This is a genomic window from Microbacterium sp. NPDC055312 (assembly GCF_053645675.1).
The window spans coordinates 56,788-110,548 of the sequence record NZ_JBSHMU010000006.1; the positions used below are offsets into that span (position 1 = coordinate 56,788).

The window sequence follows — 53,761 nt, forward strand, 5'->3', positions numbered from 1 at the left end:
CGTTGCGAAGGGTTACTCCGCCTTCTTCTTCTCGATCTGCGAGAAGAGCGGAACGGAGTTCCAGCCGAACTTCACGTTGTCGACGTTCTCGCCGAAGCCGCCGACGACGTTCGAGTACCACAGCGGCATGGCGGGCAGGTCCTGGAGGAGGATCTCCTGGGCCTGCTGGTACAGCTTGTTCGCCGCCTTCGGGTCGGTCTCCGAGACGCCCTCCGACAGCAGCTTGTCGAACTCGGGGTTCGAGTAGTCACCGTCGTTGGAGCCCGCGTTGGTCGCGTACAGCGGTCCGAGGAAGTTGTACAGACCCGGGTAGTCGGCCTGCCATCCGGTGCGGAAGGCGGTCTCGATCGTGCGGTCGGTGACCTTGGTGCGCAGCTCCTTGAAGGTCGGGTAGGGAGCACCCGACGCGTCGATGCCGAGCGTGTTCTTGATCGAGTTCACGGTCGCGTCGACCCAGGCCTGGTGGCCGCCGTCGGCGTTGTACGCGATCTGGAACGTGCCGCTCCACGGGCTGATCTTGTCAGCCTCGGCCCACAGCTCCTTGGCCTTCTTCTCGTTGAACTCGAGGACCTCAGCGCCCTTGAGCTTGTCGCTCCACCCGTCGATGACCGGCGAGGTGAAGTCGCTGGCCGGGGTGCGGGTGCCCTGGAAGATCACGTCGGTGATCTCCTTGCGGTTGATCGCCATCGACAGAGCCTGACGACGCAGCTTGCCCTCTTCGCCGCCGAAGTGCGCGAGGCGCTCGGGGATGGTGAAGGACTGGAAGATGGCCGCCGGCTGGTTGACCGCACGGTCGCCCAGGTCGGACTCGTAGTTGCCGAAGGCCGAGTCCGGGATGGCGTCGAGGACGTCGAGCTCGTTGGCGAGCAGGTCGTTGTACGCGGCGTCCTGCGTGGCGTAGAAGACGATCTCGAGACCGCCGTTCATCGCCTTGTTCGGGCCGTCGTAGTCGGGGTTCTTGACGAGGTTGATGCCCACGTCGTGCTTCCAGGCGCCCTCGCCCTCGAGCTTGTACGGGCCGTTGCCGATCGGGTTCTCGCCGAAGGCATCCATGTCCTCGAACGCGACGTCGGGGAGCGGGTAGTAGGCCGAGTAGCCGAGACGCTGCGCGAAGTCGGCGGCCGGCTTGTTGAGCTTGATCGTGAAGGTGTGGTCGTCGACCTGCTTCAGACCGGTCAGCTCGGAGTCCTCGTCATAGCTGAAGCCCTCGATGTCCTCGAAGAAGTAGCTGGAGAGCTGCTCGTTCGACGCCAGCGCGCCGTAGTTCCACGCCTTGATGAAGTTGTCGGCGGTGACCTCTTCACCGTCGGTGAACTTCAGGCCCTTGCGCAGCTTGACGGTGAGGTTCTGCGGGTCGTCGACGGTGATGTCTTCGGCGACGTCGTTGAACACCTTGCCGTCGGCTTCGTAGCCGATGAGTCCGGCGAAGATCGCGTCGAGGATCTTGCCACCACCGGTCTCGTTGGTGTTGGTCGGGATCAGCGGGTTTTGAGGTTCAGAGCCGTTGACCTTGATGATCGCGGACGCATCGGCGCTCGAGGAGCCCTTGTCTGCGTCGGGCTTATCGCCGCTGCTTGCGCAGCCGGAGAGTGCCAGGGCACTCGCCGCGAGCAGCGCAATGCCCGCGAGGGTGATCTTGTTGTGCTTCACAGTGTCCTCCTGTGGACCGGGACAAGCACGCGCTCGACACCGAACGCGCTCAGGTTCGATCCTAGGTGCCGTCGGGGATGGCGCCAGCACGCCCGAAGAACTGTTATGCACCCTTAACCGAATCACCCCCGCCGCGATTGCGACGGGGGTGATCTCGAGAGGCTGATATCAGGCGAACGCCTCGATGGGCGGGCAGGCGCACACGAGGTTGCGGTCGCCGTAGGCCTGATCGATGCGCCGCACCGGCGGCCAGTACTTCGCAGCGACGAGCGCGCGCACCGGGTATGCGGCCACCTCGCGCGGGTAGGCGTGCTCCCACTCCCCCGCGATGAGCGATGCCGCGGTGTGCGGCGCGTTCACGAGCGGGTTGTCGTCGGCCGGCCAGGTGCCGGCGGCCACGGCATCCGCCTCCGTCTTGATCTGGATCATCGCCTCGATGAAGCGATCGACCTCGGCGAGATCCTCGGACTCGGTCGGCTCGACCATCAGCGTGCCCGCGACGGGGAACGACATCGTCGGCGCGTGGAATCCGTAGTCGATCAGGCGCTTCGCGACGTCGTCGACCGTGATGCCGGTCGCCTCCCGCAGCGGACGCAGGTCGAGGATGCACTCGTGCGCGACCCGGTCGTTCTTGCCGGTGTACAGCACCGGGTAGTGCTCGCGCAGACGGTGGGCGATGTAGTTCGCCGACAGCACCGCCGCCGCGGTGGCGCTGCGCAGGCCCTCGGCCCCCATCATCCGCACATACGCCCACGAGATCGGCAGGACGCCGGCCGACCCGTACGGCGCACCCGAGACCGGGCCGCCGTCGAACACGTAGCCGCCGGCGTGCTCGCTCTTCTGCGCCTGCGGGTGGCCGGGCAGGTAGGGCGCGAGGTGCGCCTTGGCCGCCACCGGGCCGATGCCTGGCCCGCCGCCGCCGTGCGGGATGGCGAAGGTCTTGTGCAGGTTGAGGTGCGACACGTCGCCGCCGAGGTCGCCGAAGCGCGCGTAGCCGAGCAGCGCGTTGAGGTTCGCGCCGTCGACGTACACCTGGCCGCCGGCCTCGTGCACCGCGGAGGTGATGTCGACCACCTGCTGCTCGTACACGCCGTGCGTCGACGGGTAGGTGATCATCAGCGCCGACAGCGCGTCGGAGTGCTGGGCGATCTTCGCGCGCAGGTCGTCGAGGTCGACGTTGCCGAACTCGTCGGTGCCCACGACCACGACCTTCATGCCGGCGAGCACCGCGGACGCGGCGTTGGTGCCGTGTGCCGAGCTCGGGATGAGGCACACGTCGCGGTGCGTGTCGCCGTTGGCGTGGTGGTATCCGCGGATCGCGAGGAGACCTGCCAGCTCACCCTGCGAGCCGGCGTTCGGCTGCAGGGAGACGGCGTCGTACCCGGTGACCTCGGCGAGCCACGCCTCGAGCTGGTCGATCATCGCGAGCGACCCCTCGACGTCCTCCGCCGGGGCGAAGGGGTGCAGCTGGGCGAACTCCGGCCACGTGATGGCCGCCATCTCGGTCGCCGCGTTGAGCTTCATCGTGCACGAGCCGAGCGGGATCATGCCGCGGTCGAGCGCGTAGTCGCGGTCGGCGAGCTGCTTGAGATAGCGCATCATGGCCGTCTCGGAGCGGTGCGAGTGGAACACCGGATGCGTGAGGTACTCGTCGTCGCGCAGCAGCGCCTCGGGCAGCGCGTTCTCGCCTGCCATGAAGCCGAAGACGCGCTCCTCCTTGCCGCCGAAGAGCACCGCGACGCGGTGCAGGTCGGTGAACGTGGTGGTCTCGTCGACCGAGATGCCGACGGTGTCGGCATCCACCCCGCGCAGCAGGATGCCCTGGGCGTGCGCCTTCGTGACGACGGCCTCGGCAGCGCCGGGGACCCGCACGGTGATCGTGTCGAAGAACGCGTCATGCACGATCTCGGCGCCGGCTTCGACGAGCCAGTCGCGCAGCACGGTCGCCTTGCCGGCGACCTCGGCTGCGATCGCACGCAGACCGTCGGGCCCGTGATAAACCGCGTACATCGAGGCCATCACGGCCAGGAGCACCTGCGCGGTGCAGATGTTCGACGTGGCCTTCTCGCGGCGGATGTGCTGCTCGCGCGTCTGCAGCGAGAGGCGGTAGGCCGGGTAGCCGGACGCGTCGACCGAGACGCCGACGAGGCGGCCGGGCAGCTGGCGTTCGAGGCCGGCACGCACCGCCATGTAGCCGGCGTGCGGTCCGCCGAATCCCATCGGCACACCGAAGCGCTGGGTGGTGCCCACGCCGACGTCGGCGCCGAGCGAGCCGGGCGAGCGCAGCAGCGTGAGGGCGAGCAGGTCGGCAGCCGCCACGACGATGCCCTTCGCCAGGTGCGCGGCGTCGATCACGGCGCTCGGGTCCCACACTCGACCCGAGGCACCCGGGTACTGCACGAGCAGGCCGAACAGCTCATCGGGAAGCTGCTCGCCGCCGGCGAGGTCGCGCTCGACGAGCTCGATGCCGACGGCATCCGCCCGGGTGCCCAGCAGCGCCTTGGTCTGCGGAAGCGCGTCGGCGTCGACGACGAACACGTTCGACTTCGACTTCGAGGCGCGTCGTGCCAGCAGCATGCCCTCCGCGACGGCGGTCGACTCGTCGAGCATCGACGCGTTGGCGGTCGAGAGCCCGGTGAGGTCGGCGACCATCGTCTGGAAGTTGATCAGCGCCTCCAGGCGCCCCTGCGAGATCTCGGGCTGGTACGGCGTGTAGGCCGTGTACCAGGACGGGTTCTCGAGCACGTTGCGCTGGATGACCGACGGCGTGAGCGTGCCGTAGTAGCCCAGGCCGATCATCGGACGGTTCACGGTGTTGCGGCTCGCGAGGGCGCGCAGCTCGGCGAGAGCCTCGGCCTCGCTGGCCGCAGCCGGGATGATGCTCTGCTGGGTCCCTGCGCCCTCCTGGGTCCCAGAGCCCACCTGGGTCCCTGAGCCTGCCGAAGGGCCGGTGAAGATGGATGCAGGCACGGCCTGGCGCATGAGCGTCTCGATCGGCTCGTCGACACCCGGATCGAGCGGAGTGGAGGGGTCGATGCCGAGGGTGCGGAGCATGTGCTGCTGCGCCTCCGCGGTGACCCCGATGTGGCGATCGGCGAATGAGGTCACTCTCACGCCTCCGTGTGCGCCACGTAGGCGTCGCGGTCGAGCAGACCGTCGAGGGCGCCCTCGGCGACCTCGACCTTGATCAGCCACGCGTCACCGAAGGGCGCGGAGTTCAGCAGCGCGGGGTCGTCGACGACGGCGTCGTTGATCTCGACGACCGTGCCGGTGACGGGCGCGTAGAGCTCGGAGACCGACTTGGTCGACTCCGCCTCGCCGAACACGTCGCCGCGGGTCAGCTCGGCGCCGACCTCGGGCAGCTCGACGAACACGATGTCGCCGAGCGCGTCAGCGGCGAAGTCGGTGATCCCGATCGTCGCCGTGGCGCCGTCGAGGGCGACCCACTCGTGCTCTTCGCTGTACTTGAGGGTGGTGAGATCGGTCATTTCTTCCTCCGGTAGAAAGGCAGGGCGGTGCGGCTGGCGGGGATCTTCGTCCCCCGGACATCGAGGAACAGGTCGGTTCCGTCTTCGGCGTACGACGGGTCGACGAAGGCCATCGCGATCGGGTGGCCGAGTGTGGGGCTGAGGGCGCCGCTGGTGATCTCGCCGACGACGGTGCCGTCGTCGAGCACGACGGGGTATCCCGCCCGTCCGGCGCGACGTCCCTCGGCCGTCAGGCCGATCAGGGTGCGACCGGCCTGCGCGCCGGCTCCCGCAGCGCCGGCGGCGAGGGCGTCCTTGCCGACGAAGCGCTCCTTGTCGGCGACGACCACGCGACCGAGGCCGGCCTGAGCCGGCACGGTCTCGCGGGTCAGCTCGTGACCGTAGAGCGGCATCCCCGCCTCGAGGCGCAGCGTGTCGCGGGCCGCGAGACCGGCGGGCACGAGACCGTGGTCGGCGCCGGCGGCGAGCACGGCATCCCACAGGGCGGCGGCGTCGCCGGCATCCACCAGCAGCTCGAAGCCGTCCTCGCCGGTGTAGCCGGTGCGCGCGAGCAGCAGCGGCTTGCCGGCGAAGGTCGCGCTCGCCCACGAGTAGTACTTCTGCTCGTCCCACGGCACGCTGAGCTCGTCGATGCCGTCGATCGCGGCGACGATCTCCGCGGACTTGGGTCCCTGCACGGCGATGAGACCGTAGTCGTCCGAGACGTCCTCGAGGGCGACGTCGCCGTCGACCTGGCCGACGCGGGCGACGAGTGCCTCGCGCACGGCATCCCGATTGCCGGCGTTGGAGATGATCAGGAAGTCGTCGTCCTGCAGGCGATAGACGATGACGTCGTCGATGATGCCGCCGTCCTCGCCGAGCAGCAGCGAGTACTTCGCCTTGCCGACGCTCATGGCCGACAGCCGTCCGGCGAGGGCGTAGTCGAGATAGGCGGCGGCAGCGGCGCCTCGCACCGTGAACTCGGCCATGTGCGAGATGTCGAACACACCGGCGGCCTCGCGCACCGCACGGTGCTCGGCGAGGTCGGACGTGTAGCGGACGGGCATCTGCCAGCCGCCGAAGTCGGTGAAGGAGGCGCCGAGCGCCTCATGGCGTTCGCGCAGCGGGGTGTAGCGGGGTTCGGTCATGGAGTTCTCCCGGTCAGGATCGGGCAGGACGACGTCGTCGGCATCCGTGGAACTCCCCCTCTGTCATCGGGCCTGAGAGCTTCACCTCCGCGACCGGCTGGAAGAGCAGGTCGCGAGGCTTTCACCGTCGGCGGATGCGTGAGCATCGCTTTTCAGAGCGGCCGGACCTGGGCGGTATGGGTACCTGAGAGATTGGCGGGGAGGCTTGCTCCTTCGGTGCCCGATCGCGTTCATCGGGCTCTCCCGCACGGGTCATGCGGCCTGTGTTCGATTAGGCCTCCCAGCATACCGTCTAGGCTCGTCGATGTGAGTGGCACGACCGGCGACAGGGACACGATCGGCGTCGCCGTGTCGACGGTGATCTTCTCGCTGCGCAGCGCCGACGAGGGCGAGCGGCTCATGCTGCCGCTCGTGCGCCGCACGCGCGAGCCGCATCTCGGCTGGTGGGCGCTGCCGGGAGGCTGGCTGGATCCGGCGGAGGATCTGGATGCCGCGGCATCCCGCACCCTCGCCGAGACCACCGCCCTGCAGCCGAGCTACCTCGAGCAGCTGTACACCTTCGGCGACGTGGCGCGCTCCCCCTCGCGGACCATCTCGATCGTGTACTGGGCGCTGCTGCGCTCCGACCTCGTCGACGCGCAGCGTGCGCAGGCGGGGGCACCCGAGAACGTCGAGTGGTTCGATGTCGACGCGCTGCCGACGCTCGCCTTCGACCACAACCGCATCGCCGAGTACGCGCTGTGGCGGCTGCGCAACAAGGTCGCCTACAGCCGCATCGCCGCAGGCCTGCTGCCCGACGAGTTCACGCTCACCGAGCTGCGCGAGGTGTACGAGGCCGTGCTCGGCCAGCGGCTCGATCCGTCGAACTTCCGCCGCCTGCTCGAGGGGTCGGACGAGCTCGTGCCCACCGAGTCGTTCCGCACCGGCAAGCACCGGCCCGCGCGCCTGTACCGCTACGTCGCGCACGCCTGACCACGGCCGCGCGAGCGACGCGCCGACATCCGATTGCACTTCAGGTCGGATCGACCTAATCTGATCGCGGACAGTAAATGTCATAGCGACCAGAAGGCGATCCCGCATGTCTCCCCTCCGCACCATCGACCCGTCCGTCGACCACGCCCTGCAGGCGATCGTCACCGGCGCCTCGCTCGATCCGACGTGCAGCACCGATCTCGCCGCCGGCCCGTGGGACTTCGACTCCCGGCCCGGGTACGGCCCGGGATCCTCGATGGGCGACGTCATCCCGGTCGGAGCCCCGCGCCAGGGCGAGCTGCCCGCCGCCTACCGGGAGGCCGGCGAGGACGAGCTCGAGGCGCGCATCCGCGCGGCCAAACAGGCCCTCGGCGATCGCGTCGTCGTGCTCGGCCACTTCTACCAGCGTGAGGAGGTCGTGCGGCACGCCGACTACGTGGGCGACTCGTTTCAGCTCGCGAACGCCGCTCTCGAGCATCCGGATGCCGAGGCGATCGTCTTCTGCGGCGTGCACTTCATGGCCGAGACCGCCGACCTGCTCTCCGGCCCCGACCAGTCGGTGATCCTGCCGAACCTCGCCGCCGGGTGCTCGATGGCCGACATGGCCGACATCGATCAGGTCGAGGATTGCTGGGAGCAGCTCGCCGACGTGCTCGGGCCGCTCGATCAGCCGGATGCCGATGGGCTGCTGCCCGTGATCCCGGTGACGTACATGAACTCCTCCGCGGCCATCAAGGGCTTCGTCGGCCGGCACGGCGGGATCGTGTGCACGTCGTCGAACGCCGCGACGGTGCTGGAGTGGGCGTTCGCCCGCGGCCGTCGCGTGCTCTTCTTCCCCGATCAGCACCTCGGACGCAACACCGCCAAGGCGATGGGGGTGCCGCTCGCCCGCATGCCGATGTGGAATCCGCGCCGACCGCTCGGCGGGTCCGATGCCGACGAGCTGCGCGACGGCCGGGTGATCCTCTGGCACGGCTTCTGCTCGGTGCATCGCCGGTTCACCGTCGACCAGATCGAGCAGGCGCGCGCCGAGCACCCCGGTGTACGGGTCATCGTGCACCCGGAATGCCCGGTCGAGGTCGTCGACGCCGCGGATGAGGCGGGCTCGACCGACTACATCCGCAGGGCGATCGCCGCAGCCGCGGAGCCCACGACTTTCGCGATCGGCACCGAGATCAACCTCGTCCGACGCCTGGCCGCGCAGCATCCGCAGCACGAGATCTTCTGCCTCGATCCGGTCGTGTGCCCGTGCTCGACCATGTACCGCATCCACCCCGGCTACCTCGCCTGGGTGCTGGAAGAGCTCGTCGCCGGCCGCGTGCAGAACCGCATCCGCGTCGCTGACGACGTCGCGCGGCCCGCCAGGGTCGCGCTCGAGCGCATGCTGGCGGCGCGACCCCGATGAACGTGATCGTCGTCGGCGGCGGCATCGCGGGACTCACGACCGCGTTGCGGGCCGACGCGCTCGGTCACCGGGTGAGCCTGCTCGTCAAGGGCACGCTCGGCGACGGCTGCACCCCGCACGCACAGGGCGGTATCGCCGGCGCGTACGGGGCGGGCGACTCCCCCGCGCTGCACGCTCTCGACACGCTGCAGGCCGGCGACGGTCACGGCGACGCTCTCGCCATCACCGCGCTGGTCGACGGGGCGCAGGCCGCGATCGCGGGGCTGATCGACGTCGGTGTCGCCTTCGACCGTGCCCCCGACGGCGGCATCGCCCGCGGACTCGAAGCCGCGCACAGCCGGCCGCGCATCGCGCACGCCGGTGGCGACGCGACCGGGGCCGCCATCTCGGCGGCGCTGGTCGGACGGTTGCGGGCGTCATCGGTGCAGGTGCGCGAGCGGGTTGCGGTCACAGACCTGCTGACCGGCGGGGGCCGGGTGATCGGCATCCGCTCGATCGACGGCACGGAACTCGAGGCGGATGCCGTCGTGCTCGCCACCGGCGGTGCCGGCCAGCTGTACGCCCACACGACCAACCCCGGCGGCACCACCGGCGACGGCGTCGCCCTGGCGCTGCGCGCGGGTGCAGCGGTGTCAGACCTGGAGTTCGTGCAGTTCCACCCGACGGTGCTGGCGGGAGAGCAGCCCTTCCTCATCTCGGAGGCGGTGCGCGGTGCGGGTGCGGTGCTGCGGGATGCCGCCGGACGCCGGTTCATGCTCGACGAGCATCCGGATGCCGAGCTCGCCCCGCGCGACGTGGTCGCCAGGGCGGTGGCGCGGCGGGCCGCCGAGCAGGGCGCACCCGTGGTGCTGGATGCCACGGCACTCGGTGCGGCCGTGCTCGCCGACCGCTTTCCCACGATCGACACAGAGCTGCGCGGTCGCGGGATCGACTGGTCGCGGCATCCCGTGCCGGTGACGCCGGCAGCGCACTACCTGATGGGCGGCATCGCGACCGACGTCGACGGACGCGCCTCTCTGCCCGGGCTGTGGGCGGTGGGCGAGACGGCACGCACGGGGGTGCACGGTGCGAACCGGCTGGCGTCGAACTCGCTGCTCGAGGGTGCGGTGTTCGGCGCCCGCGCGGCCGACTCGCTCGCCCGCACCGCACGCCCGACATGGGCCCCTGAGCCTGCCGAAGGGCCGGCCGAGACCCAGGACGCCGCCCACCGTCGCGACGAGTCGGTAGGCTCGCCGGCCCGTCCGCCGTTCTCGCGAGCCGCACTGCAGCGGCTGATGTGGGACCAGGTGGGGCTGATCCGCACCCGGCCGGGGATGCGGGATGCCCTCGCCCAGCTGCACGCCTGGTCGGAACCGACACCGACGTCACCGGCTGCGCACGAGGACGCGAACCTGCTCATCGTGGCGCGCGCGGTGGCATCCGCAGCTCTCGCCCGCACCGACTCGCTTGGCGCGCACTCCCTGCTACCGCCCGTCCTGCCCTCGCCCGCCCTGATCGGAGCCGCATGATCACGCCTGCCACCCTGCGACGCACGGTGTCCGCCGCCCTCGAAGAAGACGCACCGTGGGGCGATCTGACCAGCACCGCCCTGCTGCCTGCGTCGGCGCACGCGAGCGCCGATCTCGTCGCCCGCGAGCCGGGGGTGTTCAGCGGCGGCGAGGTGTTCGCCGCGGCCTTCACCCTCACCGACCCGGGCGTGCAGGTCGACATGCACGTCGCCGACGGCGACCGCTTCGAGACCGGCGACGCTCTCGCGTCGGTCAGCGGACCCGCGCGCAGCCTGCTGACCGCCGAGCGCGTCGCGCTGAACTTCACGCAGCGGATGAGCGGCACCGCGACCCTCACCGCCGCCTACGTCGACGCGGTCGCCGGGACGGGCGTGCGCATCGCCGACACGCGCAAGACGACACCCGGGCTGCGTGAGTTCGAACGGCACGCGGTCGTCTCGGGCGGCGGAAGCAATCACCGCCGCTCGCTGTCCGACGCCGTGATGGCGAAGGACAACCACCTCGCCGTGCTCCGCCAGGGCGGCCAGGATCTCGGCGCCGCGCTGCGCGAGGCGCTCGGTCGCCTGCCGCACACCACGCACGTGGTCGTGGAGGTCGACCGGCTCGATCAGATCCCCGCCGTGCTCGACGGCGGCGCCCACACGGTGCTGCTCGACAACTTCACCCTCGCCGATCTGCGCGCCGGCGTCGCCCTGATCGCCGGCCGGGCCGTCGCCGAGGCGTCGGGTGGCGTGGCTCTCGACACAGTGCGCTCCATCGCCGAGACCGGTGTGCAGGTGATCTCGGTGGGCGCGCTCACGCACTCGGCCCGAGCCCTCGACCTCGGGCTCGATCTGCGGATCGACTGACGTGCTCTATCTCGATCACGCCGCCACCTCGCCCGTGCGGCCCGAGGTGCTCGAAGCGATGCATCCGTTTCTCACCGGCGTGTACGGCAACCCGTCGAGTCACCACACGGTCGGCGAGGCGGCCTCCGAGGCACTGGTGTGGGCCCGGGGGCGCGTGGCGACGGCGCTGGGCATGCGGGCGTCGGAGGTGATCTTCACCTCGGGAGGCACCGAGGCGAACAACCTCGCGGTGAAGGGCATCGTGCTCGGTGCACCGCGGGAGGGTGCGTGGCGGCGCGGGCTGATCAGCACCCCGATCGAGCACGAGTCGATCCTGGGCTCCGCCGAGTATCTGCACCGCCTGCACGATGTCGAGGTCACGCTGCTGCCGGTCGACGGCCACGGTGCGCTCTCGGTCGACGACCTGCGCACCGCGCTGAAGCACACCGACGCGGCTCTGGTGAGCGTCGGTCACGCGAACAACGAGATCGGCACCGTGCAGGACATCACCGGGCTGATCGCGGTCGCGCGTGAGCACGGGGTGCCCGTTCATGTCGACGCGGTGCAGTCGGCCGGATGGCTCGACCTGCGCGCGCTCGGGGCCGATGCGGTCTCCATCGCGGGTCACAAGCTCGGCACGCCGAAGGGCATCGGTGCGCTCGGTGTGCGCTCACGCGTGCCCCTGGAGCCGCTGCTGCACGGCGGCGGGCAGGAGCGCGGGCGTCGCAGCGGAACCGAGAACGTGGCCGGAGCCGTCGGCCTCGCCGCCGCCCTCGACCTCGCCGAGGCCGAGCGGGCGCAGAACGCCTCCGCGGTGGCCACGCAGACCGCGGCCTTCATCGCCGCGGTGCGGGATGCCGTGCCACGGGCCACTCTGACCGGCTCCGCCGACCGCCGGCTGCCGAACCTTGCGAGCTTCACCTTCGCCGGCACCAGCGGTGAGGCCGTGCTGCTGGAGCTGGAGCGTCGCGGCGTCGTCTCGTCGAGCGGGTCGGCCTGCGCCGCCGGCAGCGACGAGCCCTCACACGTGCTGCTGGCGATCGGCATCCCGGCCGAGGTCGCGCAGACCTCGGTGCGCTTCACATTCGGGCGCACTCCGCTGCCCGAGGGCTCGGCTCACCAGCTCGCGACGCTCGTCGCCGACGCCGTCGCCGCGGTGTGCCGGTGATCCGACCGCGCGGTGCCGCGACTCACCGCGGAACGCCCGCGCTCATGACGGCGAGCGCCCGGCATCCCACCAGTCGAGAACGCGGGTGCCGATCAGCGTGAGCCATTTCGACGGCTCGCCCGGAGGCGCGTCGATCTCGACCCACACCGCTCCCCCGTGGGCATCGCCCTGCAGCCAGGTGCCGTCGGGTCGACGCGCGGCGCGCACCGCGGCGATCGCATCCGCCATCCGCGGATCCGGCGCCGTGCCCTCCAGCAGGGATGCCTGCCGGAAGTGATCCAGCGCCGCCAGCGCACTGAACCGCCATCGACTGGGCGCGATGAGATCCGTCACCCAGGGGCCGACGATCTCGCCGGTCGACAGACGCCGTATGAGGCGCCGTTCGAGCAGGTACTCCTCGCCTCCGATGCGCGCGTGTCGCAGCGACCGATCGCCGGTGATGCGCTCGTAGGCGAGCATCTCGACGACCGCGTTGAGCGTCGAGTGGAACGACGACCGCGTCGACCGGCCCTCCTCCGCTTCGCAGTTCCAGCCGCCGTCGGCGAGCCGGTGCTGCGGAAACCACGCTGCGATGCCCGACACGTCCGCTCCGAGCCACGCCCCGGTGGCGAGGGTGAACCCGTTGATGCAGACGTCGATCTCCCCGCCCCAGTAGGGCAGGTCGTCGTACTCCCAGCGACTGCTCGCGGCGATCTTCTCCGCGGTGCCTGCCAGGGGCGCGGCATCCATGCCGAGATCGCGCAGATCCTTCAGCGCCCAGGTCGTCGCGATCCACGGCTGCTGACCCGGCTGCCGCTCGATCACTCCTTCGCCCGAGAAGTGCGCTGCCGGAAAGTACGCTCCGCCCGCCCACTGGCCGTCGGCGTCCTGCCTGGCGAGGATCGCCGCACCGAAGCCCTCTGTCGCGATGCGCGCCCGGGTCGCCTGCCACACCTCCTCCGGCTCACCGAGCAGGTCGCGCTGCACCTGCCAGCGCACTGCCGGGTCGGAGTCGAGCAGCCAGTCGACGGTGGCCTTCGGCAGCGAAGTCATGCGCGGCAGGCTACGCCTCCCCGGCGACATCCGGCACTGTCGCGTGAACCGTAGACTCGGCGTCGTGACCCCGCTCGTGACGATGATCGTGCCAGGACGCGACGTCGCCGCCTTCGCCCCCGCCGCGCTCGCCTCGCTGCAGGCGCAGAGCGAGACCCGCTGGCACGCCCTGCTGGTCGACGACGGCTCGCACGACGACACGGGTGCCGTGTTCGCCGCTGCCGCCGCCCGCGACGCTCGTTTCCGGGTGCTCCGGCACGACGAGTCCCGAGGGCTCGGCGCCGCCCGCAACGTCGCTCTCGACCTCGTCGACACGCCGTTCGTCGGCTTCCTCGACGCCGACGACGAGCTGGCGCCGCGCGCGATCGAGACCTGGCTCGCCACGCTCGACGAATCCGGAAGCGACTTCGTGGCCGCCGCGTACGTGCGCTCCCGGCTCGTCGACGGCGGGTACCGTCCCGGCCGCGTGCAGCCGTGGGTCGCGGCCGCGACCTCGCCCCGCAGTCTCGGCACGACGCTCGCCGAGCGTCCCGACGCTTCGGGCAACATCGTCGCGTGGTCGAAGCTCAGCCGTGCTGGCCTCTGGGAGCGGCTGCGCTTTCCCGAGAACGTCGCCTACGAGGATCAGGTCGTCGCGCAGCGGATGTACACCGAGGCCCGCGCGTTCGACGTCATCCCCGACGTGGCGGTGCACTGGCGAGTGCGCGGCGACGGCTCGTCGATCACGCAGGGCAAGGGCCGGCTCCCCGTGCTGCACGACTACCTCGCCGCTCTTCTCGGCGGCATCGACGTGCTCACCGCGGCAGGTCAGAGCGGTGCGGTGCGCTCGCGCATCGCGCTGATCCTCTCGATGGACCTGCCGTCGCTGCGCACGATCGCGGCCGAGCATCCGGATCCCGCCTACCGGGCCGCGGTCGACGCGTTCGAGGCGGCACTGCGCGCACTGCCCGAGTACGACGACGTCGAGCTCGATGCGACGCTGACAGAGGCGCTGGCATGGTGAACGTCGACGCGCTCTTCTCCCTGCGCGGGCTCACCGCGGTCGTCACCGGCGGGTCGTCGCGCTAGATCGCCGGACAGTCCCTCTTCGTCGACGGCAGCCTGTCGGTGCACTGAGAAGCGTCGGTGGCGGTCAGCGGCCGGAACCGTCGACGATGCGCGCCGACGCCATCTGCTGCGCTGCCAGCGTCGAATAGAGCCCGCCGCTGGCGAGCAGCTGCGCGTGCGTACCCGATTCGACGATGCGGCCGGCCTCGACGACGTGGATCACGTCGGCGTCGATCACGGTCGACAGGCGGTGCGCGATCGACAGCGTCGTGCGACCCTGCGCGGCGGCATCCAGCGCCTCCTGCACGACCCGCTCCGAGACGGTGTCGAGAGCCGAGGTCGCCTCGTCGAGCAGCAGCACCGGCGGGTCCTTCAGCAGCACGCGTGCGATGGCGATGCGCTGCTTCTCGCCACCCGACAGCCGGTAGCCGCGCTCCCCCACGACGGTGTCGTATCCCTGGTCGAACGACGTGATCACGTGGTGGATGTTCGCCGCGCGGCACGCGCGCTCGAGTTCGTCGTCGGTGGCATCCGGCTTCGCATAACGCAGGTTCTCGCGAATCGTCGCGTGGAACAGGTACGTCTCCTGCGAGACGATACCGATCCGGTCGATGATCGACTCCTGGGTCAGCGTCTTCACGTCCGCCCCCGAGAACGCGACCGTGCCGCCCGACGCCTCGTACAGGCGAGGGGCGAGATACAGGATGGTGGTCTTGCCGGCACCCGACGGCCCGACGAAGGCGACGTGCGTGCCCGGCTCGGCGACGAACGAGACGCCGTCCAGAGTCGGGCGCGCCTCGGCCGGGGCGTCCGGATAACGGAACACGACGTCCGTGAACTCGACGCGCCCGCTCGGCCCCGGCGCATCGGCGACGTCGATCGCGCCGGGCGCATCCTGGATCTGCGGCACCATGTCGAGGTACTCGAAGATGCGCGCGAACAGCGCCGCCGAGGTCTGCAGGTCGAGCGCCACACGCATCAGACCCATCAGCGGCATCAGCAGCCGCGCCTGCACGGTCGTGAATGCGACGATCGCCCCGGCGGTGATCTCGGTGGCGCCTCCCACGAGGAAGAAGCCGGCGACGAGGTAGACGATCGCCGGCACGCTGGCCATGATCACCTGAACGACCGCGAAGAATCCCTGACCGCTCATCGCCCGGCGCACCTGCAGCCGCACCTGGTTGCGGTTCTCGGCCTGATAGCGCACCGACTCGGTGCGCTGGCGGTTGAACGACTTCGACAGCAGGATGCCCGAGACGCTCAGCGTCTCCTGCGTGATGCTGCTCAGCTCCGACAGCGACTCCTGCGTCTCGCCGGCGATGCGCGCGCGCACCTGCCCGACCCGGCGCTGCACGAGCACGAGGATCGGCATGAGGATCACGGCGATGAGCGTGAGGCGCCAGTCGATCAGCACCATCGCGACGAGCGACGCGATCACCGTCACGGTGTTGCCCAGCACGCTCGTCACGGTGTTGGTGAGCACACCCGACACCCCGCCGACGTCGTTCTGCAGCCGAGACTGGATCACTCCGGTCTTCGTGCGCGTGAAGAATCCGAGCTCCATGGCCTGCAGGTGCTCGAACAGTCGCACCCGCAGGTCGCCGGTGACCTCGTTGCCGACCGTGGATGTGAGCCAGGTCTGCGTCACGCCCAGCACGGCCGACAGCAGGAACAGCCCGATCGTGATGCTCACCAGCGTGGTGAGCAGCGGGATGCGCGGCCCGCCGCCCTCGAGGGGGAACAGCGCGTCGTCGAAGATGCGCTGCACGAGCAGCGGGGGGATGACGGCGACGCCTGCCCCGACGATCACCAGCAGCGCGGTGAGGGCGAGACGCCCGCGATACGGGGTGAACAGCGCGACGACGCGGCGACCGAGACCGGGCACGGTGGGTGCCGCCGCGTTCATGCGCCGCTGCGCGGCCTCGTCCACGCCGCGGAAGACCGCGCCGCGTCCTCCGCCGCCCATGCTCATCTCTTCAGGCTAGTCCGCGCAAGGCGGGGGCATACCGCTGGACTCGCAGGGGTTATGATGGACGGTTGTTCTTCTCGACCGGCGTCGGCCGGCCGTGTTCTGCTCCATAGTCGGAGCACTTTCGCCGTTCCCATCCCCTCGAGGAGAGCCATGCCCACCGTCCACACCGGGTCCACTCCTGTCGTGCGTCCTTCTGCCGGCCTCATCCCCGCGAAGGACATGGCCGTGATCTGGGTGCTGCTCGCCGCCGCCTTCGTCGCGATCCTCAACGAGACGACGATGGGCATCGCGATCCCGCACCTGATCACCGATCTCGGCATCACCCCCATCGCGGCCCAATGGGTCACCAGCGCGTTCATGCTGACCATGGCCGTCGTGATCCCGATCACCGGGTTCCTGCTGCGTCGCTTCACGACGAGGCAGATGTTCCTCGGAGCGATCACGCTGTTCTCGACGGGAACGCTGATCGCCGCGCTCGCGCCGGGGTTCGTCGTGCTGCTCGTCGCGCGCGTCGTGCAGGCATCGGGAACGGCCATCATGATGCCGCTGCTGATGACGACCATCATGAACCTGGTACCCGCGTCGTCGCGTGGCCGGATGATGGGCCGGGTGAGCATCGTGATCTCGCTCGCTCCGGCGATCGGACCCACGATGTCGGGCTTCCTGCTCGACCACTTCGGATGGCGGGCCATCTTCGTGGTCGTGCTGCCGATCGCCCTGATCGCGATGTTCATCGGGTGGCGCTGGCTGACGAACGTCGGCGAGACCGTCTACGCCCCGATCGACCTGCTCTCGGTGGTGCTGTCGGCATTCGGTTTCGGCGGGCTCGTGTTCGGCCTGAGCCAGATCGGCGGACTCGGCAACGGCGCCAGCTGGGCGCCGATGGCGATCGCCCTCGCGATCGGCGTGGTCGGACTGGCGCTGTTCCTCTGGCGTCAGGTGCTGCTGCAGCGCGACGATGACGCACTGCTCGACCTGCGCGTGTTCATCTCGCGTGATTTCTCGCTGTCGATGATCCAGATGTTCCTGCTGTCGCTCGCGTTCTTCGGCAGCATCACCATCATCCCGCTGTTCCTGCAGGATGCCCTGCAGCTGAAGGCACTCGAGGCCGGACTCGTCGTGCTGCCCGGCGCCCTGGCCATGGGCCTGCTGGGCCCGGTGATCGGTCGCATCTACGACAGCCACGGCACCCGCATCCTGCTCATCCCCGGGTCGATCCTCGCGGCGTCGATGCTGTGGCTGTTCACGACCGTGACCGTCGGCACCCCGATCTGGCTCGTGCTCGGTGCCCAGACGCTGCTGTCGGTCGGCCTCGCCCTGTCGTTCACCCCGCTGTTCACGGCATCCCTCGCGTCGCTCAAGCCGAAGTTCTACTCCTACGGCAGCGCGGTCATCGGCACCGTCCAGCAGGTCGCGGGAGCAGCGGGGATCGCCGTGATGATGGCCGTCTTCACCGCCATCGTCAACGCCGGCGGCGGCACCGAGGTGCCCGGAGCCGTGGCGGCGGGCACGCGCGCGGCGCTCACCATCGGCGCCGTCATCGCGACGGTCACGATCGTCGGCGCATTCCTGATCCACAAGCCCGACGACGAGGGCGACGGCGCACCCGCACACGGCGCTCACTGACGCTCTTCCGCCGGGGCGGGCGGCGGAGTACCGTCCGCTTCATGATCATCACCACCCCGGCGCCGGAGGGCGCCAGCGGCGCCGTCGCGCAGATGTACGGCGACGACCTCGCCGACGACGGCTTCGTGCATTCCTACACCGCCGCGATGGCGGTGAACCCCGAGGCGCACGAGGCGTTCGTCGCCCTGGTCAGAACCGTGGTCCCCTCGATCGGCGTCCGGATCTACGAGGCCGCCACGCTCGGCGCCGCCCGCGCCATCGGGTCGGCGCACTGCCTGCTCGCGCATGGACGCAAGGCACTGTCCGCGGGCGTCGTCGATGAGGCGGGCCTGCGGTCTTTCGCCGACGACGACGATTCGGCGTTCACCGACGCCGAGCGTGCTGTGATCCGGTACGCCGCGCGGCTGTCGTCGTCACCCCAGGAGATGACGGATGCCGACGCCGAAGCGCTGCGCGCGCACGGCTTCTCCGACCGGCAGATCGTCGACATCACGCTCGCTGCGGGGCTGCGCAATCACTTCAGCCGTTCGCTGATGGCGCTGGCCGTGCCGCTCGATGACGATCCCCTCCTCGTTCCCGAGCTCGCCGCCGCGCTGCGTCATCGCGCGCGACGTCGCGACGAGTAGACGGTTCAGTCCGCGTCGGCTCCGGATGCCCGGGCATCCCCCGCGTCGATGCTCGTCGACTGCGCGGGCGGCAGGGCGCAATGCCCGTCGGCGCACACGCCGGCAGCATCCGCGCCGATCAGTCGAAGTCCCGGTGGTGCGGTGAGGATGCGCGACGGGATCTCGGACGCCTGGTTCTCGGGCATCCCTCGATGCTACGCCACCGCACATCCACAGGCTCGAGCGAGGCAGATCACGCCGGCGCAACCCTCTCGTTCCGCCTCGGGGCGGGCGTGTAGCGTCGGATCTCATGAACGATCCGCAGGCCGACGCCCAGCACGACGGGCGTGACGAGACCGCCGCCGAGCGTGCCGACCGCAACTGGGAGGAGCTCATGCAGGAGCTGCGCGTCATGCAGACGGGCACGCAGATCCTCACCGGCTTCCTGCTGGCCGTCGCCTTCCAGCCGCTGTTCCGAGATCTGACCGACCCGCAGCGCCTTCTCTACATCGTGCTGGTGCTGCTCGCCGCGACGGCGACCATCCTGGCCCTCACGCCGGTCGGGATGCATCGCGTGCTCTTCGCGAAGGGCCGCAAGGCCGAGCTCGTGCACGCGTCGCATCGGATCGTGAAGGCCAACATGGTCGTGATCGCGGCGCTCACGGTCGGCATCACCGTGCTGATCATCGACTTCACGTTCAACCACGTCTTCGCCTTCATCGCGGGCGGGGTCGGTCTCGTCGTCATCCTGCTGCTGTGGCTCGGGCTGCCCCTGCTGCTGGGCCGCGATCGCTGAACGCCCGCCGTCCGTGCCACTGGCACCTTCGTGTGAAACCCCTCAGAGTCCCTCGCTGAGCTTGAACCGAGCGGACGGGTGCGGAATCGTGGCACGCACATCGCGCCGAACGGTGCGGTGTCCGCAACCGGAAGGAGAGCCGATGCTCACCCTGACCGAGAACGCAAACACGATCGCGGCGACCATCGTCGCCCAGCAGAGCACGACGCCGGATGCCGGACTCCGCATCCACGCGTCGGGCACCGAGGCCGAGCCCCGCTTCGCGGTGACGGTCGCGCCCACGCCCGAACCGGGCGACTCCATCATCGGTGACGAGGACATCCGCGTATTCCTCGAGAAGGCCGCCGCCGCCGCTCTCGACGACAAGGTGCTCGACGCCTCGGTCGACGAGCAGGGCGCGGTGTCGTTCAGCCTGCTGCCGCAGCCGGCCTGAGTGCCGCCCACCAGCGAGGGCCGTCACCCGATCGGGTGACGGCCCTCGCTGCGTCTGTGCGACCCGGGTCACGTGGCAGGCGTGCGGTTCTCCGCGCTGACCATCCACGCGAACTGCTCGAGCTTCTCGATGATCGCGTGCAGGATGTCGGCCGACGTGGGATCCTCTTCGTCGACCTGGTCGTGCACTCGGCGCATGGTCGCCACCGTCGCCTCGAGCCGCACGGTGATCAGGTCGATCGTCTCGGTCGTCGAGACCTCGCCCGTCGGGAAGTCCGGCAGCGTGGTCGTCTTCGCGACCGTCGCGCTGCGTCCGTCCGGAGCCGCGTGCAGCGCGCGCATGCGCTCGGCCACGGTGTCGCCGAAGCCGCGCGCCGCCTCGATGATCTCGTCGAGCTGCAGATGCGTGTCGCGGAAGTTGCGGCCGACCACGTTCCAGTGGGCCTGCTTGCCCTGCACCGACAGCTCGATGAGGTCGACGAGCACTGCCTGAAGGTCGCGGACCAGATCGGGCGACGCCTGGAAGCCCTTCTCGGCGTTCTCCAGCGGCGTGGTCTCGGCGGCATCCTTTGCCTTCGCCGAGTCCTTCGTCTTGGTGCCGGAGTTCTTCGACTTCTGGGTCGCGGTGCTCTTGGCTGCCATGAATACCACCTCTGTCTTCTGCGCGACGTTGCGGGTCGCGCGGTCGGTTGTGTGTTCGGCCCGACGCTAACACCGGCGTCCGTGCCTGCTGAGGGGGTTGATTTCGCGGCGTCGACCCACCACCCGTCGCCGACGGCATGCCGTCGCCCGCATACCGCCTGTCGTAGCGTGGAGGGATGCTTCGACGCCTGATCGCGCGGGCCTTCTGGCTCTGCAGCCGCTGGACTCTCCGCTCCGAACCCGCGCCGACCACCCCGACCGTGCTCATCGGCGCCCCGCACACCTCGAACTGGGACTTCGTGCTGATGCTGGCCATCGCCTGGCGCCTGGGCATCGACGTGCGGTGGCTGGGCAAGAAGAGTCTTTTCCACGGCTGGCGCGGTCCGCTCATGCGCGCGCTGGGCGGCATCCCCGTCGACCGCGACGATCCCGGCCGCGTCGTCGACGACGTGGTCACGATGGCACGACGTGGCGAGGTGTTCGGCCTCGTCGTCACTCCCGACGGCACCCGTCGGGGCCACAGGCACTGGAAGTCGGGCTTCTACCGGATCGCCCGTGAGACCGGGGTGCCCGTGACCCTGGGCTACGTCGACCGCACGACCATGACGACCGGCCTCGGTCCGACCCTCGAGCTCAGCGGCGACATCCCGGCGGACATGGACCGCATCCGCGCGTTCTACGCCGACAAGGCGGGCCTGCGCCCCGAGCACCGCGTCGAGCCGCGCCTGCGCGAAGAGGGATGATGGGGGTATGCCCTCTCTCGACGTGACGTACGACCGGATCTCGCCCGACGACGCCGGAGAGGTTCTTACCCTGCAGCGCGCGGCGTTCGTGTCGGAAGCGCAGATCTACGGAAGCGCCGACATGCCGCCGCTCACGCAGACACTCGAAGCAGTGCAGGCTGAGCTCGTCGGCTGCTACGGCTGGACGGCTCGTGTCGACGGCAGGCTCGTCGGCGCGCTGCGTGGGCGCGTGGAGGAAGATCTGCTGCTCATCGGCAGGATCGCGATCGCCCCTGACCTGCAGGGCGAGGGAATCGGCCGCGGGCTTCTGGACGTGGCTGAGCGCGAGAGCGGTGCCACGCAGGCGGAGCTGTTCACCGGCAGCCTGAGCGAAGCGAACATCCGTCTCTACGAGGCCTGCGGCTACCGCATCAGCGAGCGGGTGCCGCAGGACGACGGCACCGAGCAGATCTTCATGCGCAAGGATCTGCGCGGCTGACCGATCAGTCCCAATCGAGGTACTCCTCGATCACGACGGCGGTCTCGATCGGGTGCGTCGCGACGAAGTAGTGATCGGCCCCGGGGATGCGGGTGATGGTCGCACGCTCAGGTGCGGTCGCCTGCAGCGTCTCGGCGTTCACGGCGGGGGTCACGTCGTCGTTCTCGGCCTGGATGATCAGTACCGGGATGCCCGGGGCGAGGGGGATCTGCTCGTCTTCGACGCCCAGCATGAGCAGACCGTTGACGCGCTCGGGATGCTCAAGCGCGAACGTGCGCGCGATGGTGCTGCCGTGCGCGTGGCCGCCGATCCAGGTGTCGTCGATGCCGAGTTCTTCGATCACGTCCGCCGCGTCGGCGGCGCGGTCTGCCGGGGTGATGCCCGAGACTTCGGCGCGGGAGCCGATGCGCACGACGCGGAAGCCGGCCTCTTCGGCGAGGTAGTGCGAGATGACCCCGAGGCCGTCAGCCTCGAGGCTGCGGTCGGTGACCAGCACGAGCGTGACAGGGCCCTCACCCTCGTCGACGAAGGGGACGGCGCGGCCTTCGGGCTCGAAGGTGCTGGGCTGGGTCACGATGTGTGCTCGCTTCCGGTCGGTCGATGGCGCGTCGTTGGCCTCTCCCAGCGTACCGGGAGGTGATCGCCGGCGAGCAGTCACCAGCGCCGCATGGGGCACCATGGGTGCATGCCTCTTGCCAAGCCGCCTGCGACTCCCTTCCCGCTCTTCGACGAGTGGTTCGCCGAGGCGCGCCGCGCCGAGGCATCCGACCGTCCGTTCTCGGCCACGGCCATGACGCTGTCCACAGTCGCGCAGGTCGGGGATCAGTGGCATCCGCGTTCGCGCATGGTGCTGCTGAAGGACTGGGACGAGCGGGGCTTCGTGTTCTTCACCCACGTCGACTCCGACAAGGGCCGTGAGCTCGCCGCGTGCCCGCACGCAGCGCTGGTGTTGCACTGGCCCGAACTCGAGCGGCAGATCCGGATCGAGGGGGTGGCGGACCCGGTCACCCGCTCCGAGGTCGAGGCGTATCACGCCACCCGTCCGCGCGGGTCGCAGCTGGGCGCGTGGGCGTCGCGTCAGAGCAGGCCGATCGCCGACCGAGCGGAACTGGAGGCCGCGGTCGCCCAGGCCGAAGCGCGCTTCGCGGATGCCGGGGTGCCGGCGCCCCCGCATTGGGGAGGCTTTCGGATAGAGCCCGAGCGGATCGAGTTCTGGCAGGGTCGACGGTCGCGCCTGCACGACCGTCTCGTCTACCGTCGCGGCGAGTCCGGCTGGACGACGGAACTGCTGGCCCCGTGAGCGCTTCCCGCGCTGAGGCCGTCGGACTCCCGGCCGACTGGTCGCCCTGGCGTGCGCCGTCGCCACTCGACGGCAGACGACCCGGCCCCGCCGATCTTGCGCACGCGGCGGCCGCGGGTCTCGGCCGCGACGACGTGCTGCCCTACCCGACCGACGAGGAGTCCGCGGGCCGCGTGCGGCTGCTGATGGTCGGCATCAACCCCAGTCCGTGGACGGTCGCCGTGAACGCGCCCTTCGCGCGTCCGGGGAATCGATTCTGGCCGTCGCTGGCCACGGCCGGCCTCACCGACGAGGTGGTCGACGCCTCGCGCGGCCTGTCGCCGGAAGACGAGCGGATGCTGGCCGAGCGCGGCATCGGCATGACGAACCTCGTCGCCCGCCCGACGGCACGCGCCGACGAACTCGAGGCGCACGAGCTGCGCGCCGGCGGACGCCGTCTTCTGGACCGGGTGCGGGTCCTGCGCCCGCATGCGGTCGCCGTCGTCGGCGTCACCGCGTTCCGCACCGCGTTCACCGTGCCGCGAGCGCGCATGGGCGCGCAGGAGGCAGATGCGCTCAGCGGATGGCCGGAGAAGATGCCGCTGTGGGTGGTGCCCAACCCGAGCGGCCTGAATGCGCACGAGACGGTCGAGAGCCTCGCGGAATGGTGGCGGAGGGTGTGGGCGGCGGGCGCGCCGTCATCCGCGCCGTAGCGAGACGGCCGCGCTGCGCGACAGCACTGCGGCCGCCCGTTCCCGGTGCGATGCGAGCTTCTCGGCATCCATCTTCTCGAGCAGCCGGGCGATCATGCGCGAGCGGGGATTGCGAGCGAACACGTCTCGATGATCGTCGACGAAGGTCCAGTACAGCGCGTCCCAGTCAGCCTCCCACTCGCCGTGCGGCAGGTCCGACATCTTGCGCAGATAGTTGCTGCCCGACACGTACGGCTTCGTGGTGATGGCCTCGCTGGCGGCGAACTGGCTCATCGCGTAGACGTTGGGCACCATGACCCAGTCGTACGCGTCGATGAACATCTCCATGAACCACCGGTAGACGTCGTCGGGGTGCACGCGCAGCAGACTCATCGCGTTGCCGAGCACCATCAATCGCTCGATGTGGTGCGCGTAACCGGTGCGCAGCACGCTCGAGATGACGAGATCGACCGGAGCCAGCCCGGTGCGGGCACCCCACCACCCCTCGCCGAGCCCATTCGAGTGCGCGAGCACGTTCGACGTGCGCAGCTCGATGCCCCGCACCCGATACGTGGCGCGCATGTACTCGCGCCAGCCGATCACCTGCCGCACGAAACCCTCGATCGAGGCGAGGGGCGTGTGAGCCCCCATCCCGTCGAGCACCGCCTGCACCACCTGTCGAGGATCGAGCAGCCCGATGTTCACTGCGGCCGAGATCAGGCTGTGATTGATGAAGGGGTGCATCGACGAGATGGCGTCCTCGTACGGGCCGAAGTCAGCCAGTCGGTCGGTGACGAACTCGGCGAGGTGCACGCGGGCTTCTTCGGCCGTCGTCGGCCAGGCGAACAGCTCAGGGTCCCCGGGAGCATCCGGGAACTCCGCACGCACCCAGGCGATCGCGGCGGCGACGTCCGGATCGCGGTCGATGTGAGGGATGCCGTCGCCCTCGCCCCCGAAATCGAGCATCCCGCCGGAATTGTCGGGATGCGTCACCGCGCGGAAGCGTTCGGGTGTGGGCGGTAGGTATCCGCGCGGCAGCTTCTTGCGGTTCTCGGCGTCGTACGACCACGCTCCCCCGGCGGGTCGGCCCTGATCGTCGACGAGGATGCCGAGTCGCCGCCGCTGCCAGATGTAGAAGTCCTGCATGCGCGCGCCGTGCCGACCGAACCAGTCGTCGACGTCAGCACGAGTCGTGAGGAAGTTGGGCGTCTCGAGCTCGTCATCCGGGTGGGCCTCGTACCCGCCATCGCGGAGCGCCGAATGGATGTCGCGTTCGAGCCACTCATCGACCGGATCGAACCAGGTCACGCTCGACGGGGCGCGCCGGACGACGAGTGCGGCCAGCTGTGCCCGGCTGTTCTGCTCGGCTGAGCTGCGCAGCACCGCGGTCTCGAAGCCCGCGTCGCGCAGCCGGCGCGCGAAGGCATCCATCGACGCGCGATGCAGCACGAGCTTGTGGGAATGGAAGGCGTACTGGCGCAGCAGCAGGTCGTGCTCGACGAGCACCATCACGGTGCCGTCGTCGGCGTCCAGGTGCTCGGCGAAGAGCTGGTGCGGGAAGATGAGCCGCAGCGCGGCGTTCGTCACGGCGAATGCCCCTCGCACGCGCACCGCAGCCTGATCATGCAGCCAGCGTAGACGCCGGTGAGCGATGAGAAGCGCGCGCTGGCGTCACCGCCCGGTAGTGCAGCAGGGTGAATCCGTTCTCGAAGACGCGGCTCTCGACGAGCCGCAGATCCAGATGCCCATCGACGGGAAGCGCTCGCAGTCCGCCACCGAGCACCACCGGCACGATGAAGAAGCGGAAGTCTTGCACGAGGCCCGCCCGGATCGCGGGCGCGGCGGTCGTCGGCCCGAAGATCTCGACCTCTCCGGGTGCACGCTCGACGATGCGCGAGATCTCATCGAGGGTCAGGTCGGGAACCAGCCGGTGATTCTCGCGCGTCATCTCCTCCGCGGTCAGCGTCGACGACGCGGCGACGATGTCGATGCCCTGCCACAGCCGAGCGAACTCCCGCTCGTCGTCACCCCAGTCCTCCCCCTCGGGCTCCGCCTCCCAGTAGTGCATGAGCTCGTAGGTGCGACGCCCGAGGATCTCGGCGGAGATGGCGGCCATCCGCTCGACGTGAAGCCGGAACACCTCTTCGCTCGGCGCGCCGAACTGGAAGTCGCCGTCGGGGCCGGCCGCATACCCGTCGATCGAGACGGTCGCGGTGAAGCTCAGAGTTCCCATGTCTCATGGTCGCGCCGTGCGGTCGGGTGCGCAATCACGTCTGCGCATCCGTCGAACCGCAGGTCGGCGAGCTGTCCTCAACCGCCGGTGCTCTCGCCCTGGCAGTGCGGACAGGACTGTGCGGATGCGCCCGAGAAGACCTGATCGACGATCGTCGTGCCGCACACGGGACACGGTTCCCCAGCGCGTCCGTGCACGAGCATCGACTCGACCTTCGCCTCTTTGAGTCGCTCAGGCGGCAGGCCTCGGCGCGCCTCGACGGCGGTGCGCATGACGTCGACGACGGCGCCGAGCAGCCAATCCCTCGACGCCTCGTCGAGCTCGGCGGCATGCACCGCCAGGGGCAGCCGGGCTCGATGCAAGATCTCGTCGGAGTAGGCGTTGCCGATGCCGGCGAGTGATCTCTGCTCCTGGAGCAGGGCCTTGATCTGCTTGCGGCGGCGGCCCAGTGCCCGCTCGAGGTCATCGCGGATGAAGTCCGGCGACAGCGGATCGGGCCCGAGCGCGGCGACGGCCGCCACGTCGCTCGGTGAGTCGACCACGGAGACGGTGACGCCGAGGAAGTCGCCGGTGTCGACGAGCTGGATCACCGCGTCATCATCGAGCGTGAGGCGGGCGACCTCAGGCGCAGGCTCATCAGGCGCGGAGTCACCGACGACCTGCCAGCGGATCCATCCGTTCCGTCCGAAGCCGATCATCAGCCAGCCGTCCGTCGTCTCCACCCCGACATGCTTCCCGAATCGCGCTATCCCCTCGATCCTCGAGCCGATGAGCGACGCCGGTGGCCGCGCACGCGTCTTGACGACGCGGAACTCGGCGACGTCGACCGAGGCGATGGAGTGACCGATCACCCGCTCATCGAGGAACTCGACGAGCACCTGCACCTCCGGAGACTCGGGCATGCGGCCATCCTTTCACCGGTCGGCGACGCCGGCCATCCCCGTCGACGCGGTCACCATTCATCAAGAGAAGAGCTGACGCAGCGCGTCCAGGTCTCCGGCGTCGACCACCTTCTGCACCGCGTCGATTGTCACCTGGTTCGAGAACATGGGCCTCAACGTGCGGTTCCACACCCTCCGCACGGCGTCGACATCGCCGGCGTCCACGGCCCTGCCGGCTTCCTCGATCGCCTGCTGGTACGGGATCTGCAGGAACCCTTCAGGCGCGTCGCGAGGACTGTAGTAGTCCACCCAGGGAGTGTCGGGATTCGGTGTGAGCCAGAGCACCTGGCCGGGGTGGATATCCCGCCGGTGATTCATCGAGCTGATCGTCGGGTACGCGCAGAGCCGTTCTGCGACGACGGCCTCGACGTCGCCCGGCGCGACGGTGTAGGTGACAGGCGTGCCGTTCTCGTCGACGCCCACCTCCCCCTGCGCGAACTCTCGCGCGCCTCGGTCCCGGAGAGTTCCCTGGCGCTTCCAATACAGACCGTCGCTATCGCCGATGACCTCGGACAGACGCCTGCAGGCTTCCGCCTCCGTCGATTCCGGCGTCGGCGCCGGTTCTGCGACCGGCTTGGTGACCGCTGTCGAGGTCGGAGACGGTTCGGCCGCTCGAGTCGGGGCTGTGGTGGTGCACCCGGCGAGCAGTGTCACGGTCAGCCCGAGTGCGGCCACGGCGACGGGAAGCCTGGCTGTGATCATGACGCCATGTTGGCAGAACGTCCGTGCGCCATCCACCAGGTCTCGCGGCATGGAGCATCTGCCTCGAGCCCGACGACAATGGCTTCATGACAGAGCACACGCGCAGGCGACTGAACTTCCTCGTGCTCGGACACTCGCCCGACGGTGCGACCGGTTGGCCGCATCCAGCGACGATCACCGTGCACCCTCGCCGCGAGACGATCCTGATCAACTTCTCGATGGGTCCGCACATCGCGAATGTCGGCGGACAGGTGCCGATCACGCGCGTGATCCACGACCGTGAGCTGAACGAGACCTTCGCCGAGGAGTTCGACGCCTGCGAGGCACGGTGGCTCGTCCCGCATCTGGCCCGGCTCGCCGCGGGTGAGGACCTCACAGAAGACGACCTCGCCCTGGCGTATCAGGCGCGGTTCGGTCGCCGCCCGAAGACGGAGACATCGACCGACACCACCTTCTGATCCGTCAGCGTTACGTCTCCGTCGCGGCGGCGCGGCGCCGGTTACGTCTCACGTAGTCAGTCACGCGACCTTGAACGGCGTGATCTCCGCGACCTTGTCGCGCAGCGCCCGGCGTTCGAGGCGCAACTCATAGTTCGACTGCAGGTTCATCCAGAACTCCTCGGATGTGCCGAAGTAGCGCGCGAGCCGGATCGCTGTATCCGCCGTGATCCCCCGCTTGCCGTGCACGATCTCGTTGATCCGGCGCGGCGGAACGCCGATCGATACGGCCAGCTTGTTCTGCGTGATCCCGAAGCCGTCGATGAAATCCTCCATGAGGATCTCCCCAGGGTGGATCGGCTCGATCAGTTCCATCTCAGTGGTAGTCGACGAGTTCGACATCTTCCGCACCTCCATCTCTCCAGACGAAGCAGATACGCCACTGCACGTTCACGCGGATGCTGTGCTGACCACGACGGTTGCCAGTCAGCTGCTCCAGACGGTTTCCGGGAGGGATGCGAAGATCTTCGGCATCCTTCGCGGCGTGGATCAGTTCAAGCTTCCGCAACGTCGCCCGCTGCAACGCTCGATCGATGCCTTTGACGTATTGCTCGTGCCAGATGCGCTCGGTGTCCCTGCTCCCGAACGATCTGATCACGCGACAAGTGTATAACGATGTTCGTCAATAACGCGATGCGTTAAACCGACACTCGGCCAGATTGCGCCGAAACCTCTTCGGGCCGCCCGAGTATCGAGCTCGCGGAGCAAGGAAGCAACCCAGGTTGACAACCCGCCACTTAGCAACGTAGGTTGACGGCATGGAGTCCCCGGTGATCGCAGCAGTCGCAGTCGATACCAGCGACCCGAAAGCAGGATTGCGGGCCGTTGTGTCCTTGCGCGTGCTCGCGGACACCCTGGAACTTCGGCAGGTCGAGGCCGCGTTGCGTTCAGGCATGAGTTGGCAGGAGATCGCTGACGCGCTCGGAGTGACGCGACAAGCCGCCCATAAGAAGCACTCCAAGAGAATCGACCCCGCGATCACGACGCCCAGGAGGAGCAGATGAACAAGCTCGTCCGCGCCGCCCAGACCAGTCAATCGCTCTCCCTGGCCGCCATGGAGGAAGCATCCCGGCTCGGGCTCCGCGAAGCCGACATCGACCATCTGTTCCTCGCCTTGGTCATCAACGACCAGCCCGCCGGCCGCGCACTGCGCGAGCTGGGTATCGACATCGACAGCGCCCGTCTCGCCGTCGAGGAACAACGTGATGCACAGCTGGCCTTACTCGGCATCGAGCCGTCGTTCCCCGAGGCCGGGCGCATCGTGTTCCACGAGACGGATGGATACGAGTGGACTCCCCGTGCTCGGGACCTCATCGCGAAGTCCAGCAGCAGAGGCAAGCCAGGCGACGCTGCCGCCGTTCTCCGGGAACTCGTCGCAGAACCCAGCGGTCTGATCACGGATATCCTGGGCCGTCTTGGCACGACATCCGATGTGATCATCGGACACCTCGATCGGACCGCCTCCCCGGCTATGAAGTGCGTGCCCGCCGCAGCGAACGTGAAGGGGCGGATCACGGGATCGACTGAGACCTTCGTATCCGCACCGCTGAACGAAGTCTGGGCGTTCCTGACAGACCCCGCACGTATCCCCGAGTGGGAATCGAGCATCGGCATCGTCGATCAGACCGGTCAGGAAACGACGCCAGGTGCGGTCTGGGATGCCGTTGCACCCGCGACCTATCCAGACGGCAAGCCTGTGAAGATCAAGCCTCAGTTTCGTCGACGCAGTGTTGAACTCATCGCGATTCGCCAACCGGACGGGATCGCGTGGAGCTTCGGATATCCCGATGTAGCGCAAAGCAATTCGGTTCTGACCGAATTCGCCTTGGCGAACGCGACCGGTGGCACACAGGTACGGATCAGCAGATCCTGGTCGCGGCGCACAGGGTGGCGGGGACTTGTCGCATGGCCGCTGCGTCCGATCCAGAAGTTCCTGGTGTGGATCACCCTGTTCCAGATCGGCAGCGCGATCAGCCGAACATTCCGCTAGCGCGCAGGCCGCGGCGACTCGCCTGCGGGCCGCACATCAATCGAGTGCCCGGATCTCCCTATGGAGATCCGGGCACTCGAACCAGACGTTGAAGCGGAACGCGACTAGACGTTGAAGCGGAACTCCACCACGTCGCCGTCCTGCATGACGTAGTCCTTGCCCTCGAGCCGTGCCTTGCCCTTCGCGCGAGCCTCGGCGACCGACCCGGTCGCGACGAGATCCTCGAACGAGATGACCTCGGCCTTGATGAAGCCCTTCTCGAAGTCGGTGTGGATCACGCCGGCCGCCTGCGGCGCCTTCGCGCCCTGCGGGATCGTCCAGGCGCGCGACTCCTTGGGGCCGGCGGTGAGATAGGTCTGCAGGCCGAGCGTCGCGAACCCGATGCGGGCGAGCTGGTCAAGACCGGATTCGGCCTGACCGGTGGCCTCCAGCAGCTCCTGCGCGTCCTCCGGGTCCAGCCCGATCAGCTCCGATTCGATCTTCGCGTCGAGGAACACGGCCTGCGCGGGCGCGACGAGAGCCTGCAGCTCTTCCTTCTTCACCTCGTCGGTGAGCACCGACTCGTCGACGTTGAACACGTAGATGTACGGCTTCGCCGTCAGCAGACCGAGCTCCTTGATCGGCGACAGGTCGATGCCCGCCGTCGAGAGCAGCTGGCCGCGCTCCAGGGCATCCTTCGCCGCGTTCGCGGCCTCCAGCACCGACGAGTCGGTCTTCTTCTGCTTCACTTCCTTCTCGAAGCGCGGCAGCGCCTTCTCGATCGTCTGCAGATCGGCGAGCATGAGCTCGGCGTTGATGGTCTCCATGTCGTTCTTGGGATCGACGGTGCCCTCGACGTGCACCACGTCGTCGTCGACGAAGCCGCGCACGACCTGCGCGATCGCGTCGGCCTCGCGGATGTTCGCGAGGAACTGGTTGCCCAGCCCCTCCCCCTCGCTCGCGCCGCGCACGATGCCGGCGATGTCGACGAACGACACGGTGGCGGGCAGGATGCGCTCGCTGCCGAAGATGCCGGCCAGCACCTGCAGGCGCGGATCGGGCAGGTTCACCACGCCGATGTTCGGCTCGATGGTCGCGAACGGGTAGTTCGCCGCGAGCACGTCGTTCTGGGTCAGCGCGTTGAAGAGGGTGGACTTGCCGACGTTGGGCAGACCGACGATTCCGATAGTGAGAGCCACGGGATACGAGTCTACCGGCGGGAAGCCTCCCGCAGAGCCGGTCGCATCAGCCGCGCAGCGCCCGGAACGCCCAGGTCACGTACGGCACGTCGATGCTCGACTCCTCATCCAGCCCCAGATCGTCGAACAGATCGTCCATTCCCCGCCGGATGCTCGCACGCTCACTCTCCGACGCGGTGATGAGGTGGCTGCGCGACGACGCCATGCGGTGCAGCTGGGTACGCGTCATCGGTCGTCGCCACTCCCACCGCTCGCCCTCCAGCGAGCCGAACGGCGGTGCGACGGTGGGACCCCCGGCGTCGAGCATCTCCTCAGCGGCGCTCGCGCGCATGATCGCCGTGAGCCGGCGCACCCAGTCGAGGCGGCCATCGCGCGCGTTCCAGATCAGCCCCAGCGTCCCGCCCGGGCGCACCACCCGCCCGATCTCGGCGGATGCCGTGACGGGATCGACCCAGTGCCACGCCTGCCCCAGCACGACCGCGTCGACACTGGCATCCGGAAGAGGCAGCGCCTCCGCCGTGCCGAGGAACGTCGGCGCACCCGGCACCTGCTCGCGCAGCTTCGCGAGCATGGCGGCATCCGGATCGATGGCGACGACCTCGGCGTCGCGCGCCTCGACGACCACCCGGGTGAGCTTGCCGGTGCCCGCACCGACATCCGCGAGCCGACGCGCGCCCTCGGGCATGCGCTCTAGCATCCACGCGACCGCCGCGAACGGGTAGTCGGGTCGTGCCGCCTCGTAGCTGTCGGCTTCGGCGCCGAAGGATGTCGCTCGCGAATCGCCCATGTTCGTCAGCCTACGGCGAGTCTGCAGGCCGGCATCCGGATGCCGCGCGATGGTGGATCCGTGCCACTGGACTTCACTGCGATCGACTTCGAGACCGCGAACTCCAGTCCCGCCTCCGCGTGCTCGGTCGGACTCGTGCGCGTCAGAGACGGCGAGGTGGTCGCACAGGCCGGATGGCTGATCCGCCCGCCTGTCGGCCACGACCAGTTCAACGAGTGGAACGTCCGGATCCACGGCATCCACCCGCACGACGTGATCGGCGCCGCGTCCTGGGCCGAGCAGCTCGACCGCCTCTGCGCCTTCGCCGGCGACGACGTGCTCGTCGCGCACAACGCGGGATTCGACCTCAACGTGCTGCGCCGCGCCTGCGAGGCCACCGGGCTCGCCGCTCCCCCGTATCGCTCGCTGTGCTCACTCGCCGTGGCGCGCAAGACCTACGATCTCGACTCGTACCGGCTGCCGCTGGCGGCCGCGGCTGCCGGATTCGGCGAGTTCGCGCATCACGACGCGCTGGCCGACGCGCGGGCCTGCGCGCAGATCGTCATCGACGCCGCCCATCGCGCAGCCGTGCACGATGTCGCGGCTCTCGGTGCCGCCCTGGGCGTGGCGCTGTCGGCTCCGCTCGTCTGCGAACTCGAACCTGCCGTGGCCTGACCCGGCGGCATCAGACACAATGGTCGGGTGACCAACGGACTCAGCCTCGAAGTCATCGAGGGCACTTTCGACCTGGCCCGGCAGGGCCGCACCGCTCCCCTCGGCGAGATGATCGACGCGGGGGTGCCCGTCGACGTGCGCAATCCGCGTCAGGACACGCTGCTGATCGTCGCGGCCTACGCCGAGCACCCCGAGACCGTCTCCGATCTGATCGGGCGCGGCGCCGACCTCGACGCCGTCAACGCGAACGGCCAGACCGCAGTCTCCTGCGCCGTGTTCCGGCGTAACGAGCCGCTGCTGCGGATGCTGCTCGATGCCGGCGCCGATCAGGATGCCGGTGTGCACAGTGCGAAGCAGATCGCCGATCAGTTCGGTCTCGGCGACATGCGCGCCGTTCTCGATTCGTACTGAGAGGTTCGAGACGGCCGGCGCCTCAGGCGCCGCCCGGCACCCACGAAAGCAGCGCGATGACCACGCAGGACGTGGCGAGGAACGCGCCGATGAACCACCACGAGCTCAGCTCGTGACCCGCTTCGCGCCGCACCCGGAAGAGCACGTCAGCTCGTCGCGCGGGATCGAATCCGGGCTGCACCGCGGCCTTCGCCTGCTGAGCGGCCATGATCTGCTCTTCGGTGACCCGGAGGATGCGGCCGGTCGGGGTGGTGATGTGCGCGGCGCGGCCGGGACTCGCAGACGTCTCGTTCAACGGCATCCCGAGCACTCCTCTTCATGACCATGTCGACGCGCTGGTCACGCCGTACCCGCCTATTCTGCCAGCCTCTGCTGGGAATATCGGGAGGCGGGGTCGGATGCTCGCGTCAGAGCCACTTCGAGACGAGGTGATCCGACACGATGCGACGCAGCGTGCCCGAGGCTCCGCGCAGCACCACGCTCTCGGTGTAGAGGTAGTTGCCCTCGCGGCGCACGCCCTTCACGAGCTGGCCGTCGGTGACGCCGGTCGCGACGAAGATCGTGTTGTTGCCCTGCACGAGGTCGTCGGCCTCGTACACCTTGTCGAACTCGAGCCCGGCGTCGATGCCGCGCTGCCGCTCGTCGTCGTCGCGCGGCCACAGCATGCCCTGGATGTGACCGCCGAGTGCCTTGATCGCGCATGCGGTGACGATGCCCTCCGGGCTGCCGCCGACGCCGACGCACATGTCGGTGCGGGAGTCGTGACGAGCGGCGTTGATGCCACCCGCGACGTCGCCGTCGCTCATCAGTCGGGTGCCGGCGCCGGCCTCGCGGATCTCGGCGATGAGCTTCTCGTGGCGGGGGCGGTTCAGCACCGAGACGACGACCTCGTCGACCGGCTTGCCCAGGGCCTTCGCCAGACGGCGGATGTTCTCGCCGATGGGCTTGCGGATGTCGACGACGCCGACGCCCGCAGGGCCCGTGACGAGCTTGTCCATGTAGAACACGCTCGACGCGTCGAGCATCGAGCCGCGGTCGGACACCGCGAGCACGGAGAGCGCGTTCTGCCGCCCCTCCGCGGTCAGCGTCGTGCCGTCGATCGGGTCGACGGCGATGTCGCACTCGGGACCCCGTCCGGTGCCGACGACCTCGCCGTTGAACAGCATGGGGGCGTTGTCCTTCTCGCCCTCGCCGATGACCACCCGGCCCTGGAAGTCGACCGTCCCGAGGAAGGCGCGCATCGCGTCGACCGCGGCGCCGTCGGCGGCCTCCTTCGCCCCTCGGCCGATGAACGGCACCGCGCGGATCGCCGCCGCTTCGGTGGCGCGCACGAGTTCCATCGCCAGGTTGCGGTCGGGGCGGAGGGGGCTGAGATCTGCTGTGAGGCTCACCATCCGGTCAGCCTAGTGACCGAGGACGGGGGAAATCAGGACTTTTCCGGATATCGGCGCGAAGAAAACGCGGTTCTTGCCGCTTGGTCAAGATACGCGCCCGGGCGCGCGTAGCCACGCCGGAATCCGACCCCCTGCGGGCTAAAGTGAGCATGCACCCCGACCGACAGAAGCAGGAGAACTCATGCCCGTCGCCACTCCGGAACAGTACGCAGAGATGCTCGACCGCGCGAAGGCCGGTGGTTTCGCATACCCCGCCTTCAACGTCTCGAGCTCGCAGACGATCAACTCCGTGCTGCAGGGCCTCACCGAGGCCGGCTCCGACGGCATCATCCAGGTCACCACGGGCGGTGCCGACTACTTCGCCGGTCACACCGTCAAGGCCCGCGCGACCGGCGCTCTCGCGTTCGCGCGCTACGCGACCGAGGTCGCCAAGAACTACCCCGTGACCGTCGCGCTGCACACCGACCACTGCCCGAAGGATGCCCTGGGCGGCTTCGTCGAGCCGCTGATCGCGGCATCCGAAGAAGAGGTGAAGGCGGGCCGCAACCCGATCTTCCAGTCGCACATGTGGGACGGCTCGGCCGTGCCGCTCGACGAGAACATCCAGATCGCCAAGGAGCTGCTGCCCCGCATGAAGGCGATCAACGCCATCCTCGAGATCGAGATCGGCGTCGTCGGCGGCGAGGAGGACGGCGTCGCCCACGAGGGCTCGAACGACGCGCTGTACACCACCTTCGCCGACGTCGACCAGGCGATCCAGGCGCTGGGCCTCGGCGAGCAGGGCCGCTACATCGCCGCCCTCACCTTCGGCAACGTGCACGGCGTCTACAAGCCCGGTGGTGTGAAGCTGCGCCCCGAACTGCTCGGCGAGATCCAGGCCGAGGTCGCCGCGAAGTACGGCACCGGCCCCAAGCCGCTCGACCTCGTCTTCCACGGCGGCTCGGGCTCGAGCGACGACGAGATCGCCCTCGCGGTCGCGAACGGCGTGATCAAGATGAACATCGACACCGACACGCAGTACGCCTACACGCGTGCGATCGCCGACTACATGTTCAAGAACTACGACGGCGTCCTGAAGGTCGACGGCGAGGTCGGCAACAAGAAGCAGTACGACCCGCGCGCCTGGGGCAAGATCGCCGAGACCGCGATGGCTGCCCGCGTGGTCGAGTCGACCCGCCAGCTCGGCTCGTACGGCCAGTCCAAGAGCTGACCACGGGCTCAGCCCAAGAGCTGACCACAGGCACAGCAGAGAGGGATGCCGGGGACCTCAGGTCCCGGGCATCCCTCCCTCGTCTCAGCCGGCCATCCGCTCCCCTGCGGGGCTCAGCACCCACCAGACGTCCTTGACGCCCTGGCCGTTGACGTCGCCGGCGGCGCTGTCGCCGGCGAAGTAGTACAGCGGCCAGCCGTTCAGCGTCACCTGCATCCTGCCGTCGGCGGTCTTGATCGTTCCGAGCTCGCCGGTGACTCCGTCGGCCTTCGGCTTCTCACCCGCAGCGATCAGCGGCGGCCAGTTCTGCAGGCACGCGCCGGTGCAGGCGGTCGTGTCGCCGCCCTGGGTGTCGTCGTCGAACATGTAGAGCGTCATGCCCTTGCCGTCGACGACGACCTCGCCGAGCGACGTGTCGGCGACCATCAGGTCGGTGCCGGATGCCGCGGATGCCGACGCCTCGCTCGATGCAGTGCCGTAGCCCGAGCCGCCGGCGTCCGATGCCGGCCCGGAGGTGCCCGGAGTGCTGCATCCGGCCAGAAGCAGGGCGAGAGCGATGCCCCCGATGGCGAGTGCCTTGCGCATGATCAGGTCCCTTCGTCGGCCCGGCGAGGTCGCCGGGGCTCTCTTCATGACACGAGATGCGCGGCGTCGCAGTTCACTCGAATTCGCGGCGCACCATCACGCGTCCGTCGGAGTCGCGGATCTCGATCGCTCTGATGTCGTCTTTCCGCAGCGCCGTTCCGGCCGACAGTCGCGCCGTCGCGCCGGGCGTCACCGTCCAGTTCGAGAGCGTGGTGCTCTGGCCGTCGGCGCCGATCACGGCGAGCGCGTACGCCCCTGTCGCACCATAGCGAGCGGCGCCGTCGTACTCGCACTCCACGTCGAGCTTCGTGCCCCACGGCACCGTGCTCATCGCGACCGATGCGGTCACCGGAGCACCGTCCACCGGCTCCAGCGCGATCGCCTCGGCCGGCCTCGGCGCCAGCGCAGACACCGAGACGACCGTCGCCACCACGACGGCGGCGGCGATCCCCGCAGCCCACGCGCCGATGCGCCGCCGCGTGCGATGCCGCTCCCGCGCGGCGGCCAGCACGCGCACGGGGCCGGCGTCACCGGCATCCGTCGCCCGCTCGGCCTCCTCCGCGCCGAGACGCGAGAGCAGCGCGACAGTCGGCGCGAGCTCGGCCACGGCCTCCCGGCAGCGCGGGCAGTCGGCGAGGTGCCGCTCGTAGTCGGCGCGCTCCGACGTCGACAGGGCGCCGAGCGCGTACGCGGCATCCCATGTCGCGTAGCGTTCGTGTTCGGCGTTCACCGGGTCACCCCTCTCTCCTGCAGCGCGAGACGCAGCGCCCGCAGCCCGTAGTGCATCCTCGACTTCACGGTTCCTTCGGGGATGCCCAGCTCCGACGCCGCCTCCGCGACGCTGCGGCCGCGGTAATAGGCCGAGACGACCACGTCGCGGTGCTCGGCGCTCAGCGCGGCCAGGGCATCCTGAATGAGCAGGGCGTCGAAGAGCCGGTCCGTCTCGTCGTCGGCGACCCGCTCGGGCAGCTCGGCGACCGAGCTCTCGTGACGCTGCCGCGCGCTGCGCGCCTCGTCGATGACGATGTGCCTCGCGACGGTGATCATCCACGCGCGTGACGTCGCCGGATCCTGTTCCAGGATGCGCGGCGTGCGCCAGGCACGCAGCAGGGTCTCCTGCACGACGTCATCGGCGGCGCCTCCCCTGCCGGTGATGCTCACGACGTAGCGCCGGATGGGTCCGGCGTGCAGCTCGTACAGTGCGGTCAGTCGCTCATCGTCCTGTCGTGTCACGGATCGCCTCCTCACCATGGACACGAGACGGGGAGCAGTTCGGTTCACCGGTGAACCGGACCGGCCCGCATGCCGTTCTCACCGTATGGACATCTTCGTCGACGCCGACGCGTTCCGCATCGCGGGGCTGCCGCTGCATCCGCTTCTCGTGCACGCCGTCGTGGTGCTCACCCCGCTCACCGCGCTGGCGGTCGCCCTCGCCGCGCTGTGGCCGGCCGCGCGCAGACGGCTCGGCTATGCACCGCCGATCGCCGCGCTGCTGGTCGCGGGACTCGTGCCGCTCACCGTCACCGCCGGCGGAGCGCTCGCGGAGACCGTCGGCAGGACACCGGCCATCTCGCGTCACGCGGCGCTGGGCGAGATGCTCATCCCGTGGACGATCGCGCTGCTGATCGCCGCGATCGCCGTCTCGATGCTCGAGCGGGTGCGGCCGCGACTGCACCGTGCGAACGTCAGGCGGATCGTCGCGGTCATCGTTCCCGCCGCCGCGGTGGTCGCGGCCGTCGGCGCGATCGTCGTGACGGTGCTCACGGGCGATGCCGGGGCTCGCGCGGTGTGGGGAAGCGTCTGAGCGGTCGGCTGCGCGCGCTCAGCGTATGACGGTTCGGCGCACCCAGATCGCCAGATCGATCACCGCGTCGATGACCATCAGCACGCCGAGCCCGCGCCACAGCGGAGAGCGGGTGCGGGCGGCCGCGAGACCGGCGGCGAGTTCGGTGACGCTGACCGCGGCGCCGATCGCGGGACGCTCGCGCAGGAACCGTGCGGCGCGCGGCAGCGGCCGGTCCCGCAGCGTCAGCGCCGTGGCTTCGCCGATGCCGGCGACGGCGAGATCGGCCACGGTGCGCGGCCAGCCCCGTGGGATGAAGCGGCGACCGGCCGGACGCTCGTCGACCGCCGCGGCGATGAGCGACTCGGGAACACCGAAGGCTGCCACGAGCGCCCGGACGCGCTCGAGCTCGCCGGTCACTCCGCCGAGCGCTTCGGGAGCGCAGGCGCGCAGAGCCGCGTCGACATCGACCGCGTCGCCGAGCGCGAGTTCCTGCAGCTCGTCGGCGGCACCGTCGGCTTCACGAAGCATCCGGCGGTAGACATCGGCGCTCTCGGGCACCGCGATCGCGTCGATGTCGAGCACAGGCTCGGTGAGCCGCTCGATGTTCGGCCAGAACATGCCGGTGCGACCGCCTGTCGTGACCTCGAGCCACGCTTCACCGTGCTGCGGCAGGTTCAGCTCGATGATCGGCTCGTCGGCGCCGCCGCCGGAGATCGCCACGTGCGGTTGGTCGGTGGCGTAGCGGTACAGCGACCAGGTTCCGTCCTCGAGGTAGTCGACGTCGACGCCGGTCATCTGCGCGGTGATCCGCGCACCCCAGGGACCGCGCCGCGAGAACTCCGCGACCTGCACCGGCAGGACGCCGAAATCGACATCCCCGTCCGAATCGGGCATCCCGAATCCGCCGAGGTCGTCTGAGGCCGCTGCGGGGTCGTCGAGCTGCTCGAACGCCGCACCGAACTCCTCGTCGAGTTCCTGGTCGACCTCTTCAAGAGCGTCGTCGGACGAGCCGAGGTGCAGGGTGAGGGCCTCGGCTTCGAACAGCTGCTGCAGCGCGAGCGCGCTCAGGTCGAATCGCAGCCTGCCGTCGTCGTCGAGCGCCACGATGTGGCCGCTCTCGGTGACCGGGATCAGGAAGACGGCCTCTTCCCCGTCGAAGCCGCGGGAGGCCGCGAGCACGCGCTCGCCGCGCAGCACCTCGGCGGCCGCCGTGGTCGGGTCATCGCCCGCGGCGGATGCGACCGAGGCGTAGCTGACGTGGAACGCGATCTGCTCTGCTGGCATCCCTCGAGGCTACCCGGCGGGAGGGGTGAGCAGCCCCGTGGTGAAGGCGGGGTCGCTGAACATCACGATCGAGACGCAGGCCGAGACCAGCGACATCGTGACGACGAATCCGACCAGCGGGATCCACCACGCCGGCTTGCCGCGCTTCAGCTGACGCAACGACAACCACGCCGTGGCCGCGTAGCCGGCCAGCAGGATGACGACGGCGACGACGCCCCAGGTGCGCGCTGCGGCGTAGTTCGTGAACTCTCCGTCTATCCCGATCATCTTCATCGACTCGGTCAGCGTCGACGACATGTTCACGAACTGCGGGATCGACGACAGCACGTTCACCAGGCCGAGACCCAGCAGCACGAGAGTCACCAGACGCCCCGCCGGACGTGGTGCCGCCGGCCGTGCGGCGGCTGGTCGTCCGGCATCCGCCGCGGGGGTCGGTGCCGGAGCAGCAGCGGATGCGGATGCCGACGGGTCGGCGTTCAGCGGTGGCAGCCCGGCGCGCGCACGCTGCTCCTCGGGGGACGCGTATTCGCCGTACTGCGGCCGGTCGACGCTCATGGGCGCGAGACCCGCCCGCCCAGGGCGCGCTCGTCGCGCTTGCCGGAGAGATCCTGTCGAAGCTCCTTCGGCAGCGAGAACATGAGGTCCTCCTCTGCGGTGCGCACCTCTTCGACGTCGGCGTAGCCGGCCTCGTCGAGTGCATCGAGAACCTCGCGCACGAGCACCTCGGGCACCGAGGCGCCGCTGGTCACGCCGATCGTGCGCACTCCGTCGAGCCATTCCTGGCGGACCTCGTCGGCGTAGTCGACGCGGTACGCCGCCCTGGCGCCGTACTCGAGCGCGACCTCGACCAGACGCACGCTGTTCGACGAGTTCGCCGAGCCGACCACGATCACGAGGTCGGAGTCCTTGGCGATCTTCTTGATCGCGACCTGCCGGTTCTGCGTGGCGTAGCAGATGTCATCCGACGGCGGGTTCTGCAGTTCGGGGAAGCGGGTGCGCAGCCGGTTCACCGTCTCCATGGTCTCGTCGACCGAGAGCGTCGTCTGCGACAGCCAGACGACCCTGCTCGGGTCCTTCACGACCACGGTGTCGGCCTCGTCGGGCGAGTTGACGATCGTGACGCGCTCGGGGGCGTGGCCCGCCGTGCCCTCGACCTCTTCGTGGCCGTCGTGCCCGATCAGCAGGATCTCGAAGTCGTCGCGGGCGAAGCGCACGGCCTCACGGTGCACCTTCGTGACCAGCGGGCACGTGGCGTCGATCGCGTGCAGTCCCCGGTCGGCAGCGCCCTGCACGACTGCCGGCGAGACGCCGTGCGCGCTGAAGACGACGTGGGCGCCCTCCGGCACCTCGTCGACCTCCTCGACGAAGATGGCGCCCTTCTTCTCGAGCTCGGTGACGACGTGGATGTTGTGCACGATCTGCTTGCGCACGTACACCGGGGCTCCGTAGCGCTCGAGCGCCTTCTCGACCGCGACGACGGCACGGTCGACGCCCGCGCAGTAGCCGCGCGGAGCGGCCAGCAGCACGCGCTTCTCACCGTCGACCGGACGGTTCTCGAGACGGGCGCGCTCGACGGCGCGACGACGGGTCGGAATGTGCGGCACAGGCAGCGAGACGGCGGTTGAACTCACCCCTCCAGTCTACCGACGCCACCTGTTCACGGGCCGGGAGCGGTCCGGGGCTGCGCGGTCCTGGGGCCGCGCCGCTCCGGGTGCCGCCGCACCTCTAGGGCCGCGCCACCCTGGGGGCCGACACTCCAGATGTCGGCCCGATTCGCAGCATCCGTCCGACATCTGGAGTGTCGGCCCCCGAAATGCATCGCCACGCCCGCGCGGGTCGCCGTGTCGGCAGCCCCCGAAATGTATCGCCACGCCCGCGCGGCTCGCGGTGTCGGCGGCATCCGGAATGCATCGACGGCCCCGCCCGGGTCGCCGTGTCGGCGGCATCCGGAAGAATGGCCGGGTGACCGTCTTCGAAGCCACCGCGATCCCTGGCGAACCACCACCCGCAGATTCGGTCGCCCCGCGCGACTCGACCCCGGCGGCGCCGACCTCGGTCGCGCGCCTGAACGGCACCATCCGCGACTTCATCGCCCGCTGGAACACCGTCTGGGTCGAGGGCGAGATCACCTCGTGGAACCTCCGCGGCGGCAACGTCTTCGCGCGTCTCAAAGACACCCGCTCCGACGCGCAGATCTCGATCCGCGTCTGGTCGAGCGTGCGCCCGCGCATCCCCGCCGACCTCGCCGTCGGCGATCACGTCGTCGCGGCCGTCAAGGCCGACTACTTCGTCAAGGGCGGCGACTTCAGCTTCATCGTCTCGGCGATGAAGCACGTTGGCCTCGGCGACCAGCTCGAGAAGCTCGAGAAGCTGCGTGTGCAGCTGCGGCAGGAGGGCCTGTTCGACTCTTCCCGTAAGAAGCCGCTGCCGTTCCTGCCGCACTGCATCGGTCTGATCACCGGCGAGCGCTCGGATGCCGAGAAGGACGTGCACCGCAACGCCGAGCTGCGCTGGCCGCAGGTGCACTTCCGCACCGCGCATGTCGCCGTGCAGGGCGACCGGTGCGTGCCCGAAGTGCTCGCGGCGCTGCAGCGGCTGGATGCCGATCCCGACGTCGACGTCATCATCATCGCCCGCGGCGGCGGCGACCCGCAGACGCTGCTCGGCTTCAGCGACGAGCGGCTCGTGCGCGCGGTGGCAGCGGCATCCACTCCGGTCGTCAGCGCGATCGGGCACGAGAACGACCACCCGCTGCTCGACGACGTCGCCGATCTGCGTGCCTCGACGCCGACGGATGCCGCCAAGCGAGTCGTTCCGGATGTCGGTGAGCAGCGCGCGATCGTCGCGCAGCTGCGCGCGCGGGCGACTACGCGTCTGACGCAGCGCGTCTCGCACGACATCGCGCAGCTCGAGCAGCTGCGCTCGCGTCCGGTGCTGCGCTCGCCCGACCCGATCATCGACGACCGCGCTCAGGAGGTGTGGCTGCTGGCATCCCGGGGCCGCGACACCGTCACCAGGGCGCTGGATGCCGCTCACCGGTCGACCGCCGAGCTGCGCGCCTCGCTGCGCGCCCTCTCCCCCGCCGCCACCCTCGCCCGCGGGTACGCCATCGCGCATCTCGACGACGGACGCATCCTCAGCGACGCGTCCGACGCACCGGCGGGCACGGCGATGACCGTGACCGTCGACCGCGGTTCCGTCCGCGCCGTGTCGGAGGGGCGGATCCGCGAAGCCGGCTGATCGGCCTCGAGGCCCGCACACGCCGGGCTTTCGCGCACAGCCCAGGGTCGGCGATGGTCGACACGCCGGTAGGATGGGGGCGTGACTGCCCCCAGCGACTCCCCTCTCGAAGACCTGTCGTTCGAGGCGGCACGCGACGAGCTCGTGCGCGTGGTCGCCGAGCTCGAGCAGGGCTCGCCCACGCTCGAGCACTCCCTGGCTCTGTGGGAGCGCGGCGAGGCGCTGGCCGCCCGTTGCGAGGAATGGCTGCTCGGCGCGAAGCGCCGGCTTGATGCGGCCCGTGACGCGGCATCCGGCGGAGCGGGCGAATGAGCCGGGAACCGCGGGTCGTCGCAGGTCTCGGGCGACCCGAGACCGCGCAGGAGACCGCCGACCGCAAGGCGGAGGCCAGCCGCGTCTACCGCTCGAGCCAGACGTTTCGCAACCTCATCGCCGCGCTGATCGTGACGGTCGCCGTGGTCGCGATCGTTGTGCTGGGAGTTCCTCGCGGCGAGGTTCCCGACCGCCCGGCGATCGACGTCGCGGCGATCGCCGCAGACGTCGAGACGTCGATGCAGCGGCCCGCACTCGTCGTCGAGGCCGACGACTACTGGCGGGTCAACGAGGCCGCCCTCTCGGGTGGCAGCACCCGTGTCTGGACGATCACGCTCGCCCCCGCCGCCGACGACGCGCGCGGATTCGTCCGCGTGGCGCAGGCGTTCGACGCCGACGTGACCTGGGCGCCGCAGGTTCTCGACGGCATGGCCCCCAACGGCACGACGACGATCGCCGGTCGCGAGTGGGACGAGTTCGACCTGCGCGGTCGCGGCTCCGCGAACATCTCGTACGCGATCGGAACCCAGGCCGGGCCCGACTACATCCTGCTGTACGGCTCGCAGTCGCCCGAGGCGACGGCCGAGCTGGCAGAGACCCTGTCCGCACAGATCGACGACCTCGAGGAGGCCGAATGACCGCAACGCTCACCCCCGCTGAGGCTTGGCGGGAGATGCTCGACGGCAACAGGCGATTCGTCGCCGGCACGCCGGCGCATCCGCACCAGGACGTCTCCAAGCGCCACGAGCTGGCGGAGGGTCAGGCGCCCATCGCGACGCTGTTCGGATGCTCGGACTCGCGCCTCGCCGCCGAGATCATCTTCGACAAGGGCCTGGGCGACCTGTTCGTCGTCCGCAACGCGGGACAGGTGATCGGCGAGTCGATCGTCGCCAGCCTGGAGTACGCGGTCGGCATCCTGAACGTGCCGCTGATCGTCGTGCTCGCGCACGACTCGTGCGGCGCGGTGCGCGCGGCCATCGACGGCACCGCCATCGACTCCGCCCCGCTTCCCGCCGGCATCTGGAAACTCATCGCACCGATCGTCCCGGCAGCGCGCAAGGTGCTCGCCGAGACCGGCGGCACGACGCCCGCCGACATCGACGCCGAGCTGGTCGGGCGCGAGCACCTGCGCAATACCGTCGCAGACCTGCTGCACTCGTCCGAGATGATCAGCAACGCCGTCGCCGACGGCCGGCTGGGCATCGTGGGCGCCAACTACCGCCTCGCAGAGGGCACCGCGGTGCCCGTCGTGACTGTGGGGATCGACACGGAGGCCATCGCCTCCGCTTCCGAGAAGGGATCGGCATGACCGACATCGAGTACCGCATCGAGCACGACACCATGGGTGAGGTGCGCGTGCCCGCGACGGCGCTGTACAGCGCCCAGACCCAGCGCGCCGTTGAGAACTTCCCGATCTCGGGCCAGGGTCTCGAATCGACGCAGATCGCCGCACTCGCCCGGGTCAAGAAGGCCGCAGCGCTCGCCAACAAGCAGCTCGGCACGCTCGACGGCGCGATCGCGGACGCGATCGCTCAGGCTGCCGACGAGGTGGCATCCGGCAAGCATGACGGCGAGTTCCCCGTCGACACGTACCAGACCGGCTCCGGCACCTCGTCGAACATGAACATGAACGAGGTGCTGGCGAACCTGGCATCCGGAATCCTCGGCTCGGCCGTGCACCCGAACGACCACGTCAACGCGTCGCAGTCGTCGAACGACGTCTTCCCGACGTCAGTGCACATCGCCGTCACGCAGGCGCTCATCGACACCCTCATCCCCTCGCTCGACCACCTCGCCGTCGCCCTCGAGGCGAAAGCCGAGCTGTGGAAGGCGGTCGTCAAGGCGGGTCGCACCCACCTCATGGACGCGACCCCGGTCACGCTCGGCCAGGAGTTCGGCGGCTACGCCCGCCAGGTCCGCCTCGGCATCGAGCGCGTGCAGTCGGCCCTGCCCCGCGTGGCGGAGGTCCCCCTCGGCGGCACCGCCGTCGGAACCGGGATCAACACCCCGCTCGGCTTCCCGCAGAAGGTCATCGAGCTGCTCGCGGCCGAGACCGAGCTGCCGATCACCGAGGCGAAGGACCACTTCGAGGCTCAGGCCAACCGCGACGGACTCGTCGAGGCATCCGGCGCGCTGCGCACCATCGCCGTGTCGCTGACGAAGATCAACAACGACCTGCGCTGGATGGGCTCGGGCCCGAACACGGGTCTCGGCGAGCTGCACATCCCGGATCTGCAGCCCGGATCGTCGATCATGCCCGGCAAGGTCAACCCGGTCGTCCCCGAGGCTGTGCTCATGGTGTGCGCGCGCGTGATCGGCAACGACGCGACCATGGCCTGGGCGGGCGCGTCGGGCTCGTTCGAGCTGAACGTGGCGATCCCCGTAATGGGAACCGCGCTGCTCGAGTCGATCCGCCTGCTCTCGAACGCCGTGCGCGTGCTGGCCGACAAGACGATCGACGGCCTCGAGGCCAACGTCGAGCGCGCCGCCGCCTTCGCCGGCATGAGCCCGTCGATCGTCACGCCGCTGAACAAGGTCATCGGCTACGAGGCTGCGGCGAAGATCGCCAAGCACTCGGTCGCCAAGGGCATCACGGTGCGCGACGCGGTCATCGATCTCGGCTATGTCGAGCGCGGTGAGATCTCGGAGGAGGAGCTCGACGCGAAGCTCGACCTCCTGTCGATGACCCACCCGGGCTGAGCCGGCCCCGGCCCTTCGGCGTCACGTCCTTCGGCGTTACATTCCGGGGGCCGACACTCCAGATGTCGGACGCTTCTCCACGATCCGTCCTTCATCTGGAGTGTCGGCCCCCGTTCTGTATCCATCCCCAATGCAGGCGATCGGGCGGGTTGTCCACAATCTCCGGAGAACAGGGCGAATCAGCCGCGTCGCGTCCCGGATGCTGAGGGGATGTTCGATCCTCTCGACCTGCTCACCCGCCTCGGTGGACTCGCGCAGGGTACCCAGCTTCAGGACTACGGCGTCACGCGCATGCGGCTGAGCAAAGCGGTGCGAAGCGGGCAGATCGAGCGGTTGCGCCCGGGCGTCTTCGCTGCGCCCGGAGTCGCCTCCGGCGAGCGCGAGGCAGCACGGCACGGAGGATCGCTCACCTGCGCCGCGGCCCTGCGACACCTGGGCGTGTGGGTGATGTCGCCCGAGACGGCACCGCATGTCTGGGTCGGCCACCGTGGTCGCGTCTATCCGCACTCCGGATGCCAGTGCGTGAGCCACTTCTTTCGCAGCGGGCGTGTGCGCTTCGGCGTCGTCGACGTCGAAACCGCTCTGCTGCATCTGTATCGCTGCGAGGGTGAGGAGTCGTTCTTCGCCTCGCTCGAGTCGGCGCTGGCGCAGCGGAAGCTCACCAGGTCTGCGCGCGCTCGCATCCGCGAGGCGCTGCCGTCCTTCGCGAAGTGGCTCGTCGACTTCGCCCGAGCGGATGCCGGCAGCGGCCTGGAGTCGCTGCTGCGGCTGAGGCTTCATCTGCTGGGGATCGCGCTCGATTGCCAGGTGGTGATCGACGGCGTCGGACGGGTCGACTTCGTCGTCGACGGGCGCCTCATCATCGAAGCAGACGGTAAAGAGAATCACGACGGCCCGACCGAGCGGCACAAGGATCTGGATCGGGATGCCGCGGCCTCCGCCCTCGGATACGAGACGCTGCACTTCGACTACGCCCAGATCATCCACAACTGGGCGACGGTGCAGCTGTCGATCGTGGCGGCACTGCGGCGGACGGCTCAGCGGGCGTGAACAGGGCTGTGGATAACTTCGCCGGGGTTTGGACGATCCGAGTTACCGTGGTGCGGTGACGATGACGACCACCCTTGTGCGCACCGGCTCGGCCTTCGCCGCCGCCGGTCTGCTGATCGGGATGCTGTCGGCCTGCACCCCTGAGCCGAAGCCGACTCCGAAGCCCACGAAGACCGCCGCCTTCGCCACGGATGAAGAGGCGTACGCCGCCGCGGAGGAGACGTATCGGGCTTACACCGACGCGATGAACGCAGTCGATCTCGCTGACCCGGCTACATTCAACGCGCTGTATCGGCACTCGATCGGGGACTTCCAGGCCGCGGATCGGAGGACATACTCCGCGTTGCACGCCGAAGGTCTCCGTATGACAGGGGAAGTCCGCTTGGCAAGTTTCGAAGGCACGGGCTTCGATCCGGAAGAGGCAAAGGCCAGCGCGCATGTTTGCGTGGACGTTAGCGACTCCGACGTCGTGGACGGGGCAGGGCAGTCGCAGGTGGCCCCAGACCGACCTTCAATGAACTCACTTACGGTCGAATTTCGTGCCAAGGGCGACACCATGCTGATCGCGCGAGCCGACAGAGACGAAACGCGATCATGCGAGGATTAGTAGCACGTCGAGCCGGACTTACCGCCTTGATCACTTTAGTACTTGCTGCAGGTGCGCCAGGCGATGATGGAGGAGTAGGCGGCGGCGATGTACTCATCGGTAAAGGTCCGGGCAGCATCCAGGTCTCTGGCTCCAAGACATCAGATGGCGCCTCAAACGGTCGGGGTACAGGAAAAGATCTGTCGGGCGGTTCGAACGCCAAGATCGGCAACAGCCCGCGCCAATCCGCGCCCTCCGATGGGTGCGGACTGTCCGGGGTGCGGACGAGACTGGGTTGTTGGGATGTCGTCGTCTTGAGTGACGCCGAGCGTGCGGAGCTCGCGAGTTCCTCGGGAGTGCCGCCGATCACCATCACCGACCTCGCGAGCTTCTCCCCCGCGAAGGGCGCCGTGCTCGGCGAGCCGGACAATCTCGGGGTGGCGGGTCTGCCGACGAACTTCGTGACCGAGGCGGCGACGCACGTTCGTTCCGGCGAGCTGTTCGGGTTCCCGGTCGACGTGCGCTTCACACCGGTCGCGTACACGTTCCATTACGGCCATGGGAAGCCGAAGACCACCTCGTCGCCCGGCGCCAGCTGGGAGAGCCTCGGCCAGGCGCAGTTCACCCCGACCGACACCAGCCACACCTACGCTGCACGCGGTACCTACGACGCGAGCGTCGACATCGCGTACACCGCCGAGATCGACCTGGGTGCCGGATGGTTCCCGATCGAGGGCCGGCTCGACATCGCCGGGCCGACGCAGCAGATCCGGATCTTCGAAGCCCGCACCGCGCTCGTCGCCCGCACGTGCGCGGAGCAGCCCTCCGCCCCCGGCTGCTGACCCCCTCCCGGCTCCCCCGGAAAGGCCCGTGCCGACACAGCGCGGCATCGAAACCGCACGCCGCCGACTCTCGTCCGTCGCGTTCCTGCCGGGCGTGGACGCGCCCCTGGCATCCGGCATCCGGCATCCGGCATCCGGCATCCGGCATCGGGCATCCGGCACCCCGGCATTCGGCATCCGGCATCCCGCATCCCGGCACCCGGGCATCCGGCATCCGGACATCCCGGCACCCGGGCATCCGGCATCCGGGCATCCCGGCACCCGCCCAGCACCCGCGACGCGAGACGAATCGGGGGCCGACACTCCAGATGTCGGCCGGATTCCCACGAAACGTCCGTCATCTGGAGTGTCGGCCCCCGGAATGTAACCGGGCAACGGCAGACGGCAGCAGACGCCGCCGCCCGCGCGCCGCGCGGCTCAGCTCAGCTCGGCGCCCTCCAGCAGCTCGGTCACGAGCGCTGCGATCGCCGAGCGCTCCGAGCGCTGCAGCGTGACATGCCCGAACAGGTCGTGTCCCTTCAAGGTCTCGATCACGCTCGCGATGCCGTCGTACCGGCCCACCCGCAGGTTGTCGCGCTGACCGACGTCGTGGGTCAGCACGACGCGCGAGTTCTGGCCGATCCGGCTCAGCACCGTCAGCAGTACGTTGCGCTCCAGCGACTGCGCCTCGTCGACGATCACGAAGGCGTCGTGCAGCGACCGGCCGCGGATGTGCGTGAGCGGCAGCACCTCCAGCATTCCCCGCGCGATGACCTCCTCCAGCACGTTGCCCGAGACGACCGACCCGAGGGTGTCGAACACCGCCTGCCCCCACGGGTTCATCTTCTCGCCCTGGTCTCCGGGCAGGTAGCCGAGCTCCTGACCGCCGACGGCGAACAGCGGACGGAACACGATGATCTTCTTCTGCTGCTGCCGCTCGAGCACCGCCTCCAACCCCGCGCACAGCGCCAGCGCGGACTTGCCTGTGCCGGCCCGCCCGCCGAGCGACACGATGCCGACCTCGGGGTCGAGCAGCAGGTCGATGGCGATCCGCTGCTCTGCCGAGCGGCCGTGCATCCCGAACACCTCGCGGTCACCGCGCACCAGCCGGTACTCGCCGTCGGCCACGACCCGGCCCAGCGCCGAGCCTCTCTCCGAGTGGATGATCAGCCCGGTGTTCACCGGCATCCCGCGCACCTGCTCGCTGAGGCCGACCTCGCTCTCGTACAGATCGCTCATCTCGTCGCCCGACAGGTCGACGGTCGTGATCCCGGTCCATCCGGCATCCACGGCCTGCTCGGCGAGATACTCCTCCGCGGCGAGGCCGAGAGAAGCCGCCTTCACCCGCATCGGCAGATCCTTCGACACGATCGTGACGTTCTGCCCGTCACCCGCGAGCTGCGCCGCCGTCGCGAGGATGCGACTGTCGTTGTCGCTGAGCCGGATGCCCGCCGGCAGTACCGACATGTCGACATTGCCCAGCTCGACGCGCAGAGTCCCCCCGTCACCCACCTCGATCGGGAAGTCCAGGCGCCCGTGCTCGACGCGCAGCTCATCGAGATGGCGCAGCGCGCGCCGGGCGAAGTAGCCGAGCTCGGGATCGTGACGCTTGCTCTCCAACTCGCTGATCACCACCACGGGGAGGACGATCGAATGCTCGGCGAAGCGGAACAGGGCCTGCGGATCGCTCAACAGCACCGAGGTGTCGAGCACATATGTGCGAAGAGCCGTGTCATCGTGTGACACGGCTCGGGCTGCTGACGTGGACTGCTGCTGTGCTGTACGTGTGGTCACGATCCACTCCCACTCGGGATGTGCTCCCGGCTCTGCAGCGAGTCGACCAGGGTCACGAGTCGCGAACCTGGAGGCCGACCCGACCGGACACGGTGTCCGATGCCATGAACGTACTTCCGCCCGGCGCGCACGCCGGGAGACACGCGGAACAGATCGGTGACGTTCCGGTGAACGACGAGGGTCAGGATGCCGAGGCCGGCGGCGTCACCGTCCGTATCGGCGGTCGCGGTCGGCGAAGTCGCGGATGGCCCGGAGGAAGTCGACCTCGCGCAGGTCGGGTCCGAGCGCCTCGACGAAGTAGAACTCGCTGTGCGCGCTCTGCCACAGCAGGAAGTCGCTCAGCCGCTGCTCACCGCTCGTGCGGATGACGAGGTCCGGGTCGGGCTGGCCACCGGTGTACAGGTGCTCGCCGATCATCTCGGGGGTGAGCTGCTCGGCGAGATCCTCGAGGGTGCCGCCCGAGGCGTTGTGCTTGCCGATGATGCTGCGCACCGCGTCGACGATCTCGTTGCGGCCGCCGTAGCCGACCGCGAGGTTCACATGCAGCCCGCTGTGCCCGCTGGTGCGCTCCTGCGCCTCCGCCAGCACCCGCGCCAGCTCCGGCGGCAGGATGTCGGCGCGCCCGACGTGCTGCACCCGCCACTCGCCCTGCTCGGCGAGCGTGTCGGCGAGCTCGGCGATGATCTCGATGAGGTCGCCGATCTCCTTCGAGTCGCGCTTGAGCAGGTTGTCGGCCGAGAGCAGGTAGAGCGAGACGACCCCGATGCCCAGCTCATCACACCAGCCGAGGAACTCACGCATCTTCGCCGCCCCGGCGCGGTGACCGGCCGCGGCGCTGTCGAACCCGAGCTGACGAGCCCATCGACGGTTGCCGTCGATCATCATCGCGACGTGATGCGGCGCCTTCGACACGTCGATCCGCCGCCGCAGGCGTCTTCCGTAGAGCCGATAGAGGGGTCCCCGTCCCGAGCTCTCGCGTGCAGTCACGTGCCTACGCTACCGCCACCCACCCTGAGCCTGCGGCCGCACTCAGGACATGTACTGCTGGCGGCATGCGCGCGAACGTAGAGTGAGCGCGTGAGCACCCGCCCCTCTGACAACACCGACGTCCCCGAGCTGCCCCTGATGGAAGCGGCCGCGGTCGACGCGGTCGTCGAGGTGAGGCCGACCTGGCGAGGCTGGATCCACGCCGGCACCTTCCCTGTCGCGATCGTCTCCGGCGCCGTGCTCATCACCGTCGCCCAGGGGGCGCCTGCCAAGTGGGCCGCGGCGGTCTTCATGGTCACCTCGATGCTCCTCTTCGGCAACTCGGCGCTGTACCACCGCTTCGATTGGGGTCCGACGACCAAGGCTGTGCTCAAGCGCATCGACCACGCCAACATCCTGCTGCTGATCGCCGGCACGTACACTCCTCTGGCGGTACTCGCCCTGCCTCCGCAGAAGGGCCTGGTGCTGCTGATCGTCGTGTGGAGCGGGACGGTGCTCGGCATCCTGTTCCGGGTGTTCTGGATCAACGCCCCGCGCTGGATGTACGTCGCCCTCTACCTCGCACTCGGCTGGGCCGCGGTGATGTACATGGTCGACCTGCTGCAGGCGAACGTCGCCATGATGGTGCTCGTCTGCGTCGGAGGCCTGCTGTACACCGCAGGTGCGGTGGTCTACGCGATGAAGAAGCCCAACCCCTGGCCGGGGCATTTCGGGTTCCACGAGATCTTCCACGTGTGCACGGTGCTCGCCTTCCTCTGCCACTGGACCGCGTGCCTGCTCATCTCGCTCGATCCGCTCTCCCCCTCACTGGGCTTCGGCGGCTGACCCGGGTTACGCTCGAATTCCGCGTCAGAGCAGAGGAGCGACAATGGCCGAAGTCGAGAGCTTCACCCTGGACCACACCGCCGTCAGAGCGCCATACGTGCGACTCATCAGCGTCGAGCACGGACCGAAGGGCGATGCGATCTCGAACTTCGACGTGCGCTTCGTGCAGCCGAATGAGGGTGAGATCCCCACGGCGGGTCTGCACACCATCGAGCACCTGCTCGCGAGCGTGCTCCGCGACCGCATCGACGGGCTGATCGACATCTCGCCGTTCGGATGCCGCACCGGATTCCACGCGATCTTCTGGAGAGAGCCCGCGGTCGCCGACGTCGTCGCAGCCGTGCGCGGCAGCCTGGAGTTCATCGCCGACACGGCCGAGTGGAGCGACGTGCCCGGCGTCTCGGCCGTGGAATGCGGCAACTACCGCGACCACAGCCTGCACAGCGCGAAGGAATGGTCGAAGGTCATCCTCGATCAGGGCATCAGCCTCGACGCGTTCGAGCGCGTCGGCGTGTGACGCCCATCGGCGTGGGACGCGCGGGTCTCAGCGCCCGTCGTCGTCGCGGTCGGCCTGGTCGCGCAGCGCCGCCTCTTCGGCATCCAGCTCTTCGCGCACCTCTTCGCGGTAGCGCACCTTGCGGATGCGACGGTTCATGTCCCAGATCAGCAGCACGACGGCCGCGACGATGATGACGATGATCGCGAAGCCCGCGAACCCGGGCGTCACCGAGTTCGGGTCGACCGTCATCGACGGCGTCGGCATCGGGGTGGTCTCACCGAACAGGATCATGGTCCGCCTTCTTCTCACAGGTCTAATAACCTGGAACTCCAGCCTATCCGCCGTCCAGACCCGGGAGAGACGTGACCACCGCGCGCGAACTCGATGAACGATACGGCCGCACGCCTCGGCGACGCCTGCCCTGGATCATCTTCGGCGCCGCCGCCCTGGCGGTCGTCGTCGCCCTCGGCTGGACGATCGTCGCGCAGCAGATGAACGCGGTGGATGCCGATGATCTCGGCTTCACCGTGGTCGACGCGCACAGCGTCGACCTGCGCTTCCAGTTCACCGCGCCACGGGGCGCCGACGTCGCGTGCGCCGTGGAGGCGCTCGACGAGGAGTTCGGCGTCGTCGGGTGGAAGATCGTCGAGATCGCCGGCGGCGAGCACCACACCAAGGGCGTCGCCGTCGGCATCCCGACCGTCGCCGAGGCGACCACCGGTTTGGTGAAGACTTGCTGGGTCGCCTAGAATCATCCGAAAGATGACCGACGCCCCGGCCGATACCGGGGCGTCTTCTCATATCCCACGGGTCGCGAGACGGCCCGGATCCCCGAAGCCCCCGAAGGGGCCCGCACCGAAGGAGCAGGCTGTGTCCACAGACGCTCAGGTACCTTTCCTCACCCAGGAGGCCTACGACCGGCTCGTCGACGAGCTCGAGCACCTCTCGACGGTGGGCCGTGAAGAGATCGCCGCCCGCATCGAAGCGGCCCGCGAAGAGGGCGACCTCAAGGAGAACGGCGGCTACCACGCCGCGAAGGACGAACAGGGCAAGCAGGAGGCGCGCATCCGCACCCTGCAGCAGCTGCTGAAGACGGCGAAGGTCGGCGAGGCGCCCACCAGCCGCGGCATCGTCGAGCCGGGCACCGTGGTCACCGCGATCGTCGCCGGCGACGAAGAGGTCTTCCTGCTCGGCAGCCGCGAGATCGCCGCCGGCGGCGATCTCGACGTGTACAGCGAGGCGAGCCCGCTCGGCCAGGCCATCATCGGCCTGAAGGTCGGCGACAAGTCGAGCTACGAGGCGCCCAACGGCCGCGCCATCAGCGTTGAGATCACCGGCGTCGAGACCTACACCGGCTGACGCGCCGAGAACGACGAACGGCGGGGTGCCCCAGGGCATCCCGCCGTTCCGCGTCTTCCCGGTCAGTCCGGCACGACGACGGGCGCGAAACCCGCCTGCCGAAGCGTCTGAAGAGCGAGTTCGGTGTGCTCGGGGCCGCGGGTCTCGATCGAGAGCTGCAGGATCATGTCGCTGATCTGCAGACCGTGCCCGTGACGGGTGTGCAGCACCTCCATGACGTTGGCGCCCGCCTGCGCGAGCAGATCCGACACCTTCGCGAGCTGACCGGGTCGGTCGGGAAGCGGCACGCGCACGGTCGCGTACCGGCCGGATGCCGCCAGCCCGTGCGCCACGACGCGCTGCAGCAGCATCGGATCGATGTTTCCGCCGGAGAGGATCGGCACGGTCACGCCCGCGTCGTGCACCTTGCCGGCGAGGATCGCGGCCACGCCCACGGCGCCGGCGGGC

Annotated in this window: 63 protein-coding genes and 2 riboswitches (1 of these 65 cut by a window edge); of the genes, 34 read left to right on the forward strand and 29 right to left on the reverse strand. The window is 69.3% G+C overall.

The features are described 5' to 3' along the window. Positions 1-12: 12 nt before the first annotated feature. The 4 genes from ACWIDW_RS13070 to gcvT form a co-directional block, all read right to left on the reverse strand. Positions 13-1,650, reverse strand: a complete 1,638-nt coding sequence (locus ACWIDW_RS13070) for a peptide ABC transporter substrate-binding protein (RefSeq protein ID WP_454125751.1) — start codon at positions 1,648-1,650, stop codon at positions 13-15. A 168-nt stretch (positions 1,651-1,818) separates the two neighbouring features. Beyond that, positions 1,819-4,758: an aminomethyl-transferring glycine dehydrogenase gene (gene gcvP, locus ACWIDW_RS13075; RefSeq protein ID WP_454125752.1), complete on the reverse strand. Its 2,940-nt coding sequence runs from the start codon at positions 4,756-4,758 to the stop codon at positions 1,819-1,821. 2 nt (positions 4,759-4,760) lie between these two features. Next, a complete protein-coding gene (gene gcvH / locus ACWIDW_RS13080; protein WP_454125753.1) occupies positions 4,761-5,138 on the reverse strand; it encodes a glycine cleavage system protein GcvH in 378 nt (125 codons plus the stop codon). Then, positions 5,135-6,265, reverse strand: coding sequence for a glycine cleavage system aminomethyltransferase GcvT (gene gcvT / locus ACWIDW_RS13085; RefSeq protein ID WP_454125754.1), 1,131 nt, complete (start codon positions 6,263-6,265; stop codon positions 5,135-5,137). The genes gcvH and gcvT overlap by 4 nt, the downstream gene beginning before the upstream one ends. 53 nt (positions 6,266-6,318) lie before the next feature. Then, positions 6,319-6,426, reverse strand: a riboswitch (glycine riboswitch). Position 6,427: 1 nt separating this feature from the next. Further along, a riboswitch (glycine riboswitch) is annotated at positions 6,428-6,521 on the reverse strand. Between the two features lie 50 nt (positions 6,522-6,571). Here gcvT and ACWIDW_RS13090 point away from each other — a divergent pair. From ACWIDW_RS13090 to ACWIDW_RS13110, 5 genes are all read left to right on the forward strand, one after another. Further along, positions 6,572-7,237, forward strand: coding sequence for an NUDIX hydrolase (locus ACWIDW_RS13090; RefSeq protein WP_454125755.1), 666 nt, complete (start codon positions 6,572-6,574; stop codon positions 7,235-7,237). Positions 7,238-7,343: 106 nt separating this feature from the next. Then, on the forward strand, positions 7,344-8,642 hold the full coding sequence (gene nadA / locus ACWIDW_RS13095; protein WP_454125756.1) for a quinolinate synthase NadA: 1,299 nt from the start codon (positions 7,344-7,346) through the stop codon (positions 8,640-8,642). Next, entirely contained in the window at positions 8,639-10,150 is a 1,512-nt protein-coding gene (gene nadB / locus ACWIDW_RS13100; protein ID WP_454125757.1) for an L-aspartate oxidase, read from the forward strand. Before nadA ends, nadB begins: the two co-directional genes overlap by 4 nt. Then, entirely contained in the window at positions 10,147-10,998 is an 852-nt protein-coding gene (nadC, locus tag ACWIDW_RS13105) for a carboxylating nicotinate-nucleotide diphosphorylase (protein WP_454125758.1), read from the forward strand. Before nadB ends, nadC begins: the two co-directional genes overlap by 4 nt. 1 nt (position 10,999) lies before the next feature. Continuing rightward, positions 11,000-12,145: a cysteine desulfurase family protein gene (locus ACWIDW_RS13110; protein WP_454125759.1), complete on the forward strand. Its 1,146-nt coding sequence runs from the start codon at positions 11,000-11,002 to the stop codon at positions 12,143-12,145. Positions 12,146-12,187: 42 nt separating this feature from the next. Here the strand turns inward: ACWIDW_RS13110 and ACWIDW_RS13115 are convergent, their stop codons facing one another. Then, entirely contained in the window at positions 12,188-13,177 is a 990-nt protein-coding gene (locus ACWIDW_RS13115) for a squalene cyclase (RefSeq protein WP_454125760.1), read from the reverse strand. A 64-nt stretch (positions 13,178-13,241) separates the two neighbouring features. On the opposite strand from ACWIDW_RS13115, the gene ACWIDW_RS13120 reads away from it, so the two are divergent. Continuing rightward, positions 13,242-14,180 carry a glycosyltransferase family 2 protein gene (locus ACWIDW_RS13120; RefSeq protein WP_454125761.1) on the forward strand — a complete coding sequence of 313 codons (939 nt, stop codon included), beginning with the start codon at positions 13,242-13,244 and terminating at the stop codon, positions 14,178-14,180. 129 nt (positions 14,181-14,309) lie between these two features. Here ACWIDW_RS13120 and ACWIDW_RS13125 read toward each other — a convergent pair whose 3' ends face one another. Continuing rightward, positions 14,310-16,196 (reverse strand): ABC transporter ATP-binding protein, encoded by a 1,887-nt coding sequence (locus ACWIDW_RS13125; RefSeq protein WP_454125762.1) that lies wholly within the window; start codon positions 16,194-16,196, stop codon positions 14,310-14,312. A gap of 150 nt (positions 16,197-16,346) precedes the next feature. Between ACWIDW_RS13125 and ACWIDW_RS13130 the strand changes: the two genes are divergently transcribed. Both ACWIDW_RS13130 and ACWIDW_RS13135 read left to right on the forward strand, forming a co-directional pair. Further along, positions 16,347-17,822 carry a DHA2 family efflux MFS transporter permease subunit gene (locus ACWIDW_RS13130; protein ID WP_454125763.1) on the forward strand — a complete coding sequence of 492 codons (1,476 nt, stop codon included), beginning with the start codon at positions 16,347-16,349 and terminating at the stop codon, positions 17,820-17,822. Between the two features lie 41 nt (positions 17,823-17,863). After that, positions 17,864-18,448, forward strand: a complete 585-nt coding sequence (locus ACWIDW_RS13135; protein WP_454125764.1) for a carboxymuconolactone decarboxylase family protein — start codon at positions 17,864-17,866, stop codon at positions 18,446-18,448. 5 nt (positions 18,449-18,453) lie between these two features. On the opposite strand, the gene ACWIDW_RS13140 is transcribed toward ACWIDW_RS13135, so the two are convergent. Then, on the reverse strand, positions 18,454-18,633 hold the full coding sequence (locus ACWIDW_RS13140) for a hypothetical protein (protein ID WP_454125765.1): 180 nt from the start codon (positions 18,631-18,633) through the stop codon (positions 18,454-18,456). A gap of 104 nt (positions 18,634-18,737) precedes the next feature. Between ACWIDW_RS13140 and ACWIDW_RS13145 the strand changes: the two genes are divergently transcribed. After that, a complete protein-coding gene (locus ACWIDW_RS13145; RefSeq protein WP_454125766.1) occupies positions 18,738-19,223 on the forward strand; it encodes a DUF6328 family protein in 486 nt (161 codons plus the stop codon). Positions 19,224-19,365: 142 nt separating this feature from the next. Further along, positions 19,366-19,656, forward strand: coding sequence for a Fe-S cluster assembly protein HesB (locus tag ACWIDW_RS13150; protein ID WP_454125767.1), 291 nt, complete (start codon positions 19,366-19,368; stop codon positions 19,654-19,656). A gap of 68 nt (positions 19,657-19,724) precedes the next feature. Here the strand turns inward: ACWIDW_RS13150 and ACWIDW_RS13155 are convergent, their stop codons facing one another. Beyond that, the gene (locus ACWIDW_RS13155) at positions 19,725-20,297 is read right to left on the reverse strand and encodes a Dps family protein (protein WP_454125768.1); all 573 of its coding nucleotides are present in this window, start codon (positions 20,295-20,297) and stop codon (positions 19,725-19,727) included. A gap of 176 nt (positions 20,298-20,473) precedes the next feature. On the opposite strand from ACWIDW_RS13155, the gene ACWIDW_RS13160 reads away from it, so the two are divergent. Next, positions 20,474-21,040 (forward strand): 1-acyl-sn-glycerol-3-phosphate acyltransferase, encoded by a 567-nt coding sequence (locus ACWIDW_RS13160; protein ID WP_454125769.1) that lies wholly within the window; start codon positions 20,474-20,476, stop codon positions 21,038-21,040. Positions 21,041-21,047: 7 nt separating this feature from the next. After that, complete coding sequence (locus ACWIDW_RS13165; RefSeq protein WP_454125770.1) at positions 21,048-21,518, forward strand: GNAT family N-acetyltransferase; 471 nt, start codon at positions 21,048-21,050, stop codon at positions 21,516-21,518. Between the two features lie 4 nt (positions 21,519-21,522). On the opposite strand, the gene ACWIDW_RS13170 is transcribed toward ACWIDW_RS13165, so the two are convergent. Further along, positions 21,523-22,092 (reverse strand): alpha/beta fold hydrolase, encoded by a 570-nt coding sequence (locus ACWIDW_RS13170; protein WP_454125771.1) that lies wholly within the window; start codon positions 22,090-22,092, stop codon positions 21,523-21,525. A gap of 111 nt (positions 22,093-22,203) precedes the next feature. On the opposite strand from ACWIDW_RS13170, the gene pdxH reads away from it, so the two are divergent. Both pdxH and ACWIDW_RS13180 read left to right on the forward strand, forming a co-directional pair. Then, positions 22,204-22,818: a pyridoxamine 5'-phosphate oxidase gene (pdxH, locus tag ACWIDW_RS13175; RefSeq protein WP_454125772.1), complete on the forward strand. Its 615-nt coding sequence runs from the start codon at positions 22,204-22,206 to the stop codon at positions 22,816-22,818. Further along, complete coding sequence (locus ACWIDW_RS13180; protein WP_454125773.1) at positions 22,815-23,510, forward strand: mismatch-specific DNA-glycosylase; 696 nt, start codon at positions 22,815-22,817, stop codon at positions 23,508-23,510. The genes pdxH and ACWIDW_RS13180 overlap by 4 nt, the downstream gene beginning before the upstream one ends. On the opposite strand, the gene ACWIDW_RS13185 is transcribed toward ACWIDW_RS13180, so the two are convergent. The 4 genes from ACWIDW_RS13185 to ACWIDW_RS13200 form a co-directional block, all read right to left on the reverse strand. Beyond that, entirely contained in the window at positions 23,496-25,076 is a 1,581-nt protein-coding gene (locus ACWIDW_RS13185; protein WP_454125774.1) for a cryptochrome/photolyase family protein, read from the reverse strand. The genes ACWIDW_RS13180 and ACWIDW_RS13185 overlap by 15 nt on opposite strands. 34 nt (positions 25,077-25,110) lie before the next feature. Continuing rightward, a complete protein-coding gene (locus ACWIDW_RS13190; RefSeq protein ID WP_454125775.1) occupies positions 25,111-25,722 on the reverse strand; it encodes a dihydrofolate reductase family protein in 612 nt (203 codons plus the stop codon). A 77-nt stretch (positions 25,723-25,799) separates the two neighbouring features. Further along, on the reverse strand, positions 25,800-26,624 hold the full coding sequence (locus ACWIDW_RS13195) for a DNA-formamidopyrimidine glycosylase family protein (protein WP_454125776.1): 825 nt from the start codon (positions 26,622-26,624) through the stop codon (positions 25,800-25,802). A gap of 60 nt (positions 26,625-26,684) precedes the next feature. Beyond that, the gene (locus ACWIDW_RS13200; protein ID WP_454125777.1) at positions 26,685-27,365 is read right to left on the reverse strand and encodes a hypothetical protein; all 681 of its coding nucleotides are present in this window, start codon (positions 27,363-27,365) and stop codon (positions 26,685-26,687) included. Between the two features lie 86 nt (positions 27,366-27,451). On the opposite strand from ACWIDW_RS13200, the gene ACWIDW_RS13205 reads away from it, so the two are divergent. Continuing rightward, positions 27,452-27,823: a hypothetical protein gene (locus ACWIDW_RS13205; protein WP_454125778.1), complete on the forward strand. Its 372-nt coding sequence runs from the start codon at positions 27,452-27,454 to the stop codon at positions 27,821-27,823. Positions 27,824-27,883: 60 nt separating this feature from the next. Here ACWIDW_RS13205 and ACWIDW_RS13210 read toward each other — a convergent pair whose 3' ends face one another. Beyond that, the gene (locus tag ACWIDW_RS13210) at positions 27,884-28,204 is read right to left on the reverse strand and encodes a HigA family addiction module antitoxin (protein ID WP_454125779.1); all 321 of its coding nucleotides are present in this window, start codon (positions 28,202-28,204) and stop codon (positions 27,884-27,886) included. Then, positions 28,179-28,460, reverse strand: coding sequence for a type II toxin-antitoxin system RelE/ParE family toxin (locus tag ACWIDW_RS13215; RefSeq protein ID WP_454125780.1), 282 nt, complete (start codon positions 28,458-28,460; stop codon positions 28,179-28,181). The genes ACWIDW_RS13210 and ACWIDW_RS13215 overlap by 26 nt, the downstream gene beginning before the upstream one ends. Positions 28,461-28,620: 160 nt before the next feature. Here ACWIDW_RS13215 and ACWIDW_RS13220 point away from each other — a divergent pair, with 160 nt between their 5' ends. Both ACWIDW_RS13220 and ACWIDW_RS13225 read left to right on the forward strand, forming a co-directional pair. After that, on the forward strand, positions 28,621-28,866 hold the full coding sequence (locus ACWIDW_RS13220) for a hypothetical protein (protein ID WP_454125781.1): 246 nt from the start codon (positions 28,621-28,623) through the stop codon (positions 28,864-28,866). Then, a complete protein-coding gene (locus ACWIDW_RS13225) occupies positions 28,863-29,852 on the forward strand; it encodes a Clp protease N-terminal domain-containing protein (protein WP_454125782.1) in 990 nt (329 codons plus the stop codon). Before ACWIDW_RS13220 ends, ACWIDW_RS13225 begins: the two co-directional genes overlap by 4 nt. A 104-nt stretch (positions 29,853-29,956) precedes the next feature. Here ACWIDW_RS13225 and ychF read toward each other — a convergent pair whose 3' ends face one another. Further along, the gene (ychF, locus tag ACWIDW_RS13230; RefSeq protein ID WP_454125783.1) at positions 29,957-31,030 is read right to left on the reverse strand and encodes a redox-regulated ATPase YchF; all 1,074 of its coding nucleotides are present in this window, start codon (positions 31,028-31,030) and stop codon (positions 29,957-29,959) included. A gap of 46 nt (positions 31,031-31,076) precedes the next feature. Then, positions 31,077-31,817 (reverse strand): class I SAM-dependent methyltransferase, encoded by a 741-nt coding sequence (locus ACWIDW_RS13235; protein ID WP_454125784.1) that lies wholly within the window; start codon positions 31,815-31,817, stop codon positions 31,077-31,079. A gap of 60 nt (positions 31,818-31,877) precedes the next feature. Between ACWIDW_RS13235 and ACWIDW_RS13240 the strand changes: the two genes are divergently transcribed. Both ACWIDW_RS13240 and ACWIDW_RS13245 read left to right on the forward strand, forming a co-directional pair. After that, a complete protein-coding gene (locus ACWIDW_RS13240; protein WP_454125785.1) occupies positions 31,878-32,471 on the forward strand; it encodes a 3'-5' exonuclease in 594 nt (197 codons plus the stop codon). A 27-nt stretch (positions 32,472-32,498) separates the two neighbouring features. Further along, positions 32,499-32,882, forward strand: coding sequence for an ankyrin repeat domain-containing protein (locus ACWIDW_RS13245; RefSeq protein ID WP_454125786.1), 384 nt, complete (start codon positions 32,499-32,501; stop codon positions 32,880-32,882). Between the two features lie 22 nt (positions 32,883-32,904). On the opposite strand, the gene ACWIDW_RS13250 is transcribed toward ACWIDW_RS13245, so the two are convergent. Next, the gene (locus ACWIDW_RS13250; RefSeq protein ID WP_454125787.1) at positions 32,905-33,183 is read right to left on the reverse strand and encodes a hypothetical protein; all 279 of its coding nucleotides are present in this window, start codon (positions 33,181-33,183) and stop codon (positions 32,905-32,907) included. Positions 33,184-33,289: 106 nt separating this feature from the next. Further along, positions 33,290-34,276: a class II fructose-bisphosphatase gene (glpX, locus tag ACWIDW_RS13255; RefSeq protein WP_454125788.1), complete on the reverse strand. Its 987-nt coding sequence runs from the start codon at positions 34,274-34,276 to the stop codon at positions 33,290-33,292. Positions 34,277-34,457: 181 nt separating this feature from the next. Between glpX and fbaA the strand changes: the two genes are divergently transcribed. Then, positions 34,458-35,486 carry a class II fructose-bisphosphate aldolase gene (fbaA, locus tag ACWIDW_RS13260; RefSeq protein ID WP_454125789.1) on the forward strand — a complete coding sequence of 343 codons (1,029 nt, stop codon included), beginning with the start codon at positions 34,458-34,460 and terminating at the stop codon, positions 35,484-35,486. Between the two features lie 84 nt (positions 35,487-35,570). On the opposite strand, the gene ACWIDW_RS13265 is transcribed toward fbaA, so the two are convergent. The 3 genes from ACWIDW_RS13265 to ACWIDW_RS13275 all read right to left on the reverse strand — a co-directional run bounded on the left by ACWIDW_RS13265 (position 35,571) and on the right by ACWIDW_RS13275 (position 37,322). Beyond that, a complete protein-coding gene (locus ACWIDW_RS13265; RefSeq protein ID WP_454125790.1) occupies positions 35,571-36,071 on the reverse strand; it encodes a COG4315 family predicted lipoprotein in 501 nt (166 codons plus the stop codon). A gap of 73 nt (positions 36,072-36,144) precedes the next feature. Further along, positions 36,145-36,801: a zf-HC2 domain-containing protein gene (locus ACWIDW_RS13270; RefSeq protein ID WP_454125791.1), complete on the reverse strand. Its 657-nt coding sequence runs from the start codon at positions 36,799-36,801 to the stop codon at positions 36,145-36,147. After that, positions 36,798-37,322 (reverse strand): sigma-70 family RNA polymerase sigma factor, encoded by a 525-nt coding sequence (locus ACWIDW_RS13275; protein ID WP_454125792.1) that lies wholly within the window; start codon positions 37,320-37,322, stop codon positions 36,798-36,800. Before ACWIDW_RS13275 ends, ACWIDW_RS13270 begins: the two co-directional genes overlap by 4 nt. A gap of 67 nt (positions 37,323-37,389) precedes the next feature. Between ACWIDW_RS13275 and ACWIDW_RS13280 the strand changes: the two genes are divergently transcribed. Continuing rightward, on the forward strand, positions 37,390-37,875 hold the full coding sequence (locus ACWIDW_RS13280) for a hypothetical protein (protein ID WP_454125793.1): 486 nt from the start codon (positions 37,390-37,392) through the stop codon (positions 37,873-37,875). A gap of 18 nt (positions 37,876-37,893) precedes the next feature. Here the strand turns inward: ACWIDW_RS13280 and ACWIDW_RS13285 are convergent, their stop codons facing one another. Genes ACWIDW_RS13285 through ACWIDW_RS13295 form a run of 3 tightly spaced genes read right to left on the reverse strand, consistent with a single transcriptional unit; the run spans position 37,894 to position 40,736 of the window. Beyond that, on the reverse strand, positions 37,894-39,141 hold the full coding sequence (locus ACWIDW_RS13285) for a hypothetical protein (protein WP_454125794.1): 1,248 nt from the start codon (positions 39,139-39,141) through the stop codon (positions 37,894-37,896). 9 nt (positions 39,142-39,150) lie between these two features. Continuing rightward, on the reverse strand, positions 39,151-39,696 hold the full coding sequence (locus ACWIDW_RS13290; RefSeq protein WP_454125795.1) for a DUF6264 family protein: 546 nt from the start codon (positions 39,694-39,696) through the stop codon (positions 39,151-39,153). Continuing rightward, positions 39,693-40,736 carry a 4-hydroxy-3-methylbut-2-enyl diphosphate reductase gene (locus ACWIDW_RS13295; protein ID WP_454125815.1) on the reverse strand — a complete coding sequence of 348 codons (1,044 nt, stop codon included), beginning with the start codon at positions 40,734-40,736 and terminating at the stop codon, positions 39,693-39,695. The genes ACWIDW_RS13290 and ACWIDW_RS13295 overlap by 4 nt, the downstream gene beginning before the upstream one ends. 367 nt (positions 40,737-41,103) lie before the next feature. On the opposite strand from ACWIDW_RS13295, the gene xseA reads away from it, so the two are divergent. The 9 genes from xseA (at position 41,104) to ACWIDW_RS13340 (ending at position 48,238) form a co-directional block, all read left to right on the forward strand. Beyond that, positions 41,104-42,381 (forward strand): exodeoxyribonuclease VII large subunit, encoded by a 1,278-nt coding sequence (xseA, locus tag ACWIDW_RS13300; RefSeq protein ID WP_454125796.1) that lies wholly within the window; start codon positions 41,104-41,106, stop codon positions 42,379-42,381. Between the two features lie 81 nt (positions 42,382-42,462). Next, complete coding sequence (locus tag ACWIDW_RS13305; protein ID WP_452323417.1) at positions 42,463-42,693, forward strand: exodeoxyribonuclease VII small subunit; 231 nt, start codon at positions 42,463-42,465, stop codon at positions 42,691-42,693. After that, complete coding sequence (locus tag ACWIDW_RS13310) at positions 42,690-43,331, forward strand: DUF4245 family protein (RefSeq protein WP_454125797.1); 642 nt, start codon at positions 42,690-42,692, stop codon at positions 43,329-43,331. The genes ACWIDW_RS13305 and ACWIDW_RS13310 overlap by 4 nt, the downstream gene beginning before the upstream one ends. Beyond that, the gene (locus ACWIDW_RS13315; RefSeq protein ID WP_454125798.1) at positions 43,328-44,002 is read left to right on the forward strand and encodes a carbonic anhydrase; all 675 of its coding nucleotides are present in this window, start codon (positions 43,328-43,330) and stop codon (positions 44,000-44,002) included. Before ACWIDW_RS13310 ends, ACWIDW_RS13315 begins: the two co-directional genes overlap by 4 nt. Then, on the forward strand, positions 43,999-45,393 hold the full coding sequence (locus ACWIDW_RS13320; protein WP_454125799.1) for a class II fumarate hydratase: 1,395 nt from the start codon (positions 43,999-44,001) through the stop codon (positions 45,391-45,393). The genes ACWIDW_RS13315 and ACWIDW_RS13320 overlap by 4 nt, the downstream gene beginning before the upstream one ends. A 210-nt stretch (positions 45,394-45,603) precedes the next feature. Beyond that, positions 45,604-46,443, forward strand: coding sequence for a DUF559 domain-containing protein (locus ACWIDW_RS13325; RefSeq protein ID WP_454125800.1), 840 nt, complete (start codon positions 45,604-45,606; stop codon positions 46,441-46,443). Positions 46,444-46,498: 55 nt separating this feature from the next. Beyond that, complete coding sequence (locus ACWIDW_RS13330; protein ID WP_454125801.1) at positions 46,499-47,050, forward strand: hypothetical protein; 552 nt, start codon at positions 46,499-46,501, stop codon at positions 47,048-47,050. Between the two features lie 293 nt (positions 47,051-47,343). After that, on the forward strand, positions 47,344-47,871 hold the full coding sequence (locus ACWIDW_RS13335; protein ID WP_454125802.1) for a hypothetical protein: 528 nt from the start codon (positions 47,344-47,346) through the stop codon (positions 47,869-47,871). 28 nt (positions 47,872-47,899) lie between these two features. Next, positions 47,900-48,238, forward strand: coding sequence for a hypothetical protein (locus ACWIDW_RS13340; protein WP_454125803.1), 339 nt, complete (start codon positions 47,900-47,902; stop codon positions 48,236-48,238). 50 nt (positions 48,239-48,288) lie between these two features. Here the strand turns inward: ACWIDW_RS13340 and ACWIDW_RS13345 are convergent, their stop codons facing one another. Together ACWIDW_RS13345 and ACWIDW_RS13350 are read right to left on the reverse strand one after the other, a co-directional pair. Then, positions 48,289-49,644, reverse strand: coding sequence for a PhoH family protein (locus ACWIDW_RS13345; protein WP_454125804.1), 1,356 nt, complete (start codon positions 49,642-49,644; stop codon positions 48,289-48,291). A gap of 204 nt (positions 49,645-49,848) precedes the next feature. Further along, complete coding sequence (locus ACWIDW_RS13350; protein ID WP_454125805.1) at positions 49,849-50,631, reverse strand: isoprenyl transferase; 783 nt, start codon at positions 50,629-50,631, stop codon at positions 49,849-49,851. 138 nt (positions 50,632-50,769) lie between these two features. Between ACWIDW_RS13350 and trhA the strand changes: the two genes are divergently transcribed. Continuing rightward, positions 50,770-51,456 (forward strand): PAQR family membrane homeostasis protein TrhA, encoded by a 687-nt coding sequence (trhA, locus tag ACWIDW_RS13355; RefSeq protein WP_454125816.1) that lies wholly within the window; start codon positions 50,770-50,772, stop codon positions 51,454-51,456. Positions 51,457-51,499: 43 nt separating this feature from the next. After that, the gene (locus ACWIDW_RS13360; RefSeq protein ID WP_454125806.1) at positions 51,500-51,973 is read left to right on the forward strand and encodes an S-ribosylhomocysteine lyase; all 474 of its coding nucleotides are present in this window, start codon (positions 51,500-51,502) and stop codon (positions 51,971-51,973) included. A 27-nt stretch (positions 51,974-52,000) separates the two neighbouring features. Here the strand turns inward: ACWIDW_RS13360 and ACWIDW_RS13365 are convergent, their stop codons facing one another. Beyond that, entirely contained in the window at positions 52,001-52,246 is a 246-nt protein-coding gene (locus ACWIDW_RS13365; protein ID WP_454125807.1) for a hypothetical protein, read from the reverse strand. A gap of 71 nt (positions 52,247-52,317) precedes the next feature. Here ACWIDW_RS13365 and ACWIDW_RS13370 point away from each other — a divergent pair, with 71 nt between their 5' ends. Both ACWIDW_RS13370 and greA read left to right on the forward strand, forming a co-directional pair. Next, positions 52,318-52,704, forward strand: a complete 387-nt coding sequence (locus ACWIDW_RS13370) for a DUF4307 domain-containing protein (RefSeq protein WP_454125808.1) — start codon at positions 52,318-52,320, stop codon at positions 52,702-52,704. A 121-nt stretch (positions 52,705-52,825) separates the two neighbouring features. Next, positions 52,826-53,314: a transcription elongation factor GreA gene (gene greA / locus ACWIDW_RS13375; protein ID WP_454125809.1), complete on the forward strand. Its 489-nt coding sequence runs from the start codon at positions 52,826-52,828 to the stop codon at positions 53,312-53,314. A gap of 62 nt (positions 53,315-53,376) precedes the next feature. Here the strand turns inward: greA and ilvA are convergent, their stop codons facing one another. Further along, a protein-coding gene (gene ilvA / locus ACWIDW_RS13380; protein WP_454125810.1) for a threonine ammonia-lyase crosses the window boundary here: on the reverse strand, positions 53,377-53,761 show its end. It continues 863 nt past the right edge of the window; 385 of the gene's 1,248 nt are visible here — the last part of the coding sequence; its start codon lies beyond the right edge, outside the window; the stop codon is at positions 53,377-53,379.

Excerpts from the sequence above, each read along its gene's own strand:
- ACWIDW_RS13265 (WP_454125790.1), bottom strand. The coding sequence starts at position 36,071 with ATGCGCAAGGCACTCGCCATCGGGGGCATCGCTCTCGCCCTGCTTCTG.
- ACWIDW_RS13140 (WP_454125765.1), bottom strand. The coding sequence starts at position 18,633 with ATGCCCGAGAACCAGGCGTCCGAGATCCCGTCGCGCATCCTCACCGCA.
- ACWIDW_RS13220 (WP_454125781.1), top strand. The coding sequence starts at position 28,621 with ATGGAGTCCCCGGTGATCGCAGCAGTCGCAGTCGATACCAGCGACCCG.
- ACWIDW_RS13155 (WP_454125768.1), bottom strand. The coding sequence starts at position 20,297 with ATGGCAGCCAAGAGCACCGCGACCCAGAAGTCGAAGAACTCCGGCACC.
- ACWIDW_RS13225 (WP_454125782.1), top strand. The coding sequence starts at position 28,863 with ATGAACAAGCTCGTCCGCGCCGCCCAGACCAGTCAATCGCTCTCCCTG.
- ACWIDW_RS13205 (WP_454125778.1), top strand. The coding sequence starts at position 27,452 with ATGACAGAGCACACGCGCAGGCGACTGAACTTCCTCGTGCTCGGACAC.
- ACWIDW_RS13325 (WP_454125800.1), top strand. The coding sequence starts at position 45,604 with ATGTTCGATCCTCTCGACCTGCTCACCCGCCTCGGTGGACTCGCGCAG.
- ACWIDW_RS13360 (WP_454125806.1), top strand. The coding sequence starts at position 51,500 with ATGGCCGAAGTCGAGAGCTTCACCCTGGACCACACCGCCGTCAGAGCG.
- ACWIDW_RS13210 (WP_454125779.1), bottom strand. The coding sequence starts at position 28,204 with ATGTCGAACTCGTCGACTACCACTGAGATGGAACTGATCGAGCCGATC.
- ACWIDW_RS13130 (WP_454125763.1), top strand. The coding sequence starts at position 16,347 with ATGCCCACCGTCCACACCGGGTCCACTCCTGTCGTGCGTCCTTCTGCC.
- ACWIDW_RS13275 (WP_454125792.1), bottom strand. The coding sequence starts at position 37,322 with ATGGTGAGGAGGCGATCCGTGACACGACAGGACGATGAGCGACTGACC.
- ACWIDW_RS13195 (WP_454125776.1), bottom strand. The coding sequence starts at position 26,624 with ATGCCCGAGTCTCCGGAGGTGCAGGTGCTCGTCGAGTTCCTCGATGAG.
- nadC (WP_454125758.1), top strand. The coding sequence starts at position 10,147 with ATGATCACGCCTGCCACCCTGCGACGCACGGTGTCCGCCGCCCTCGAA.
- ACWIDW_RS13290 (WP_454125795.1), bottom strand. The coding sequence starts at position 39,696 with ATGAGCGTCGACCGGCCGCAGTACGGCGAATACGCGTCCCCCGAGGAG.
- ACWIDW_RS13280 (WP_454125793.1), top strand. The coding sequence starts at position 37,390 with ATGGACATCTTCGTCGACGCCGACGCGTTCCGCATCGCGGGGCTGCCG.
- ACWIDW_RS13115 (WP_454125760.1), bottom strand. The coding sequence starts at position 13,177 with ATGACTTCGCTGCCGAAGGCCACCGTCGACTGGCTGCTCGACTCCGAC.
- glpX (WP_454125788.1), bottom strand. The coding sequence starts at position 34,276 with ATGGTGAGCCTCACAGCAGATCTCAGCCCCCTCCGCCCCGACCGCAAC.
- ACWIDW_RS13160 (WP_454125769.1), top strand. The coding sequence starts at position 20,474 with ATGCTTCGACGCCTGATCGCGCGGGCCTTCTGGCTCTGCAGCCGCTGG.
- ACWIDW_RS13235 (WP_454125784.1), bottom strand. The coding sequence starts at position 31,817 with ATGGGCGATTCGCGAGCGACATCCTTCGGCGCCGAAGCCGACAGCTAC.
- ACWIDW_RS13365 (WP_454125807.1), bottom strand. The coding sequence starts at position 52,246 with ATGATCCTGTTCGGTGAGACCACCCCGATGCCGACGCCGTCGATGACG.
- gcvH (WP_454125753.1), bottom strand. The coding sequence starts at position 5,138 with ATGACCGATCTCACCACCCTCAAGTACAGCGAAGAGCACGAGTGGGTC.
- pdxH (WP_454125772.1), top strand. The coding sequence starts at position 22,204 with ATGCCTCTTGCCAAGCCGCCTGCGACTCCCTTCCCGCTCTTCGACGAG.
- ACWIDW_RS13285 (WP_454125794.1), bottom strand. The coding sequence starts at position 39,141 with ATGCCAGCAGAGCAGATCGCGTTCCACGTCAGCTACGCCTCGGTCGCA.
- ACWIDW_RS13190 (WP_454125775.1), bottom strand. The coding sequence starts at position 25,722 with ATGGGAACTCTGAGCTTCACCGCGACCGTCTCGATCGACGGGTATGCG.
- ACWIDW_RS13200 (WP_454125777.1), bottom strand. The coding sequence starts at position 27,365 with ATGATCACAGCCAGGCTTCCCGTCGCCGTGGCCGCACTCGGGCTGACC.
- nadA (WP_454125756.1), top strand. The coding sequence starts at position 7,344 with ATGTCTCCCCTCCGCACCATCGACCCGTCCGTCGACCACGCCCTGCAG.
- ACWIDW_RS13310 (WP_454125797.1), top strand. The coding sequence starts at position 42,690 with ATGAGCCGGGAACCGCGGGTCGTCGCAGGTCTCGGGCGACCCGAGACC.
- nadB (WP_454125757.1), top strand. The coding sequence starts at position 8,639 with ATGAACGTGATCGTCGTCGGCGGCGGCATCGCGGGACTCACGACCGCG.
- ACWIDW_RS13320 (WP_454125799.1), top strand. The coding sequence starts at position 43,999 with ATGACCGACATCGAGTACCGCATCGAGCACGACACCATGGGTGAGGTG.
- ACWIDW_RS13315 (WP_454125798.1), top strand. The coding sequence starts at position 43,328 with ATGACCGCAACGCTCACCCCCGCTGAGGCTTGGCGGGAGATGCTCGAC.
- ACWIDW_RS13165 (WP_454125770.1), top strand. The coding sequence starts at position 21,048 with ATGCCCTCTCTCGACGTGACGTACGACCGGATCTCGCCCGACGACGCC.
- trhA (WP_454125816.1), top strand. The coding sequence starts at position 50,770 with ATGGAAGCGGCCGCGGTCGACGCGGTCGTCGAGGTGAGGCCGACCTGG.
- fbaA (WP_454125789.1), top strand. The coding sequence starts at position 34,458 with ATGCCCGTCGCCACTCCGGAACAGTACGCAGAGATGCTCGACCGCGCG.
- ACWIDW_RS13125 (WP_454125762.1), bottom strand. The coding sequence starts at position 16,196 with ATGAGCATGGGCGGCGGAGGACGCGGCGCGGTCTTCCGCGGCGTGGAC.
- ACWIDW_RS13250 (WP_454125787.1), bottom strand. The coding sequence starts at position 33,183 with ATGCCGTTGAACGAGACGTCTGCGAGTCCCGGCCGCGCCGCGCACATC.
- ACWIDW_RS13135 (WP_454125764.1), top strand. The coding sequence starts at position 17,864 with ATGATCATCACCACCCCGGCGCCGGAGGGCGCCAGCGGCGCCGTCGCG.
- ACWIDW_RS13145 (WP_454125766.1), top strand. The coding sequence starts at position 18,738 with ATGAACGATCCGCAGGCCGACGCCCAGCACGACGGGCGTGACGAGACC.
- gcvT (WP_454125754.1), bottom strand. The coding sequence starts at position 6,265 with ATGACCGAACCCCGCTACACCCCGCTGCGCGAACGCCATGAGGCGCTC.
- ACWIDW_RS13150 (WP_454125767.1), top strand. The coding sequence starts at position 19,366 with ATGCTCACCCTGACCGAGAACGCAAACACGATCGCGGCGACCATCGTC.